Origin of the sequence: Nocardia canadensis (genome assembly GCF_032656385.1) — a bacterium.
GTDB lineage: Bacteria > Actinomycetota > Actinomycetes > Mycobacteriales > Mycobacteriaceae > Nocardia > Nocardia canadensis.
Map to the genome: position 1 here is coordinate 1,187,490 of NZ_JAVCWB010000008.1, position 56,904 is coordinate 1,244,393.

The 56,904-nt window shown below is 70.0% G+C and carries 51 protein-coding genes and 1 pseudogene (2 of these 52 running past the window's edge); 24 read left to right on the forward strand and 28 right to left on the reverse strand.

All coding sequences use genetic code 11. From position 1 onward, the window contains the following. The 9 genes in view from Q7X29_RS19305 to Q7X29_RS19345 are tightly spaced (at most 16 nt apart) and all read right to left on the reverse strand, a layout consistent with a single transcriptional unit that may run on beyond the window. Positions 1-257 carry the 5' portion of a hypothetical protein gene (locus Q7X29_RS19305; protein WP_316574934.1) on the reverse strand. 319 nt of this gene lie to the left of the window's left edge, so only the first 257 of its 576 coding nucleotides appear in the window; the start codon lies at positions 255-257; the stop codon falls past the left edge of the window. A 16-nt stretch (positions 258-273) separates the two neighbouring features. Then, positions 274-1,230: an MlaD family protein gene (locus tag Q7X29_RS19310; protein WP_316574935.1), complete on the reverse strand. Its 957-nt coding sequence runs from the start codon at positions 1,228-1,230 to the stop codon at positions 274-276. Next, positions 1,227-2,306 carry an MlaD family protein gene (locus Q7X29_RS19315; protein ID WP_255588278.1) on the reverse strand — a complete coding sequence of 360 codons (1,080 nt, stop codon included), beginning with the start codon at positions 2,304-2,306 and terminating at the stop codon, positions 1,227-1,229. The genes Q7X29_RS19310 and Q7X29_RS19315 overlap by 4 nt, the downstream gene beginning before the upstream one ends. Next, positions 2,303-3,409: an MlaD family protein gene (locus tag Q7X29_RS19320; RefSeq protein ID WP_255588279.1), complete on the reverse strand. Its 1,107-nt coding sequence runs from the start codon at positions 3,407-3,409 to the stop codon at positions 2,303-2,305. Before Q7X29_RS19320 ends, Q7X29_RS19315 begins: the two co-directional genes overlap by 4 nt. Then, a complete protein-coding gene (locus tag Q7X29_RS19325) occupies positions 3,406-4,428 on the reverse strand; it encodes an MlaD family protein (protein WP_218720497.1) in 1,023 nt (340 codons plus the stop codon). The genes Q7X29_RS19320 and Q7X29_RS19325 overlap by 4 nt, the downstream gene beginning before the upstream one ends. Next, positions 4,416-5,414, reverse strand: a complete 999-nt coding sequence (locus Q7X29_RS19330) for an MlaD family protein (protein WP_316574936.1) — start codon at positions 5,412-5,414, stop codon at positions 4,416-4,418. The genes Q7X29_RS19325 and Q7X29_RS19330 overlap by 13 nt, the downstream gene beginning before the upstream one ends. After that, complete coding sequence (locus tag Q7X29_RS19335) at positions 5,414-6,460, reverse strand: MlaD family protein (RefSeq protein WP_316574937.1); 1,047 nt, start codon at positions 6,458-6,460, stop codon at positions 5,414-5,416. The genes Q7X29_RS19330 and Q7X29_RS19335 overlap by 1 nt, the downstream gene beginning before the upstream one ends. Before the next feature lie 4 nt (positions 6,461-6,464). Further along, positions 6,465-7,331, reverse strand: a complete 867-nt coding sequence (locus Q7X29_RS19340; RefSeq protein ID WP_316574938.1) for an ABC transporter permease — start codon at positions 7,329-7,331, stop codon at positions 6,465-6,467. Continuing rightward, the gene (locus Q7X29_RS19345) at positions 7,331-8,272 is read right to left on the reverse strand and encodes an MlaE family ABC transporter permease (RefSeq protein WP_316574939.1); all 942 of its coding nucleotides are present in this window, start codon (positions 8,270-8,272) and stop codon (positions 7,331-7,333) included. Before Q7X29_RS19345 ends, Q7X29_RS19340 begins: the two co-directional genes overlap by 1 nt. A 269-nt stretch (positions 8,273-8,541) precedes the next feature. On the opposite strand from Q7X29_RS19345, the gene Q7X29_RS19350 reads away from it, so the two are divergent. The 6 genes from Q7X29_RS19350 to Q7X29_RS19375 are packed head-to-tail and all read left to right on the forward strand — an operon-like array spanning position 8,542 to position 14,196. Continuing rightward, positions 8,542-9,747 (forward strand): cytochrome P450, encoded by a 1,206-nt coding sequence (locus Q7X29_RS19350; RefSeq protein ID WP_218720501.1) that lies wholly within the window; start codon positions 8,542-8,544, stop codon positions 9,745-9,747. After that, on the forward strand, positions 9,747-10,547 hold the full coding sequence (locus Q7X29_RS19355; protein WP_316574940.1) for an SDR family oxidoreductase: 801 nt from the start codon (positions 9,747-9,749) through the stop codon (positions 10,545-10,547). The genes Q7X29_RS19350 and Q7X29_RS19355 overlap by 1 nt, the downstream gene beginning before the upstream one ends. Further along, entirely contained in the window at positions 10,544-10,765 is a 222-nt protein-coding gene (locus Q7X29_RS19360) for a ferredoxin (protein ID WP_218720503.1), read from the forward strand. The genes Q7X29_RS19355 and Q7X29_RS19360 overlap by 4 nt, the downstream gene beginning before the upstream one ends. After that, positions 10,765-11,316: a Cif family virulence factor gene (locus Q7X29_RS19365; protein WP_218720504.1), complete on the forward strand. Its 552-nt coding sequence runs from the start codon at positions 10,765-10,767 to the stop codon at positions 11,314-11,316. Before Q7X29_RS19360 ends, Q7X29_RS19365 begins: the two co-directional genes overlap by 1 nt. After that, positions 11,310-12,560, forward strand: coding sequence for a hypothetical protein (locus Q7X29_RS19370; RefSeq protein ID WP_394358704.1), 1,251 nt, complete (start codon positions 11,310-11,312; stop codon positions 12,558-12,560). The genes Q7X29_RS19365 and Q7X29_RS19370 overlap by 7 nt, the downstream gene beginning before the upstream one ends. A gap of 25 nt (positions 12,561-12,585) precedes the next feature. Beyond that, positions 12,586-14,196, forward strand: a complete 1,611-nt coding sequence (locus Q7X29_RS19375) for an acyl-CoA synthetase (RefSeq protein WP_316574942.1) — start codon at positions 12,586-12,588, stop codon at positions 14,194-14,196. 3 nt (positions 14,197-14,199) lie between these two features. On the opposite strand, the gene Q7X29_RS19380 is transcribed toward Q7X29_RS19375, so the two are convergent. Beyond that, positions 14,200-14,523: a DUF4333 domain-containing protein gene (locus Q7X29_RS19380; RefSeq protein ID WP_316574943.1), complete on the reverse strand. Its 324-nt coding sequence runs from the start codon at positions 14,521-14,523 to the stop codon at positions 14,200-14,202. A 195-nt stretch (positions 14,524-14,718) separates the two neighbouring features. On the opposite strand from Q7X29_RS19380, the gene Q7X29_RS19385 reads away from it, so the two are divergent. After that, positions 14,719-15,771: a fatty acid desaturase family protein gene (locus Q7X29_RS19385; protein WP_316574944.1), complete on the forward strand. Its 1,053-nt coding sequence runs from the start codon at positions 14,719-14,721 to the stop codon at positions 15,769-15,771. On the opposite strand, the gene Q7X29_RS19390 is transcribed toward Q7X29_RS19385, so the two are convergent. Together Q7X29_RS19390 and Q7X29_RS19395 are read right to left on the reverse strand one after the other, a co-directional pair. Beyond that, positions 15,759-16,664: a hypothetical protein gene (locus Q7X29_RS19390; RefSeq protein ID WP_394358705.1), complete on the reverse strand. Its 906-nt coding sequence runs from the start codon at positions 16,662-16,664 to the stop codon at positions 15,759-15,761. The two genes, Q7X29_RS19385 and Q7X29_RS19390, sit on opposite strands and share 13 nt — an antisense overlap. Before the next feature lie 276 nt (positions 16,665-16,940). Then, on the reverse strand, positions 16,941-17,879 hold the full coding sequence (locus tag Q7X29_RS19395) for a hypothetical protein (protein WP_316574945.1): 939 nt from the start codon (positions 17,877-17,879) through the stop codon (positions 16,941-16,943). 347 nt (positions 17,880-18,226) lie between these two features. On the opposite strand from Q7X29_RS19395, the gene Q7X29_RS19400 reads away from it, so the two are divergent. Further along, complete coding sequence (locus tag Q7X29_RS19400; protein ID WP_316574946.1) at positions 18,227-19,225, forward strand: AraC family transcriptional regulator; 999 nt, start codon at positions 18,227-18,229, stop codon at positions 19,223-19,225. Here the strand turns inward: Q7X29_RS19400 and Q7X29_RS19405 are convergent. Then, a complete protein-coding gene (locus tag Q7X29_RS19405) occupies positions 19,215-19,400 on the reverse strand; it encodes a hypothetical protein (RefSeq protein WP_308248605.1) in 186 nt (61 codons plus the stop codon). The genes Q7X29_RS19400 and Q7X29_RS19405 overlap by 11 nt on opposite strands. Before the next feature lie 330 nt (positions 19,401-19,730). After that, positions 19,731-20,858: an NADH:flavin oxidoreductase gene (locus tag Q7X29_RS19410; protein WP_316574947.1), complete on the reverse strand. Its 1,128-nt coding sequence runs from the start codon at positions 20,856-20,858 to the stop codon at positions 19,731-19,733. 115 nt (positions 20,859-20,973) lie between these two features. Here Q7X29_RS19410 and Q7X29_RS19415 point away from each other — a divergent pair, with 115 nt between their 5' ends. Continuing rightward, a complete protein-coding gene (locus Q7X29_RS19415; RefSeq protein ID WP_255588280.1) occupies positions 20,974-21,417 on the forward strand; it encodes a MarR family winged helix-turn-helix transcriptional regulator in 444 nt (147 codons plus the stop codon). A 262-nt stretch (positions 21,418-21,679) separates the two neighbouring features. After that, positions 21,680-22,906 (forward strand): alanine--tRNA ligase-related protein, encoded by a 1,227-nt coding sequence (locus Q7X29_RS19420; RefSeq protein WP_316574948.1) that lies wholly within the window; start codon positions 21,680-21,682, stop codon positions 22,904-22,906. 94 nt (positions 22,907-23,000) lie between these two features. Here the strand turns inward: Q7X29_RS19420 and Q7X29_RS19425 are convergent, their stop codons facing one another. Together Q7X29_RS19425 and Q7X29_RS19430 are read right to left on the reverse strand one after the other, a co-directional pair. Beyond that, entirely contained in the window at positions 23,001-24,203 is a 1,203-nt protein-coding gene (locus Q7X29_RS19425; RefSeq protein ID WP_316574949.1) for a lipid-transfer protein, read from the reverse strand. Next, positions 24,187-24,642, reverse strand: coding sequence for a Zn-ribbon domain-containing OB-fold protein (locus Q7X29_RS19430; RefSeq protein ID WP_449411944.1), 456 nt, complete (start codon positions 24,640-24,642; stop codon positions 24,187-24,189). The genes Q7X29_RS19425 and Q7X29_RS19430 overlap by 17 nt, the downstream gene beginning before the upstream one ends. A 132-nt stretch (positions 24,643-24,774) precedes the next feature. On the opposite strand from Q7X29_RS19430, the gene Q7X29_RS19435 reads away from it, so the two are divergent. After that, positions 24,775-25,539: a translation factor GTPase family protein gene (locus Q7X29_RS19435; RefSeq protein ID WP_316574950.1), complete on the forward strand. Its 765-nt coding sequence runs from the start codon at positions 24,775-24,777 to the stop codon at positions 25,537-25,539. Between the two features lie 33 nt (positions 25,540-25,572). Here Q7X29_RS19435 and Q7X29_RS19440 read toward each other — a convergent pair whose 3' ends face one another. Next, positions 25,573-25,977, reverse strand: a complete 405-nt coding sequence (locus Q7X29_RS19440) for a MarR family winged helix-turn-helix transcriptional regulator (RefSeq protein ID WP_316574951.1) — start codon at positions 25,975-25,977, stop codon at positions 25,573-25,575. A gap of 82 nt (positions 25,978-26,059) precedes the next feature. Here Q7X29_RS19440 and Q7X29_RS19445 point away from each other — a divergent pair, with 82 nt between their 5' ends. From Q7X29_RS19445 to Q7X29_RS19455, 3 genes are all read left to right on the forward strand, one after another. Next, a complete protein-coding gene (locus Q7X29_RS19445) occupies positions 26,060-27,880 on the forward strand; it encodes an ABC transporter ATP-binding protein (RefSeq protein ID WP_316574952.1) in 1,821 nt (606 codons plus the stop codon). Positions 27,881-27,982: 102 nt separating this feature from the next. Beyond that, positions 27,983-28,318: a hypothetical protein gene (locus tag Q7X29_RS19450; protein WP_316574953.1), complete on the forward strand. Its 336-nt coding sequence runs from the start codon at positions 27,983-27,985 to the stop codon at positions 28,316-28,318. A gap of 88 nt (positions 28,319-28,406) precedes the next feature. Further along, positions 28,407-29,657, forward strand: coding sequence for a PucR family transcriptional regulator (locus tag Q7X29_RS19455; RefSeq protein WP_218720521.1), 1,251 nt, complete (start codon positions 28,407-28,409; stop codon positions 29,655-29,657). A 47-nt stretch (positions 29,658-29,704) separates the two neighbouring features. Here Q7X29_RS19455 and Q7X29_RS19460 read toward each other — a convergent pair whose 3' ends face one another. From Q7X29_RS19460 to Q7X29_RS19475, 4 genes are read right to left on the reverse strand one after another with little or no spacing between them, the layout of a single operon-like run. Continuing rightward, positions 29,705-31,012 (reverse strand): protoporphyrinogen/coproporphyrinogen oxidase, encoded by a 1,308-nt coding sequence (locus tag Q7X29_RS19460; RefSeq protein ID WP_316574954.1) that lies wholly within the window; start codon positions 31,010-31,012, stop codon positions 29,705-29,707. Continuing rightward, positions 31,009-31,998 carry an AfsA-related hotdog domain-containing protein gene (locus Q7X29_RS19465; protein WP_218720523.1) on the reverse strand — a complete coding sequence of 330 codons (990 nt, stop codon included), beginning with the start codon at positions 31,996-31,998 and terminating at the stop codon, positions 31,009-31,011. The genes Q7X29_RS19460 and Q7X29_RS19465 overlap by 4 nt, the downstream gene beginning before the upstream one ends. Continuing rightward, positions 31,995-35,117 carry a type I polyketide synthase gene (locus Q7X29_RS19470; RefSeq protein ID WP_316574955.1) on the reverse strand — a complete coding sequence of 1,041 codons (3,123 nt, stop codon included), beginning with the start codon at positions 35,115-35,117 and terminating at the stop codon, positions 31,995-31,997. The genes Q7X29_RS19465 and Q7X29_RS19470 overlap by 4 nt, the downstream gene beginning before the upstream one ends. A 23-nt stretch (positions 35,118-35,140) precedes the next feature. Next, positions 35,141-41,614, reverse strand: coding sequence for a type I polyketide synthase (locus Q7X29_RS19475; protein ID WP_316574956.1), 6,474 nt, complete (start codon positions 41,612-41,614; stop codon positions 35,141-35,143). A gap of 185 nt (positions 41,615-41,799) precedes the next feature. Here Q7X29_RS19475 and Q7X29_RS19480 point away from each other — a divergent pair, with 185 nt between their 5' ends. The 4 genes from Q7X29_RS19480 (at position 41,800) to Q7X29_RS19495 (ending at position 46,844) form a co-directional block, all read left to right on the forward strand. Then, on the forward strand, positions 41,800-42,705 hold the full coding sequence (locus tag Q7X29_RS19480; protein ID WP_316575384.1) for an SDR family NAD(P)-dependent oxidoreductase: 906 nt from the start codon (positions 41,800-41,802) through the stop codon (positions 42,703-42,705). Further along, positions 42,692-43,900, forward strand: a complete 1,209-nt coding sequence (locus tag Q7X29_RS19485) for a lipase family protein (RefSeq protein WP_218718050.1) — start codon at positions 42,692-42,694, stop codon at positions 43,898-43,900. The genes Q7X29_RS19480 and Q7X29_RS19485 overlap by 14 nt, the downstream gene beginning before the upstream one ends. Positions 43,901-43,935: 35 nt before the next feature. After that, positions 43,936-45,123: a lipase family protein gene (locus Q7X29_RS19490; protein WP_316574957.1), complete on the forward strand. Its 1,188-nt coding sequence runs from the start codon at positions 43,936-43,938 to the stop codon at positions 45,121-45,123. A gap of 167 nt (positions 45,124-45,290) precedes the next feature. Beyond that, positions 45,291-46,844, forward strand: a complete 1,554-nt coding sequence (locus Q7X29_RS19495) for an acyl-CoA carboxylase subunit beta (protein ID WP_316574958.1) — start codon at positions 45,291-45,293, stop codon at positions 46,842-46,844. 58 nt (positions 46,845-46,902) lie between these two features. On the opposite strand, the gene Q7X29_RS19500 is transcribed toward Q7X29_RS19495, so the two are convergent. After that, a complete protein-coding gene (locus tag Q7X29_RS19500) occupies positions 46,903-47,124 on the reverse strand; it encodes a hypothetical protein (protein ID WP_218718053.1) in 222 nt (73 codons plus the stop codon). An 86-nt stretch (positions 47,125-47,210) separates the two neighbouring features. On the opposite strand from Q7X29_RS19500, the pseudogene Q7X29_RS19505 reads away from it, so the two are divergent. After that, positions 47,211-47,606: pseudogene (locus tag Q7X29_RS19505) on the forward strand (SDR family oxidoreductase); the annotation flags it as partial. A gap of 661 nt (positions 47,607-48,267) precedes the next feature. Here the strand turns inward: Q7X29_RS19505 and Q7X29_RS19510 are convergent. Both Q7X29_RS19510 and Q7X29_RS19515 read right to left on the reverse strand, forming a co-directional pair. Further along, complete coding sequence (locus Q7X29_RS19510) at positions 48,268-48,684, reverse strand: ATP-binding protein (RefSeq protein ID WP_316574959.1); 417 nt, start codon at positions 48,682-48,684, stop codon at positions 48,268-48,270. 110 nt (positions 48,685-48,794) lie between these two features. Beyond that, the gene (locus Q7X29_RS19515) at positions 48,795-49,229 is read right to left on the reverse strand and encodes an ATP-binding protein (protein WP_218718055.1); all 435 of its coding nucleotides are present in this window, start codon (positions 49,227-49,229) and stop codon (positions 48,795-48,797) included. A gap of 287 nt (positions 49,230-49,516) precedes the next feature. Between Q7X29_RS19515 and Q7X29_RS19520 the strand changes: the two genes are divergently transcribed. The 5 genes from Q7X29_RS19520 (at position 49,517) to Q7X29_RS19540 (ending at position 52,352) form a co-directional block, all read left to right on the forward strand. Next, the gene (locus tag Q7X29_RS19520; protein ID WP_316574960.1) at positions 49,517-50,296 is read left to right on the forward strand and encodes a SigB/SigF/SigG family RNA polymerase sigma factor; all 780 of its coding nucleotides are present in this window, start codon (positions 49,517-49,519) and stop codon (positions 50,294-50,296) included. A gap of 131 nt (positions 50,297-50,427) precedes the next feature. After that, a complete protein-coding gene (locus tag Q7X29_RS19525; protein ID WP_316574961.1) occupies positions 50,428-50,898 on the forward strand; it encodes an STAS domain-containing protein in 471 nt (156 codons plus the stop codon). Next, positions 50,895-51,077, forward strand: coding sequence for a hypothetical protein (locus Q7X29_RS19530; protein ID WP_218718058.1), 183 nt, complete (start codon positions 50,895-50,897; stop codon positions 51,075-51,077). The genes Q7X29_RS19525 and Q7X29_RS19530 overlap by 4 nt, the downstream gene beginning before the upstream one ends. A 67-nt stretch (positions 51,078-51,144) precedes the next feature. Next, positions 51,145-51,816, forward strand: coding sequence for a PAS and ANTAR domain-containing protein (locus Q7X29_RS19535; RefSeq protein WP_218718059.1), 672 nt, complete (start codon positions 51,145-51,147; stop codon positions 51,814-51,816). A 173-nt stretch (positions 51,817-51,989) separates the two neighbouring features. After that, entirely contained in the window at positions 51,990-52,352 is a 363-nt protein-coding gene (locus Q7X29_RS19540) for an STAS domain-containing protein (protein WP_218718060.1), read from the forward strand. Here the strand turns inward: Q7X29_RS19540 and Q7X29_RS19545 are convergent. The 4 genes from Q7X29_RS19545 to Q7X29_RS19560 form a co-directional block, all read right to left on the reverse strand. Then, positions 52,349-52,810 (reverse strand): response regulator, encoded by a 462-nt coding sequence (locus tag Q7X29_RS19545; RefSeq protein WP_218718061.1) that lies wholly within the window; start codon positions 52,808-52,810, stop codon positions 52,349-52,351. The two genes, Q7X29_RS19540 and Q7X29_RS19545, sit on opposite strands and share 4 nt — an antisense overlap. Next, the gene (locus tag Q7X29_RS19550) at positions 52,807-54,420 is read right to left on the reverse strand and encodes a sensor histidine kinase (RefSeq protein WP_449411950.1); all 1,614 of its coding nucleotides are present in this window, start codon (positions 54,418-54,420) and stop codon (positions 52,807-52,809) included. The genes Q7X29_RS19545 and Q7X29_RS19550 overlap by 4 nt, the downstream gene beginning before the upstream one ends. Before the next feature lie 26 nt (positions 54,421-54,446). Beyond that, positions 54,447-55,667, reverse strand: a complete 1,221-nt coding sequence (locus Q7X29_RS19555; RefSeq protein ID WP_316574963.1) for a PP2C family protein-serine/threonine phosphatase — start codon at positions 55,665-55,667, stop codon at positions 54,447-54,449. Positions 55,668-55,988: 321 nt separating this feature from the next. Further along, a protein-coding gene (locus Q7X29_RS19560; protein ID WP_316574964.1) for an FAD-dependent oxidoreductase crosses the window boundary here: on the reverse strand, positions 55,989-56,904 show its 3' portion. 566 nt of this gene lie beyond the right edge of the window; only the last 916 of its 1,482 coding nucleotides appear in the window; its start codon lies off the right edge, out of view; the stop codon is at positions 55,989-55,991.

Here is a 56,904-nt window from a genome sequence, read left to right on the forward strand (position 1 = left end):
TCGCGGTAGTCGATCGTCGACGCGCCCACCCCGTAGTCGATCGCGATGCGCTCGGCGTGCCGCTCGTCGGCCGCGCGGGCGTCGCGGTCGGCGAGCGTGGACCGGGCCGAGAAGTACAGCACGGCGAAGGTGATCGTCGCGACGGTGAGTCCGCCGATCGCGACGGCCACCAGGATGCTGGACAGCCGCAGCGATACCGTCCGCGGCGCCTGCCGACCGCTGTCGGTGGTGGTGGGTTCCGCTGTCGCTGTGCTCATGCGCTGTCCTTCGTCGCTATTTGACGGCGATGCGGAAGTGCACCGTGCCGTCGGGGCCCACACTCTGCAGGGCCTGGTCGATCAGGGTGCTGACGTCGATCGCGGGGGCGCGGTGCACGGCGTCGGTCACCACCGGGTCGAGCACCTGACCCAAGGGTTCGATGCTCGGCCCGATCTCGGTGATCAGCTCCGTGAGACGGGCCAGGAACGGGACGAGCCCGTCGCCGGTGACGTAGTCGTCCAGCGGACGGCTTTCCACGAGCGCCGAGCCCGATTCGACGATCGCGCTCAGGGTGACGCCGAACTCGCCGAACTTCGGGCCCGCGGCGCCCAACGACGGTCCCAGCCAGGCCATGTCGCCGCCGAGAGCCTGGATGTCGGCGAACAGCCCCCGGATCGCGTCGGTGCGGCTGAGCAGTGTCGCGGCGAGCAGGTTCGAGGATCGGTGCAGCGTCTGCCGCGCCGCGTCGGTGCCCGCGAGCGCGCGGTCGAAGGTGTCCACCAGGCGCGCGATCACTTCGGGCCGAATCTGTGCGAGCAGGTCGACCAGTTTCGCGGACAGGGCGGTGACGGTGATCGGCAGGTGGATCCGATCGGTCGGGATCACCTGTCCGTCCTCGAGATACGGCCCGGCACCGGAGTCCGGCGCGAATACCAGATAGGGCTCCCCGAGCGCCGACAACTGCTCGATCCGCACCGTGCTCGACAGCGGAATCCGCCGGCTGCTGTCGATCCGCAACGCCACCCGCACACCGCTGGCCTGCTTGCGCACCGCTTCGACCCGGCCCACTCGAACGCCCGCGAGCAGCACCGGCGCGTTCGGCACCAACCCGCCCGCGCTGTCGAGGGTCATCTCGGCGGTGAGGAAGTCCCGTCGCGGGTCGAAGCCGAGCACGCCGAACGACATGTAGGCGACGCCGAGGATCAGCACCGCCGCGATAGCCGACAGTGATACCACCGCACGCAGATTCATCGCACCGCCCCGATCATCCGCAGGGTGTCGACGATGCGGCCGGTGCGATCGCCCGAGGTGAGGCCGGGCGCCCCGGTGACGCCGACGTCGACCAGGTCCACCTTCGGGCCGCGGGTCGCGAACGGCACGAGCTCGGTATTGATCAGATCGATGAGGGTCTGCATGTTCGACGGCGACGCGGTGTCGAGGGGGCTGCTGCCGAACAGCACGGGCACCACGGCCCGGGTGGTGTCGTCGAGCGAGGACAGCAGCGGGCCGAGCCACTGCGCGCTCGGCGCGACCGGGCCGAGCGCGGTGAGCACGAAGATGACGCCGATCTGGGCGTTGACGGCGTCGGTGGTGTGGTCGACGCCGTAGGGGGTGAGCAGTTCGTCGAGCATCGGCAGGTTCTGTCGCAGGCCGTCCTCGACCGTCGCTTCCATCCCGTCGAGCAGGGCGTCGACCGAGTCGAGGTGCGCGCCCAGATCCGACAGGTCGGCGCCGAGCACCCCGGCGATCCGGGCGGTGTCGCGCGGATCCTCGGGCAGCAGCCCGTTCGCGGTGCGCAGGATGCTCTGGAAGTCGGTGACCGCGCCGCTGCCGAGGAACGTCGACAGACCGGCCAGGATGTCCTCGATCGGTGGGGCCTGAGTGGTGTCGGCCAGGGGGATGGTCGCGCCGTCGGTCAGCGTGCCCGCGGTGTCGCCGCCCGGCTCGCCCAGCGCGATATGGACGTCGCCGAGCGGTGTCTCCTGGCGCAGCACGGCGGTCGTGCCCACCGGCAGCCGGACCGACTGCCGGATCTCGACATCGGCCACCGCGTACCCCGGCCGCGCCGCCATCTCCGGGGTGGCGGCCACCGGGTCGACCAGGGCGACCCCCGTCAGCCTGCCCACCCGCACGCCCGCCGCGATCACCTCGGCGCCCTGCGGCAGATTCAGCACATCGGCGAACTCGATCCGCAGGTGATAGGTTGGGCCGCCGACGCCGGTGCCGGGCACCGGCAGGTCGGCGGGCTGAAAGCCACATCCGCTGCCCGCCAGCGTCATTCCCGCGACCAACAGAACGCCGAGGACCCGGCGCCGGATGCGTGTCATCGTGTACTCACCCCCGCGAGTAGGACCGGCAGTGCCGGAATCGTCACCACACCCTCGGCCGAGGTCTGACAACCCTGCCCGGTGACGGCCTGCACCGCCGCGCAGATCCGCGCCGAGTCCGGCGGGGCCGGTGCGAGTTTCGGTGGCGCGTAGCCGATGGTCAGCTGTCCGCTCACCGGGTCGACCGCACCGGCGAATCCGCCGGCCAGCACGGGAGTCCGCGCGATCACCTCGGCGAGCGAGGAGACACCCGCCGCGATCATGCGCGACAGCTCGGGGACGGAGTCCAGCGCGCGCAGCGCGGGCGAACCGAACATCATGACGACGTCGTTGAGCTGGGGCAAGAGCTCGGCCAGCGTGGCGACGATCTGGATGATCGGTGGGAACGCGATGGTGACGATGTCGTCGAAGGTTTGCGGCAGCCCCGACACCGTGGTCTCCACCTGCGCCCAGCCGTGGCGTGCCCGCTGGGCGAGCGCGCTGAGGGCGTCGAGCAGCTGTCCGAGGTGCCCGATGGCCGCGTCCGGTGCCGACAGCGCCCGGCTCAGCGCGAGGATCAGGTCGTTGAGCTGGTCGCCCGTGCCGGTGGTGGCGCGATCGAGCGCGTCGAGTCCGGCGCCGACAGCGGTGCGTTGGGCGGGATCACCCGAACCGTTGAGTTGATCGGCGAGGCCGGCCAGGGCGTCGAAGGTCTGCGAGAGGCTCTTGGGTGTCAGGGTTTTCGTGATGCACGCGCCGCCCGAGGCCAGGCCGGGTCCGGCCGGTTCGTCGCCGATGAGGGCGAGCCGCCGATCGGCGATCAGGGTGTCGCTGACCGTCACCGCCCCCACGTCGGCCGGGAGTGTGCGATCGGCGCGCACGGTGAACTCGACCCGCGCCGACACGCCGACGACGCTGATCCCGGTGACGCGACCGACGGGCACGCCGAGGACGGTCACCGCGCTGCCCTCGTAGAGCCCGATGCTGTCGGGCAGGTCGGCGCAGTAGGCGCGCATCGGCGGATGCGGTGTGCTCAGCCGCAGACCGAGCGCCCCCGCCAGCACCACGACGACCACGACCGCGGCCGACATCAGCCCCCGTGACCCCAGGATCGACTTCGTCAACACGCGCCTCCTGGCAGCGGAATGCACAGCGCGGGAACCGGAAGGGTGGCCGTGGACTGGTCGATGGTGATCCCGCCGCCCGCGGGCAGCAGCGGTGCCAGCCGGTGCTGGAGCGCGCGCACGGCATCCAGCAGCGCGCCGAGCCGGGCGCCGAGCTGCTCGAGCGGGGGAATCGCGTCCGCCAGCGGTTGGACGCGCTGCTTCAGCGAGGCGTCCCACGCCCGCCCCAGCGGCGTCACGTCGTGCAACACCACGGCGAGATCGCGCAGGGATTGCGCCACCTGCACCTTGTTGGTCTGGATGATCTGCTCGAGCGTGCCCAAGGTGATCAGCAGCCGCGCCAGCACCCCGGCATTCGTGTCGAGCGCGGACAGATACTCGTCGGCGATGGCCAGGGTGCGGGAGATGTCGGCATTCTGTTCGTCGAGGATCTCGACCACGTCGCCGGCCGCGCGCACCGCCGCGCGCACGGCCTCCGGACTCTGTTCGATCGCGGTCGACAGTGCCGCGAGATCCCGCCGGACGACGCCGCCGTCGATCCGGCGGACGGGCCGGATCGCGTCCTGGAAGGCCTGGGTCAGGTTGTAGGGCACGATGACTCGCTCCCGGGGGATGACGGCCGGCCCGAGCGGCCGGGTACCGGCGGGCAGGACGGCGACGTAATAGCCGCCGACGAAGGTCAGCATCCGGATGTCGAGGGTCGTCTGGTCGCCGAGGAAGGCGTCCGCGCGGACGGTGAACTCCATCCGGACCCGGTCGGTGAGCAGCGTCAGCGACCTGACCTTGCCGACCGGGATGCCGGCCAGGCGCACATCGTCGCCCGGCCGGACCGAACCCGCCTGGGCGAGCTCGGCCGCATAGGTCCGCTCGGGCGAGGTTCCGGTGACATACACCGCGCCGATCGCGATCAGCAGGAGCACGGCCGCGCAGAGTCCCGCGATCCCCCACCGCAGATCCGCGGCCTGCGGGTCACGAGCCCACCGCCGAACACGGTGCCCGCGCGACACTATCGATGACACAGCACGACTCCCTGTCCGGTCAGCAGTACGCGCAGCGGTTCCGGCGCCTCGGTCGCACCGTGGGTGCAGACCAGGTCGGGCCCGGTCGCCGGAACGGCCTGCGCCATGGCCTGGATCAGCCCGGGCAGGTTCTCGAACGCGGCCGCCGCGTCGGCCGGGTCGGGGAAGGCGCGCTGGAGGGCGGCGTCGAGATCGCGGTCGCGTTCGCCGGTGACGCCGAGCACGGTGAGCATGCTGCGCAGCGGCTGGAGCACCACCGGGATTCCCGCGGCGAAATCGACCAGTCCGGGCAGCTTCTCGGTGATGGTGACGAAGAGGTTGGTCAGATTGGTCAGCAGCCGCATCGCGTTGCCCGACTTTCCGCCCAGGTGATCGGCGACCTGCGCGAGATTGGCGGCCAGTGTCGACAGGACGGCCTGCCGATCGGAGGCGTAGCGGCTCAGCGTGTCGATGGCGCCCAGCGCTGGGCCGATGCCCGAGCCGTCGCCCTGGATCACGGCGAGAATGCTGGTCGCGAACCGGTTCAGGTCCTCGGGCGACAGCTGCGCCAGGACGGGTTGCAAACCCTTGAACAGTCGGGTGATGTCGAAGTCGGGCACCGTCTCCGCGGTCCCGAAGACCGCGGCCGGGTCGCGCGGACGGCCGGGTGAGTCGGGCGGCCGGAGCTCCAGGTACCGGAATCCGGTGAGATTCTGGTAGCGGATCGCGATCGTGGTGCCGGTGGCCGGCGCGCGGTCCCGGACCACCGTGAAACGCACCCGCGCCAGCGCGCCGTCGAGTTCGACCTCACCCACCTTGCCGATCTGCACGCCGTGCAGGCGCACGTCGTCGCCGCGGCGCAGGCCGTTCGCATCGGTGAACAGCGCTGTGTAGGTGTAGGTTTCGCCGTCGACCGGGCGTTCGATCACCCGCAGCACACCGACGAGCACGAGGGCCATCGCGGCCGTCGCCGAGAGCACCCGCAGGAGCAGGGATCGGGTGCTCATCAGCGACCACCCTCAGGCAGCAGGGCGGCCAGCGGCCCGGCCAGCCCCGGCACCACGTCGAGGTCGACGGCGGCGCGCAACACGGGGCCCTGCGGGGTGTCGACGAAGGCGGAGTCCAGCCGCTCGAGCAGTTCGCTCAGCTGCCGCCCGGACCGTTCCGGCGCGCTGATCGAGCCGGACAGCTGATCGAAGACGAGGCTCGTCATGGGTAGCAGGCCGCCGAAGTAGTGCCGCGAGGTACCGAGCAACGCGGTGACGGTCGGCAACAGCTGGTATTGGATATCGGAGAACATCCGGCCGAACTTCGCGAGATGTTCAGGGGTGCTCAGGTATTCGTTGGTGTAGTCGGCGTAGAGCAGGGTCAGGCTGCCGGTCAGCATCGGTGGGAGACCGGACAGCGCCGACCCGAACTGGTCGAACAGCATCGACGGTGGCAGCCGCTGGGTTTCGGCGAACGAGCGCGCGGTCGCGCCGATGGCTTCGAGGAGGGGACCGAAGGCGGCGAGGTCGCGGGAGATCGTGGCGAGCAGATCGGCGAGCCGGGGCGTCAGCACCTCGTCGGTGAGCGCGCCGGTGGAGGTCAGCAGGGCCGAGAGGGTAGCGTCGCGCACCCGGTCGGCGGCGCCGACGGTCAGGTCGACGGTCGACCCCTCGGTCAGGGCGACACCGCCGGCGCCGGAGTGGAGTTCGAGGGCGCTGATGCCGAAGAGATTGCCCGGGGCATAGTCCACACTCAGCGTGTTCGTCAGCCCGAACAGCTGAGAGCCGTTCAGCATCAGGCTGATTCGCTGTATCCCCCGGCCCGCCGAGTCGATCGTCCCGACCGACCCGACCCGCACGCCGTCGAGCCGGACCTCGGTCCCCGGACCGACACCGGCACCTACCTGCTCGACCAGCAACTCGACCCGGATCTCCCCGTCGGGCCGGTCCTCGGGCAGTACCCGCCACGCGAGCAGAGCGAGCAACGCGACGATGACGGCGACCGCACCGAGAGCGCGGGCACGGCGAGGTCCGACCTCGGTTCCCGGCAAGGCGTAGGCAGGCATGGCATCACCCGGTGAAGGTCACGGGAGACTGGAATCCCCACAGCAGGATCGTGGCGACCATGTCGAGGGCGATGATCGCCACCAGGCTGGCGCGGATCGCCCGACCCGAGCCGATGCCGACCCCCTCCGGACCGCCGGTGGCGAAATAGCCCTGGTAGCAGTGGATCAGGACGACAGCCACCGCGAACACCATCACCTTCACGGTCGCGGCGACGACGTCCCAGCCCACCACGAATTGGTCGAAGTAGTGGTCGTAGGTCCCCGAGGGGGTGCCGTGGATCGTGGTGACGATCAGCGCGCAGGAGGCGTAGCTCAGGATCAGCGCGACCACGAACGCCGGTGCCACGGCAATGATCCCGGCGATCACCCGGGTGGTCACGACGAAGGGCACCGACCGGATACCGAGCGATTCGAGCGCGTCGATCTCCTCGGAGATGCGCATGGACCCGATCTCGGCGGTCATCCGGCACCCGGCCTGGGCCGCGAAGCCGATCCCGGCCGCGATGGGCGCGAGTTCGCGGGTCACGCCGAAGGCCGAGATCAGGCCGCTGAGCTGACCCAGCGACAGCAGATTCAGCGCGCTGAAGGCCTCGATGCCGATGGAGGCGCCCATGGCCGCACCGAGCAGCAGCATCAGCGGCACCACCCCGCCACCGATGATCACCGAGCCGCGGCCCCAGGTCATGTCGGTCACCGTCGCCACCGTCTGGCGGCGGTAACGCAGCAGGGTATAGGGCACCGAAGACACGACCTGCCAAACGAATCCGAGGACGAACCCGAGCGAGTCGATCGGGGCGAGCGGGTGCACGCGGGCACGCCGCAGCCGCCCCACCCAGCGCAGCCCGACGGGATAGTACGGAGCCGCCGTCATCACGCCATCCTGACCGGGAAGAACAGCGTGACCACCTGGGTGATCACGGTGTTCAGGACGACAACCGCCGCGATCGACATCACCACCGCCGCATTGACCCCGTCGGCCACACCCCGCGGCCCGCCGGTAGCCTCCAGCCCACGCTGGCAGGCGATGACCACGACCAGGAATCCGAAGAGCAGCGCCTTGACCAACGAGACCCACAGGTCGATCGGCGTCGTGAAGGCGCCGAACGACGACCAGTAGCTGCCCGGTGTCACGTTCAGCGCCGACACCGCGACCACGAACCCGGACGCGACGCCGACGACGATGATCAGGATGTTGAGCAGCGGCGCCACCAGCATCATCGCCACGATCCGCGGGACGACCAGGCGTCGCACCGGGTCGACGCCCATGACCCGCAGCGCGTCGACCTCCTCGCGGATGGTCCGGGCGCCCAGGTCGGCGGCGATCGCGGCCGCCCCCGCTCCGCCCAGCAACATCGCGGTGGCCATCGGCGCGCCCTGTTTGATGACACCGAGCCCGCCCGCCGCGCCGATCATCGAATCGGCGCCGAGTTCGGACACGATATTGCCGACTTGCGCGGAAACGATGACGCCGAACGGAATGGCCATCAAAATACTCGGCACCACGGTGACCCGGATGAGAAACCACGCCTGGGCGAGTGTTTCGTGGATCTGGAATCGCCATCGAACCGCGTCCACGATGCCGAGCGACACGGCACTCGCGCCGATGCGCAGGGCCCGGCCGAGGGTGGCCACGCTGGATAGGACGGTGACCGAGAAATTCCGGCGCAGGATCTGTGCGGCACCGGCCTGTTTCGGCTCCGGCAATTCCAGGCCACCGACCCCCACCGCACCGCCGCCGGCCGGTGCGACTTCGCCGTCTACGCGTGCCATGCGGGTGACCGTACCATATGATCTAGACCACATTCCAGACACTGTTCCAGATTCCTGACCAGCTCCCCGCCGAGCCTGCCCAGGCCCGGATCGGGCCCGACCATGCGGTCCGAAAATGTTGATTACCAGCATCTTTGAGGTGACTCTCGCCAAGCGGGCCGGGCACGTCGTCGTCGCGATCGTCCGCGAAAGCGTTGTGCCCGGTGCGCGTCGGTGATACCGTCCAGACACATGTCCAGCTACCTGTCTCCTTCGGGTCTCGACCGACCCGACGCTGTCGGAGACATCCGATCGGAACCGGGGTGTTCACGATGACCAGCGCCGCTGTGGAGCCCGTGTATTTCGATCCGTACGACTATCGATTCCACGAGGATCCGTATCCCACGTATCACCGGCTGCGCACCGAGGCGCCGCTTTATCACAACCCGGATCTCGATTTCTGGGCGCTGTCGCGGCATTCCGATGTCCTCGCGGCATTTCGCGACAACAATCGGCTCTCCAGCGCCAACGGAGTTTCGCTCGACCCGGCGGCGTGGGGACCACACGCGCATCGGGTGATGTCGTTTCTGGCGATGGACGATCCCCGGCACATGCGTATGCGCAGGCTGGTCTACAAGGGATTCACCCCGAAGCGGGTCGCCGAGATGGAAGACCGGATCCGCCAGATCACCCTCGAGCACCTCGAACCCGCCCTCGCGCGGGGGCGCTTCGACTGGATCGACGACGTCGCGGGCAAGCTGCCGATGGACGTCATCTCCGAACTCATGGGGGTGCCGGAGCCGGACCGCGCCGAGATCCGGCGGCTGGCCGATCTGGTGGTGCACCGCGAGGAAGGTGTTCTCGATGTGCCCGCCGACGCGATCGACGCCTCGATCCGGCTGTTCGGGTACTACGCCGACATGGTCGCCCAGCGCCGGGCCGACCCCCGCGACGACCTCACCTCGGCATTGCTCGACGCCGAGATCGACGACGACACCCTCACCGACGACGAGATCATCGGGTTCATGTTCCTGATGGTGGTCGCCGGAAACGAGACCACCACCAAGCTTCTCGGCAACGCCCTCTACTGGGCGGGGGTCGATCCCGTGGAGTACGCCAAGGTCGCCGCCGATCCCGACCTGGTCGCGGACTGGGTCGAGGAGACGCTGCGCTACGACACCTCGAGTCAGCTCGTCGCCCGTACCGCGGCGGTCGACCTCGACTACCACGGCGGCACCATCCCGGCCGGGGCGAAGGTGCTGTTGCTGATCGGCGCGGCCAATCGGGATCCGGCGGCGTTCGACGACGGCGACACCTACCGGATCGACCGCAGCGGCGGCGGCACCCTCGCGAGTTTCGGTGCGGGCGTGCACTTCTGCCTCGGCGCGCATCTGGCCCGGCTCGAGGCGAGCGTCGTGCTCGGCGAGTTCGTGCGGCGGGTGGCGGCCTACCGGATCGACCCGCGGGGCATCGAACGCGTGCATTCGACCAATGTCCGTGGCTTCGCCAAACTTCCCATCACAGTAGAGGTCCGCTAGTGCCCCGATTCGAACCCAACCCCGAACGCAGGCCGGCCCTGGTCGCGGGCGCGTCGTCCGGCATCGGTGCCGCGACGGCCGTTGCCCTGGCCGCTCTCGGCCACCCGGTCGCCCTCGGCGCGCGCCGCGTGCAGCGGTGTGAGGACCTCGCCGCCAAGATCCGCGCCGACGGTGGCGAGGCCTTCGCCCATCACCTCGACGTCACCGATCCCGCGTCCGTGGACGCGTTCGTCACCGCCGCCGAGGACGCCCTCGGACCGACCGAAATCCTCGTCTCCGGCGCGGGCGACATCGAATTCGCGCTCGTCGGCGAGATGGACCCGGAACGGTTCCTGCGGCAGGTGCAGGTGCACCTGGTCGGCGCGCATCGCCTGATCCACCGGGTGCTCCCCGGGATGACGACCCGGCGCCGCGGCGATCTCGTGGTGATCAGCTCCGATTGCGCGGACAACCCCCGGCCACGCAGCGGCGCCTACAGCGCCGCCAAGAACGGGCTCGAGGCGATGGTCGAGCAGCTGCGCATGGAGCTGGAGGGCAGCGGGATCCGGGCGTCACTGGTACGCCCCGGCCCGACACTGACCGGCATGGGCATGGATTCGACGCCGGAGGTCGTCGGCCCGCTGCTGCAGGACTGGAAGGACTGGGGCTTCGCCCGGCATCCGTACATGCTGCGGCCCGAACATCTGGCCGACGCCGTCGCCACGGTGATCTCGGTGCCACGCGGCGCCCACATGGTGCTGGTCGAGGTGCAACCGGAAGCGCCGTTGCGGCCGCTGCCCGAGGGCGGGAGCGCGTCATGAGGATCGTGGTCGACGCGGACCTGTGCCAAGGGCACGGCGTGTGCCAGGACGAGGCGCCCACGATCTTCACCGTGCCCAAGCACGGCACGGTCCAGATCACCGATCCCACGCCCGCCCCGTCGGAACACGGTGCCGTCCAGGCCGCGATCCGCTGGTGTCCCACCCGAGCATTGTCGATCGCCGACGATGCCGACTCCCCACCGAAAGGCACGGACTGATGGCAGGTTTCGAGCGCGCCGAACTCGACGAGATGGTGCGGCGCTGGGTCGTGGAGAACCAGCGGTGCGAGGAGAAGGGCGATTGGAAGCCCCTCGCCGAGATGTACACCATCGACGCGACCTACGGCTGGAACTACGGCCCCACACAGGAATTCATGGCGGTAGGGCGCGCGGAGATCCGCGAACTGGCTCTCGGCCAGGAGATGGCGGGGCTCGAGGGCTGGACCTATCCGTACCAGGAGTTCGTCGTCGACGATCGCAGCGGCACCGTCATCGGATTCTGGAAGCAGATCAACGAGGGCACGCGCGCCGACGGCCGCCACTACTCCCCCGAAGGAATCGGCGGCAGCTGGTTCCGCTACGGCGGCGACTTCCAGTGGTCGTGGCAGCGCGACTTCTTCGACTTCGGCAATGTCTCGGCGATGTTCCTCGACATGATCACCGATCGGGCGCTCTCACCCGGGATGCAGAAGCGGATCGAGCGCTCGGTGTCGAAGGAGCCGCTGCCGGGCTGGTACCGCATCGGCGAATCACCCGCCTCCCTGTGGTGACGCCGGTGAGCGGATACGACGCACTGTCCAGGGACCAGCTGGCGGTGCTGGTTCCCGAACTGCTGCTGAGCGGTCATCTCATCGACCGATCCGGCATGGCGCACACGATCGCCGCCTTCGGGCGCGCCGGGATGACCGAGGTCGCGATCGAGGAGTGGCAGTTGGCCAGTCCCGTCTACACCCGGCGCATCCGGCGCGCGCTCGGCATCACCGGCGACGGCGTCGAGACGATCTTCAAGGGCCTGCAACTCGACATCGGCGCACCGCCCCAGTTCATGGACTTCCGCTTCCGGGTCGACGACCACGATCACGGGGAGTTCTGGCTCGACCACTGCGGGGCGCTGGCCGATGTCGAACCGATGGGCGAGGAATTCGTGGTCGCGATGTGCCACGACATCGAGGACCCCACCTTCGACGCGACGGCGCTGGCCACCAACCCGCACGCCCAGGTGCGGCCCGTGCACCGACCACCCCGTGTGCCCGCCGACCGCACCCCGGTGTGCGCGTGGACCGTCGTCATCGATGGGTCCCATGTTCCGCCCGCCGCCCCACGCAACGCCGCCCTCGTGGCGAACTCCGAGGCGGCGGGGCTCGTGCTGGCCCCGATCGACCCGGGCGAGGAGGGCAGGGGCGACTACGCCGGACCACTGCTGAGTGATCTGCGCTTCGGCGACTTCTCCCGGTCGGCCCTGCGCCGGCTGGCCGACGAGATCAGCCTGCAGCACCATCTGCTCACGCTCGGCTTCCTGGTCGCCCTCCGGGAACGCGCCGAGCCGGCGGTCGCGGCCGACATCGCGCGCAAACAGTTCGCCGGGATCGCCGGACTCACCTCGGAGCGCCTCCGCCGCTGCCTGTCACTCGGTGACGACGCCGACGCACTCGCCCTGGTGCTCCGGATCCATCCCGCGCTGAATCCGCTGAGCTACACCGGAATCGACAGCACGGTCACGAGCTCCGGTGTGCGCGTGCGCTTTCCGGCGGTGAGCCCGGCGACCAACGACGGCGCGTGGCCCGCCCTGCTGATCCCGGCGGACTTGCGCCCGCTCGATGCCCTGGTCCGTGGCGTGAACCCCCGGTTCGCCGCGCGAGTCGGCGCGATCGACGAACACGGCTGGACCGCCGAGATCACGTTGGCCGAACAGCCGTTCCGGGAAGCCTCGGAGGTGGCCGTGACCCGCTTCAGCACCGGCGCGAGCTTCGCCTTCACCGACCGCGGGAAACCCCTGCCGCTCACCGTCGTGTGAGCGGACCGCACAGAGATGGACTGAGATGGCCAACAACTTCGCCGACCTGTTCGAGCACTCCGCCGACGCCATGCCCGATCGGGTCGCGCTGATCCAGGGCGATCGCTCGCTGACCTACCGCGAGCTCGACATCCGGGCCAACCGCTTGGCCGACCAGCTGACCAGCACGGGGGTGCGCCGCGGCACGCACGTCGGGTTCCAGATGCACAACAGCATCGAGACCATGGAGACGTTGATCGCCTGCTTCAAACTGGGCGCCGTCCCGATCAACATCAACTACCGGTACGGGCCTGCCGAGCTGGCCTACGTCTACGGCAACGCCGACCTCGACGTGCTGGTGTATCACGCGAGCTACGGCGAGGCCGTGGGCGCGGCGCTGTCTCGCACACCGTCGGTGCGGCAGTCGATCTGTGTCGACGACGACCGGGTGTCCGGCGCTGCCGGCTCCGGCGTCCTCGCGTACGAGACGCTGGTCGAGACCGGAAAACCGTTCCGTCCCAGTGTGCATCGCACCGGCGACGACCTGTTCATGATGTACACCGGCGGCACGACCGGCCTGCCCAAGGGCGTCATGTGGCGGCAGGAGGACATGTGGCGGGTGCTGGGCGGAGGCGTGGACTTCTACACCGGCGAGCCGGTGCGCGACGAGTACCAGCAGTCCGCGACCGGCGCGCAAGGGGTGCCTGCCATCTGGTTCGTCCTTCCCCCGCTGATCCACGCCGCGGCGATGATGCCGACCTTCACCGCCCTGTGGTCGGGCAACGCGGTGCTGTTCGAGCCGCGTTTCGACCCGGACGCGGTGTGGCGGGCCGTCGGCACCCACCACCCGCACGTCATGGTGATCACCGGCGACGCCATGGCACGTCCGCTCATCGACGCCTTCGACACCGCCCCGGTGGACGCGTCCTCGCTGCTGGTCATCGCCTCCGGCGCGGCGCTGCTGTCGCAGCCGGTGAAGAACGCGCTGCTGGAGAAGTTCCCCTCGACGATGGTCTCGGACTCGATCGGATCCTCCGAAACCGGTTTCGGCGGAATCGGTTTCGCACAGAAGGACGACAACCCCGCCCGCGGTCCCCGGGTCCAGACCGGTCGCGGCGCGGTGGTGGTCGACGCGGACGGGCGACCGGTCGCGCCGGGTGAGGAGGGCTGGCTGGCCAAGACCGGCGCGGTGCCGCTCGGCTACTACAAGGACCCCGAACGCACCGCGCGGCTGTTCAAGACGGTCGACGGCGCACGCGTCGTGGTCACCGACGACCGGGCCCGCGCCGAGACGGACGGCTCGATCACCCTGATCGGGCGCGGCAACATGGTGATCAACACCGGTGGCGAGAAGGTGTTCCCGGAGGAGGTCGAGGCCGTCGTGAAAGCTCACGACGCGGTCTACGACGCGGTCATCGTCGGGGTCCCGCACGAACGGTGGGGCCAGCAGGTCGCCGCCGTGATCGCCACCGGCCCCGACGCGACCGTGGATTTCGACGCACTGCGCGCCCACATCCGCGCCCACCTCGCGGGATACAAGGTGCCCAAACGGATCTGGGTGGTCGACACCATCTCCCGCTCCCCCAGCGGCAAACCCGACTACCGCTGGGCCACCGAGTACGTCGCCGGGCGCGCGGCCGATCACGCGGCCGACTGAGCCCTAGTTGGGTGCGTCGGCCACCTCGATGTCGAACTTCGTGTTGTCGCCCTCCACCGAGGTGACCCTGACCTTCACGTCGTAGGTGGCGCCCTGTTCGGTGAGGGTGCACGTCATCGTGGCACCCTGCTCCGCCTTCAGATCCTCAGGACAGGTGACCTCGTCCGGCGTCTCCCCCACCTGGGCCTGGAGTTGGGTGCTGATCTGCTCGGCCACTGCCTCCTTGTCGACGGTGGCGGTGCCGACCGAGACCGAACATCCGGCCGACACCGCTGCCATCGACAGCAAGGCCGCGAGGACGGCGGGAATAGTGCGGATTGTCCTCATGTCGAACCTCACTGTTGCCGAGGGAAGAAAGGTTAGCTGTAAAGTTACTCCCGGATTTCCCGTCCGGGCGGAAATCCGGGGCCGCCGTTGTCGAATCGTGCGCTGCGCGGGCGTCGAAAGATCACTCCGCAGTCCTATTCGATGTCATACCGCAGGATTACGAGGGGCGAGATTTCCGCCGATAGCTTCGGAATCATGACGACGCCCTCCCTGGTCCCCGCTTCCGCTCCACCGACACCACGGCGCGGCGCCGATGGTGACTACGCCCGGCTGCTGCGCCGGATCTCCGACGCCGGGCTGATGAACCGGCGCCCGGGCTACTACGCCGTCCGGCTCGGCCTCGTCGCGACCGCGTTCGTGGCGAGCTGGGCGGCCTTCGTCCTCGTCGGTGATTCGTGGTGGACCCTGCTGGTCGCCGTCGCCCTCGCCGTGACGTTCGCGCAGGTCGCGCTCGTCATGCACGATGTCGCCCACCGGCAGGTCTTCCGGCTCAGGCAGCCGACGGAGCTGGTCGGGCGCATCGTCGGCAACGCAGGCATCGGCTTGGGCTACGGGTGGTGGCAGGACAAGCACACCCGCCATCACGCCAATCCCAACCACGAAGAACTCGATCCGGACGTCGCGCCCGACATTCTGGTCTGGTCACAACAGCAAGCACGGTCCAGTCGCGGTCTGCCTCGCCTACTCGGCAGGGCGCAGGCATTCCTGTTCTTTCCGCTCCTTCTGCTGGAGGGGTTGAATCTTCATCTGGCCGGTGTCCGTGCGCTCGGAAACCGATCGATGAAACACCGCGGACTGGAGGGCGCGCTACTGGTGGGCCACTTCGCCGTCTACACGGCCGCGGTCATCGCGGTGCTGCCCGCCGACAAAGCGATCGCCTTCATCGCGGTCCACCAGGGCCTTTTCGGCCTGTACATGGGCTGCATCTTCGCCCCCAACCACAAGGGCATGCCGACCCTGACCGGTGAGAACCGCCCCGACTTCCTCCGCCGCCAGGTCCTGACCTCCCGCAACGTGCGCGGTGGCGCGGTGACCGATCTCGCGCTCGGCGGGCTCAACTATCAGATCGAGCACCACTTGTTCCCCAGCATGCCGACGCCGAACTTGCGCCACGCCCAGGTGATCGTCCGCGACTACTGCGCGGAAATCGGCGTCCCGTACCACGAGACCGGGCTGATCTCCTCGTACCGCGAGGCGCTCACGCACCTGCACCGGGTCGGCGCACCCCTGCGCGGTCAGCCGAAGTAGCCCGCGTAGTCGCTGAACGGCACCTGGCCGGTGGGGCTCGCCTTGATCGCCGCGGCCACCTGCGGCGGAATCGGCGCCCAGTAGGCCGGCATCCCGGCCGCCAGGACAGGGTTCAGGACGTAGATCAGGGCGAAGTTCACGATCCACAGCGGTGGGGCCATCGACATCCCGACCTCGGCGCTGACCCCGCCCTTGGTAGTGGTCACCAGCTGGGCCGCGCCCGACATCTGCTGTGCCACGAATCCATACGCGGCCTGCACCGTATAGGCCGACCGGTAGAGCGCGACCAGGGTGTGGACCGCACCGTTGTCCCGCAGCCAGTTGCCGACGAACCCGCCGGGCGCGATGAGCGTGTTCACCTGCCTGGTCGGTGCGTCGGCGTTGGCCGGGCTCTCGAGCAATCCACTGGGGTTCACATACAGCCCGTAGCTGCCCAACACCGAGGACACCGGCCGCCCGTCGATCTCGGAGTAGATGGGTCGGCCCACCGTGTTGGTGAGGATCTCGACGCAGGCGACGATCACCCCCGCCGCGTCGAGGTTCCCGCCGACGCCACCCCCGGACGTGAGATCGAGATACTGCTGTTCGGTCAGCGCGTCACCCCGCCCGAGACCGATCCGACCGGCGATCGTGTCGGCCCGCTCCTGACCGAGCGGCTGGTTGAGCTGATCCGCGCTCGTCATCTGCGGTGGTGCCACGTATTCATAGGCGGGGGCGCCGGAGTAGGGCAGCGAGAAGCCGGTGCCGTCACCGTTCGCCACCGGTTGTCCGAATACCGTCTGGGTGCCCGTCACGGCGAGCAGACAGGCACCGATCAGGGCCGCCATCAGGAGGAACCCGTGCCGGACAGTCGACCGCCCGCACCCCGGACCCACCCACACCATGGCGCGCATTTCTACCCCTCAGACAGTGTCGAACGAGGTGAAACCAGCTTCCAAGTCAGTCAAAGCCGTGGCCGCGACCGTGTCAAGCCCCGTTACCTCAGCCGACGAGGACCGCGGCCTCCGCATACTGTGAGGTCGCGGGCGATCGCGGCGAAACTCGACTCGTCGGCGCCCACCGATTCCGCCATCTCCGCCGACCGGCCGAGCACGTCGACACACTCTGCTCGGCGCGAGCATCACCAGCGCGGTATCGCTAAATCGACGAGTTCGTCGACGACCGTCGCATCAGAAACCGCCGCCGCAGGAGGAGAAGCTGTCGTGGCCGGAATGGCCACCCTCACTGGAGTGGCCGCCGAGGTAGGGGCCGGAACGGGTCGGCGGGCGAGACGGGACGCGCCGGGAATCGTTCCAGTGGCGCGGAGCCACCACGGCCCACCAGGCGGTGAAATCCACACCGCTGACGCGCTCGATCTCGGCGCGATCGGCGGCGGCCCAGTGCACGGTATAGCCGGTGAGGTGATGGGTGGGGCGCTGAAGCTCGTCGACCAATTCGCCGGTGGTCAGGGTCGAGTCCTCGGCGCGAAAGACATGGACGGTTCTGTCCGACTCGGTGACGCGGTAGCTCCATCGGGTGCGGGCGGCCAGCTCGGAGCAACGGTCGTCGCGCTCTTCCCGCTCGCGCTGCGCTTTCCAGAGTCGTGCCTGTTCCTCCTGCGCGCGTGCGTCGGCCTCGTGCACGCGGAGCTCGATCTGCTCGCGGACCCGGCGATAGCGCTCGGCGATGTCGTGCAGCCGCTGTTCGAGTCCGTCGAACGCCCGCCGTGACGCGCCCCGGCTGCGGCGGCGTGCCGCCGACCAGCCGGCTCCACGCCGCAGTCCGGGTGAGAAGCCGCCCTCGATCCGCATACCGAGATCGTGGACGAGTTGCTGTTCGGCGATCCACAGCGCCTCCAGCGCGACAGTCCGGGCCTGGGCCCACGCGGCGGAGTCGTCGGCGGTGGCCTCGACCTCGATGCTCCGCAGGTAGCCGGGAAGCGCGGGGGCCGATCTCCGTTCGATACAGGTCCACCCACGCTCGTCCCGGCCTTCGGGTGTATCGACGGCATAGGCTTCGACATATGCCCGGCTCGGGTCGAAACCCGCCAGCTGCCGGTCGTTCAAGCGATAGCGGAAATCGAACGAATAGCGGTACAGCGTCACCGACACCATCGTGTTCCTCCCCACGGATACTTCCACGGTAGCGCCGGTGCGGGCGGGACGGGTGCGGCTTCGCGACGGAGCCGCCAGCGGCCTGGCGAGCAAGCGATCGGCGGCGGGACCGGAGTTGTCGCGCAAGGTCTTTCCCGTGATGGCCGGCAGGCGAGTACCCGCCGCGACCACGCCACCGCTGATGGCGATGCTCGGGCGAGGAGGCGGGGAAGGTCACCGCATCGACGCCCGCCGCCGCGTCCCAGCGTATCGTCCTCCATGGAGAAATCCCGCCCAGCTCGGATTCGCCGAATCGGTCGACGACGGCGGCTGACGTAGCCGCGACCGGTCCGCGGATCGGCCTGCCGCCACGAGGAGACGTCATGGCTACCGACCAGAGCTTGCTACATCGTTTCGTCATCTCGCAGTTCGACGCGGCCGGGCTCGATCGCGCGCAGCTGATCCGCGATGCCGGGGTCCCCGACTGGTCGATGACCGGCCAAGACGTGCATCTGCCGAGCGAGGTGTTCTCCCGGCTGTGGGAGATCGGCGAACATCGTCTCGGCCCGGACGTCGCCCTGCAGGTCGCCCGCCGCTACAAACTCTCGAGCCTGGGCCTGTACGACTATCTGTTCGCCTCCGCGCCGACGCTGGGCGCCGGGCTGGCCACCTGCGGGCCGTACGTCACCGCGGTCACCACCAATCACCGCTTCGACCTGGTCGCCGAGACCGAGCACGAATCCACCCTCTACCTCGAGATGCTCCACGGCGACGGCCGGGGGCGCGACCACACCCAGCTGTGGGGACTGTCGGCCGTGCTGAGCCGGGCCCGCCGCGTCGTCGACGGTCCGCTCGACCCCGTCCGCGTCGCGCTACGCCAGGCCGCTCCCCCGCATATCGACAGCTTCCGGGACGTGTTCGGTTCCGCCACCGTCGAGTTCGACGCGCCGACCGACTCGATGACCTTCCGCTCCGCGGACCTGAATCTGCCGTTGACGACCGCGGATCCGGTCCTGGCCGGGGTCCTGCAACCACTGGCCGCCGCGCTGCCGCCGCCACCGACGCTCGCCTCGGCCTGGCCGCAACGGGTGGCCGAGGCCTTGGACCAGGCGATCGAGGCCGGGGAGGTATCCCTGCACAGCGTCGCCCGCCTCCTCACGGTCAGCCCCCGGACGTTGCAGCGACGCCTGACCGAAGCTGGCACCACCTGGCGCGCGGAGCTGGACCGGGCACGCAGCGCCCGATTCGCACAGGTGACGGTCGCGGGATCGCTCAGCGGCACCAGGCAGGCCGAACTTCTCGGCTACTCCGACGCGGGCTCGTTGCGCCGGGCCGCCCGGCGCTGGTCGGGGTCCTCACCGGCGTGCAGCCTCACACCCTGAGGTAGGTCGAGGCGATCCGCCAGAAGGTCTCCCGCTCCATCAGGTGGAAGTCCCACCCGTCGGTGATGTCGCGAAACGCGGCGACGATCCCGGCGACGTCGAAATCGTCCCGGGTCGCCGTTCCCTTCGCCTCCAGTGCGGAAATCACGTAGGCGGTGGCACTCTCCCTCGTCACCGACAACGCAGGCTCCCCTCGGTAGCACACTGATCCCTATCGAACGTAAGTCTCGAATCACCTCGGGACCGCGACAAGGACAGAACGCGCCAATCCCCGGCCGAACGCGCCAACCTCGCGATCGGCCGGTCGCCGGGGAGACGACCGGCCGGGGCTCAGCCGATCTCGACGCGAGGAGGATCTCCGTCGCCGCGGCTCGGGCGTGCGCGGGTCGGCGCCGGTGCCTCCCGCAACCCGGGTCCGAGTCGGTATCGATGCGCGAATGAGGGGTTGTCACTGCATGATTCGATGAACTTTCCGCTGCGAACTGTGCTCCGGAGACAGATCCGGCTAGCTCAGGGTCTTCATCGCCGCCGCGTCGTAGGGCTTCAGCTCGTCGATTCGGCCCGCCAGCACCTTGGCCGCCCACTCCGGATCCTGGAGCAGGGCGCGGCCGACGGCGACCATGTCGAACTCGTCGCGCTCCATGCGATCGAGGAGGTTGTCGATCGTGCCGAGCTCGGCGCCTTCGCCCGTGAACGCGCGCAGGAAGTCGCCGTCGAGTCCGACCGAACCGACGGTGATGGTCGGCTTGCCGGTCAGCTTCTTGGTCCAGCCCGCCAGGTTCAGGTCCGAGTCGTCGAACTCCGGGAGCCAGTAGCGGCGGGTGGAGGCGTGGAAGGCATCGACACCCGCGGCGGCGAGCGGGGTCAGGATGGCCTCGAGCTCCTGCGGGGTCTCGGCCAGGCGCGCGCGGTAGTCCTGCTGCTTCCACTGCGAGAAGCGGAAGATCACCGGGAAATCGGGCGAGACGACCGCCCGGACCGCGGCCACGATCTCGGCCGCGAACCTGGTGCGCGCCACCGGGTCACCGCCGTAGCCGTCGTCGCGGCGGTTGGTCTGCGCCCACAGGAATTGGTCGAGGAGGTAGCCGTGGGCACCGTGCAGCTCGACACCGTCGAAGCCGATGCGCTCGGCGGCCGCGGCGGCCTCGGCGAAGGCGGCGATGACATCGTCCAGATCGGCCTGGGTCATCGCCTTGCCCGCGCCCTCGGTGCCATCGGCGCCGATGCCCGAGGGGCCCATGGCCGGGGCGTCGGGATAGGGCTGCTCGCCCTGGTTGCGGACCATGCCGATGTGCCACAGCTGCGGCACGATCGTGCCACCGGCCGCGTGTACGTCCTCGGCGACCCGGGCCCACCCCGCCAGCTGCTCCGCGCCGTGGAACCGCGGCACCCGATCGCTCTGCCCGGCCGAATCGTGGCCGACGTAGGTGCCCTCGGTGACGATGAGGCCCACACCGGCGGCGGCCCGGCGCGCGTAGTACGAGCGCACGTCCGCCCCCGGCACACCGCCCGGGGAGAACATGCGCGTCATCGGCGCCATCACGATGCGGTTGGGGACGGTCAGGCCGTTCAGGGTGACGGGGCGGGCCAAGACCTCGGCCGTGCGGGCGACGTCGGACGCGGTGACGATCACGGGGGTGCTCCTCAAAGTCACTTGACAATGTCGATGGTTGAGAACTTCAAGCAATATGCCACACCGTAGAGGTAGATATTTGAGATGGTCAAGTTTCTGCGGATATGGTGGTCGCATGACAGAAGCTCCCCACGTCGACTCGGCCCAGCTCATGGAGCTGCTCTCGGTGTCCCTCGGCGTCTACTACGGGGACTTCACGGCGGCGGCGGCGAGTGAGAACCTCACCGCGAGCCAGGGCAAGACGCTCACGGCGCTGCGCCGCCGACCCATCGCGATGCGGGTCCTGGCCGAGGCTTTGGCCTGCGATGCCTCCAACGTCACCGGGATCATCAACCGGCTGGAGAAACGCGGCCTGGTCCGCCGCGAGGCGAGCCCGTCCGACCGCCGCGTCACCAATCTGGTCATCACGCCCGAGGGCGAACGAGTCACCGATGCGATCCGGGCGAAGATGCAGGTCACCCGCGATGGCCTGGACAGCCTCGGCGAGCAGGACCGCGACACCCTGTACGCGCTGCTCGAACGAGTATTCCTCTCCCGCAAGAGCACTCGACCGCAGTGAACCAGCAGTGCACGTTCGCCGATCGGCACCGGCCGAAATCCGGTCGCGCCCCGCATCCCGCGGCTGCTACCGTGCCCACATGATGGTCAGTCCACGCAACGCCGCCGCGGCCGCACGAGCTCTCCGCTCGCCGGTCGCTGCCGCCTGACCTCTTCTTCCCCCGCCGGCGACCGGAAACGGTCCGCCGGTGCGCGTCGGTCTCGAATCCGGGCCTGCCATGGGCGGTCGCTTCCGGTCGATTTCTCTCGATGGAGCAATCACCATGATCACCACAGACCAGACCGTTCGGACTTTCCTCGACTTCTTCCGCGACCGCGGGCACGAACTCACGCCGGGCGGATCGCTCATCCCCTCGCCCGGGGACCCGGTGCTGTTCACCACCTCCGGGATGCACCCACTGACCCCCTATCTCCTGGGCCGCCCGCATCCGCTCGGCCGACGGCTCACGAACGTGCAGCGTTGTCTGCGCACCACCGATCTCGACGAAGTCGGCGACGACACGCACCTGACGGTGTTCGAGATGCTCGGCTCCTGGTCCCTCGGCGACTACGGCGGCCCGCAGAGCCTGCGCTGGGGAATCGAACTGCTGCGCGACGGATTCGGCATCGACCCCCGCCGGATCCACGGCACGGTCTTCGGCGGTGACGACCGGGTCGAACCCGACCACGAGTCGTGGCGTACCTGGCAGGACCTGGGCCTACCGGTCGAACCGACCACCGAGGAGAACTGGTGGTCCAACGGGCCGACCGGACTCTGCGGACCCGATTCGGAGATCTTCCTCTGGACCGGCAGCGAGAATCCGCAGGGCACACCGACAACCGACGACCGGTGGGTGGAGATCTGGAACCACGTCACGATGCGCTACGTGCGGCACCCCGACGGCGGTCTCGAACCGGTCCGCCGACCCGGTATCGACACCGGGATGGGCCTGGAGAGGCTCGGGCGAATCCTGCAGAACACGCCGTCCGTCTTCGAGATCGACGTCTTCCGGCCCTGGTCGACCACGCTGCCCCGGCTCTGGGGCCCGCTGGGGGAATCGTCGCTGCGCGTGGTGTCGGACCACCTGCGATCCAGCATCGTGATCCTCGGCGACCGGGTCACCCCGTCTCTCTCGGGGCGCGGACACATCCTGCGCCGCCTGATCCGCCGCACCCTGACCACACTGTGGCGCGACGATCCGAGCCGCACTCTGTCGGACCTGCCGATCGACCTGTTCGACCACACGCTCGACCACTTCCGGCAGCATGTCGACCCACACCCGGTGCGCACCCTGTTGCTCGACGAGGAACACAAATTCGATCTGCTCCTCCAGCGCGGACGACAGGTGCTGTCCCACCGCCGATTCGCCGGACCGCTGACCGACGACGACTACCGCTACCTGCACGACACGCACGGTTTGCCGCGCGACCTCGCGGTCTACCTGAGCACCGAATCCGGTATCGGCCGAGGCCGACTCGACAGCAAGCGCCGGGCGGGGCCGCGTCCCTGACGTGCCCCCACCCGCCGGGTGCCGCCGTCGGATGCCGGAGAACGTCCACCTTCGCGGTGGCCGCTCATGTGCACCGGAGCAGCGCGAACCCCGCTCAGCGAGTGGCGATGATGGCCGAGCCGTGGCCGAACAGGCCCTGGTTCACCGCGATACCCGCGCGCGCGTCATCGACCTGGCGACCCTCGGCCTGGCCGCGCAATTGCCACGTCAGCTCGCAGACCTGGGCGATCGCCTGCGCGGGAATCGCTTCCCCGAAACAGGCCAGGCCGCCACTGGGATTCACCGGCACATGACCGCCCAGTGTCGTCGCGCCACTGCGCAACAGCTTCTCCGCGCCGCCGGTCTCGCAGAGCCCGATGTCCTCGTACCAATCCAGCTCCAGCGCGGTGGACAGGTCGTAGACCTCCGCGAAGGACAGCTCGGAGGGACCGAGCCCGGCCTCCTCGTAGGCGGCGTACGCCACCGCGGAGCGGAACTCGCGCGCCGGCGCCTCGACCGCCACCGCGGAATCCGTCGCGAAATCCGGCAGGTCGAGCACCGTTTTCGGGAACGTCGGCGTGACCGTCGACAGCGCGCGGATGCGGACCGGATCGGCGATGCCGTGACGCCGCGCGTAGTCCATCGACGTCAGCACGAGGGCGGCACCGCCGTCACTGGTCGCACAGATGTCGAGCAGGCGCAGCGGATCCGAGACGATCGCCGAGGCGGCGACCTCCTCGGCCGAGACCTCCTTGCGATAGCGGGCATACGGGTTGTTCAGGCCGTGCCGGGCGTTCTTCACCTTGACCGCGGCGAAGTCGTCGAGTGTCGCGCCGTGCAACGCCATGCGCCGACGGGCGTACAGCGCGAAATAGATGGGGTTGGTCGCGCCCAGCAGGTGGAAACGCAACCAGTCCGGATCGTCGCGACGCTCGCCGCCGACCGGCTGGAAGAACCCCTTCGGGGTGGTGTCGGCGCCGACCACCAGGGCCACCTCGCACAACCCGGCCAGGATCTGGGCGCGGGCGTTGGCGATGGCCTGAGCACCGGAGGCACAGGCGGCGTAGCTGCTCGAGATCCGCGCCCCCGTCCAGCCGAGCGCCTGGGCGAAGGTCGCGCCCGAGACGAAACCGGGGTAGCCGTTGCGGATCGTGTCCGCGCCGGCGATGTAGTCGACGTCGCGGTGGTCCACGCCGGCATCGGCCAGCGCGGCACGGGCCGCGACCAGTCCGTATTCGACGAAATTGCGGCCCCACTTGCCCCACTGGTGCATACCCGCACCGAGGACTGCGATATCGCGATTACTGGTCTCGGTCATCGACCGGCCTCCACATCCACACCGTGTGCTCCGCTTCCTCGTCCTCGTACAGCACGCCGAGGGTCAACTCCACCGGCATGCCGACCGCCAGGTCGTCCACCGTCAGGCCGCGCACCACCTGCCCGAGAATCACCATCTGCTCGACCTCGAGCTCCACGGCCGCGACGACATACGGCTCGAACGGCTCGGCGGAGACATAGGGCGGGGGTGGCTTGTAACGGGCATCCGCGTACGACCAGATCCGGCCACGGGTGGAGAACAGGTACTCGGCGAGTTCGGAGCCGTCCCGGGGACCCGCGCACTGCGGGTTCCGGCAGGCGAGCGTGTTCCGTGGGAAATACGGTGTGCCGCAGGCAGTACAGCGACTCCCCTGCAGACGCACCGTGCCGTCGTCCGCGGTGAACCAGTCGGCCACGGCAGGGCGTTGTTCTTTCTGCACGAGCCCGACGGTATAGGAACACGTTCTACTTTGGGGCCGGAATCCGCTTCACCGGCACATCGGCGGAGGTACGGTGAAGCCGGATTGAGGAGGCGCCGCCATTCTCGAGTCGAGCTGGAGTACCACAACGCGATGGGCACCGAAGTCATTGATCCGCAGTCGATCCGCAATGTCACGATCATCGGGGACCCCGAGGCGACGACCCGGGTCGTCCACCGGCTGACCCGCCGTCCCGCCGGGCCCCGATCCGGCACGGCGACCACGATCCGGTGGACCGATCACACGATTCGGCTCACCCAGCTGTCGAGCCAGGAGCCCCTCGCGACGCTGGAGCACTCGCTTCGGGTGGCCGACGGGGTGGTCGCGGTCATGAACGCCGCGGCACCGCGCGCCCCTCGGCTCGAGACGATCCTGCGAGTCGCCGACGACCACCAGGTCGCGCGGCTGTGCCTGGTGACCGGGCTCGATCATCCCGCCGCGGACTTCGACCGCTGCGTCCGCACGATCGCGGGCACCCACGGAGCGGTGCCGTTGACGCTGCAGATCCCCCACGGCATCGGCGCCGGGTTCGCCGGCGTCATCGATCTGGTCCCGATGGGGGACCTGGCACCGATGGGCGCCGAGTTCTACGGCAGCCATTGGCAGGTCGCCGAACAGTGGTATCGCAGGCTCGTGACGGCGGTGACCGACCACCAGGACAACGACCCCGGCCCGCCGGAGGTCTCCCCCGAACAGGTCTCCGACCGCGTCCGGCGCCTCACCCATGTCGGCGACGCCGCGCCGGTCCTGTGCGATCCGGCGCCGTGGAGCGATGTCGCCCCGCTCCTGGACGCCGTGATCCGCTACCTGCCGTCCCCCCTGCACGTCTGCCAGCCGGAACACGTCCTCGACTGGTGACCGGCGGCCTCCGGCGTGCTGCCGGGTCGTGGACTATCCGACGAGCTTGCCGAGGATGCCCCGCAACGTGGCACGCTCGTCGTCGGTGAGCCCGGCGAAGAAGTCGTCGGATTCCTTCGTCCGAGCCTCCGACAGGGTGCCGAGTGTCCGCGCCCCCAGGGCCGTCACCGCCACGAGAGTCGCGCGACGGTCCGTCGGATCGGGCGCGCGGGTGACCAGACCGGCCTGCTCGAGCACGTCCACCACCTCTGTCGCCGATCGGGGGCTGATCCGCAACGCCTCGGCGAGAGCCGAGAGCCGCAGTCCTTCGTGCTCGCCCGCCACCCGCAGCGCGCGGGCCTGATGCGGGGTCAGTCCCATCGGCGCGTACGCCGCGGCCCAGCGTCGGCGCAGCGTCCTGGCGACCTGCATCAGGAGCTCGCTGTCGTTGTCGGGCATAAATCCGGCCTCTCCAGTTGTTTACACTGCCAGATAGTGAGGGAACCTCAGCATACGTCCATTCCCCCGAAGGGGGTTGCCTGTGAAAGACCAAGACTCTTCCCGCGGCGGCCGCACCCGCCGCCCCGACCCGGCCGACCGCGCACAGCTGCGCGAGTCCCCCGTGTCCGTGCGCCGGATCGCCGCGCTCTTCGCGCCCTACCGGCTTCGGCTCACCGTGCTGATCGTCCTGATCGTGGCGGGCTCGACGATCAGCCTCGTCTCGCCGTTCCTGCTGCGCCTGGTGATCGACGATGCGCTCCCCCAGCAGAACATCTCGCTGCTGCTGTGGGCGGTGGGCGGCATGCTCGCCGTCACCGTCCTCACCGCCGTGCTCGGCGTCGGCCAGACACTCATCTCCACCACCGTCGGGCAGCAGGTCATGCACGCGCTGCGCACCGACGTGTTCCGCCATCTACAGCGCCAATCGCTGGGATTCTTCACCCGCACCCGCGGCGGCGAGGTCCAGTCGCGCCTGATCAACGATGTCGGCGGCATGCAGTCCGTGGTCACCAGCACCGCGACCGCGATCGCGGGCAATGTCACCACCGTGGTCGGCACCTCGATCGCGATGGCGGTGCTGTCGTGGCGGCTGTCACTGCTGTCGCTGGTGGTGCTGCCCCCGGCGATCTGGCTGACCCGCCGCGTCGCCCTGCTGCGCCGCGACATCACCGCCCGGCGTCAACGCCACCTCGCCGACCTGCACGGTCAGGTCGAGGAAGGACTCTCGGTGAGCGGTGTACTGCTGGGCAAGACGCTCGGCACCGGGCCCGTGGCCTCCGCGCAGTTCGAACAGACCTCCCACGACCTGGTCGACCTCGAAGTGCGTTCCCAGCTCGCCGGCCGCTGGCGGATGGCCACGATGAACATCGTCTTCGCGGCGATCCCTGCCGTCCTCTACCTCGCCGCCGGTTTCCCCGCGACCAGCGGCGCCATGACGATCGGCACCCTGGTCGCCTTCACCACCTTGCAGTCCGCGCTCTTCCGCCCCCTGATGAGCCTGCTCAACGTGGGTGTCGAAGTCACCAGCTCGATGGCGTTGTTCAGCCGGATCTTCGGCTACCTCGATCTTCCGGTCGAGATCGACGAGCCCGCTCGGCCGATCGACCTGGACCCGCGCGATGTCGTGGGCGAGGTCCGGTTCGACGACGTCAGCTTCCGCTACGACGCCCACGGCCCCGAGGTGCTCGACGGTGTCTCGCTCGTCGTGCCGCCCGGGTCGACGCTCGCCCTGGTCGGCGAGACCGGTTCCGGCAAGACCACGCTCGCCTCGCTCGTCGCCCGCCTGCACGACGCGACCGGCGGCCGGGTGAGCATCGACGGCGTCGACGTGCGCCAACTCGAATTGGGCACCCTCGCCCGCATCGTCGGCGTCGTCTCGCAGGAGTCCTACCTGCTGCACACGACCATCCGCGAGAACCTCCGCTACGCCGCGCCCGAGGCCACCGACGCCGAGATCGAGCGCGCCGCCCGCGCCGCTCAGATCCACGAGCTGATCACCTCGCTTCCCGAGGGTTACGACACCGTGGTCGGCGCGCGCGGGCACCGGTTCTCCGGTGGTGAGAAGCAGCGAATCGCCCTGGCCCGCACCCTGTTGCGCGACCCGCGCGTGCTGGTGCTCGACGAGGCCACCAGCGCCCTGGACAACGAGACCGAGCGCGCGGTGCAGGCCGCCATCGATGTGGTGGCCCAGGGCCGCACGGTCATCACGATCGCGCACCGGCTCAGTACGATCCGCGACGCCGACCAGATCGCCGTCCTCGATCACGGCCGGGTCGTCGAGCTCGGCGACCACACGACGCTGCTCGACGACGCGGGACGCTACGCCCGGCTCAACGGCGCCGCCGAGGCCGCGGCGGCCTGAAGTCCGCGGCGGCCGATCGGCAGATCGCCAACGCAGCGCGCCCGACGTCGGGCAGATTCCATCGCCCCGGCCGCCGGGCGCTCGCGCTGTCAGCATGCGACCGTGCGCATCCGGGTGTTTTCCGACGGTCGTGATGGCGATGCTGGGTGCGTTGCTCGCCACGATGTATCACCGCGCTACGTCGGTGTGCTCGCGACGTTCGGACCGATGCATCAGGTGTACACGGCGGTGCGAGCGATCCTGTTCTTCGACGCCGACCTGGGCGCGGGACCGGCGCACGGTTTCTGGATGACCCTGCTCGGCCTCGCCGTCGGGCTGACGCTCGGCGCGCTGGTCAGCCGGCTCTACGACCGCGCCGGCCTGCACCGCAAGCCTCCCGGCACACTCCCGATTCCCCGCCCTGTGAGCCCTCACAGCGGCGATTGCACAAGATCGTGAGCACCCCAGGCAGCGTGACTGGACTCTGAGCCAGCGCTCGCGCGCTAGCTATGTTGCCATTCACACAGGACACGATGGAGTGAACGCGATGACTTCTTCCGCTATCGATCGGGCGCCCGATCCGATCACCACCACCGACGGCCGTGCTGTGTCGAGCTTCTTGGGCAACGTCGACGATCTGGTCTCGCAGCTGGTCACCTACTTCGCCGAGAACGTCATGCCCTGTCAGGCCCTGCCGAGTGAAGCGATGCGCAGCGACGTCACCGAGTTCACCCGACGCTGCCTGATGCTGGCGATGGAGATGCTCGACAAGCGCACGACGCCCTCCGAGGCGCAGCTGGTGGCGCTGCGCGCGGCCTCCGCCCAGCACGCGCGCGAAGGGGTGCCCGTCGAGACCCTGTTGCGGGCCTACGCCGAGGGTTTCCGCATCGGCTTCGAGTTGGTCATCGGCAATGTCACCGCCGCCGATCTCGCCGAGGTCATCGCGGGCACCCGACTGCTTCTGCAGACGCTGGAGGTGATCAACGCGACGGTGACCGGCGCCTACCTCGACGAGCAGCGCCAGGTGGCCAAGGAGCATCAGACCGGGGCCCAGACGATGGTGTCGGCGCTGCTGAGCGGGCACGGTGTCGGCGCCCTGACCCGGCAGACCGGCATCCGGGTGGCCGCGTCGTATCAGGTGGTGGCGCTGATGATTCCGGTGATCGCGGACGAGCTCGATCCCCGGGTCGACGCCCAGGTCGTCGCCCGGCGCAAGCTGCGCCGGGTACAGGCGGCGTTGGCCGATGCCTTCGCCTCGCGCTCGCTGGCGCTGCTGAGCACCTACGGCGGCACCCTGCTGATCCCGAACGACCAACCCGACGAGCCGGTGATGACCGAGGCCGTCCTCACCGAGATCAGCAAGCTGGCCGGGGTCGGGCTCACCGCGACGCTGGTGCCCGCGCCGACCCACCTGATCCCGACGGCGGCCGAGCAGGCGCACGAACTGCTGGATCTGGTGCGTGGCATCGCCAAACCCGCAGGGCTGTATCAGCTGTCGGATGTGGCGATCGAGTATCAGCTCACCCGGCCGGGGCCCGCGCGGCATCATCTCGCCGCGGTGATCGCCCCGCTCGCCGACCATCCGGATCTGCTGGAAACGCTGCGGACCTACATGGACACCGGACTCAATCGCAAAGCGACCGGCAGCCGGCTGCACGTCCACCCCAATACGGTCGACTACCGGCTGCGGCGGGTGGGTGGTCTGACCGATCTCGATCTCACCACGGCGGAAGGCATCCTGCGTGCCCGGATCGCCTTGCTCGCCGACGATCTGGAGAACACCACCGGCGCCGCGTGACGCGGGCGGTCGTCGAGCACGACACCGACGACCGCACCGCATCGGCGCTACCGCGTGATCGCGCGCGCCGCGGCGATGCCGGACCGGAAGCACGCTTCGAGCTGCGCGCCCAGCAGATAGTCCCCGGCGAGTTCCAGTCCGGCCAGGGCATCGGACTGTTCGCGCACCTTCCCCAGGAACGCGGCGTGATCGGGCAGATACGCGCAGTGCGCCGCGGCCCAGCTGCGCGATTCGGTGCGAACGCGGGCCGGCATGAACCCGCCGAGGTGGCCGCGCACCGTCGCTTCGGCTTCGTCGATCCAGCGGCTCAGCTGCACGGTGTCGGGTCGTGGGCGGGCCGCGCGGCCGCTGAAGGTGTAGCGGACGATGTCGCGGTCGTGCACGCCGTAGACGCCGGCGGCGCTGCACGGACCCGAGTCGAACGCGATCGAGCGAACAGTGCTGCCGAAGAACGGCTTCGCGTACTGCACCACCGCCACCGTGGACGGGTGATAGGTCACCTCGCCCAGCAGCTTGGCCAGCGCGGGTGCCACCGGCTCCAGCAGGACCGCGGCCGCGTGCGCCGGAATCGCGAGCACCACCCCGTCGTAGCCGGTGGAGCTCGCCGCGCCGCCGCTGTCGGACACGTCCAGTCCGGTGATCCGCCCGTCGCGGACGACGAGGCGATCCACCCGGGTGTTCAGCCGCACCCGCACCTGCCCGGCGAACCAGTCCAGGACGGGCTGCAGTCCGTCGACGAGCTGGTCGTAGCGATCCTGCACCATGCCCAGGCTCACCCCGAACGCGCCGAGGAAGACCTCGTCCGGCTCGGCGGCGTTGAGCCGAACGGTCAACGGCCGCAACACGGTGCGCGCGAAGTCCGGGCCGAAGTGCGCGCTCAGCGCGGCGGCGTCGTTGCGGGCGCCCACGGCACCGAAGAAGTCCGAGCCCAGGTACCGATGGCGCTCGTCGAAACGCACCCGCGCACCGTAGTAGAGCATCCGCGCCGCGTCCACCGGCGATCCGGTGCGCAGGAGATGACGCAGGAATCCGGCGATGCCGGGGTTGTCGAGGGTCACCATCGTGCCGTCGACGATCTGCGAGCTGTTGATGCCGAACGGCTCGTAGGCCCGGTCTCCCGACGCGGCGATGAACCGGCGCAGCTCGTAATATCGCCGTCCGATGTTCTTGCCGCCCATCATGATCGGGCGGCCGCCGAGCGTGTCGAAGCCGCAGCGGCCGCCGAGCACGGCGTCTTGTTCGAGCACCTCGACGTCGTGTCCGGCCTGATGGAGCTGGTAGGCGGCGCCGATACCGGACAGACCGCCGCCGATGACGGCGAACCGCTTGCCCGATCCTGTCGCTGGGGTGGTCATGATCCGGTGTGCTCCTGTCGTTCCCGGGACGCGGGATAGTGCGCCAGCTCGAGGCGAGCGACGGCGATGGTGTTGCCGAACTGGTGCAGGTCGACCTGGACGGCGATCTCGCCCATCGCGAGGTCGCCCACGATCGTGGTGGCGCAGGTGATCTCGCTGTCGAGTTCGGCGAAGTCGCTGAACCGGGCCGTCACGTCCAACACCGCCGCGACCGGCGAGTCGAGCGCACCGGCCTCGGTCGCGGCGAGGACCGCCGCCTGCCGGAACGCCTCGAGCAGCAGCGGGCCGGGGACATGGTCGTACTGGTGGTCGAAGAAGCTCGGGTGGCCGCGATCCACGACCAGGACCAGCCTGCCCGCGGCATCGCGGGCGAGCACGACATTGCGTGGGTCGCGCCGTCCGACCAGGGCGGGATCCAGCGGTCGGGGTGCGTCGGCGCCGCTCGGGGCGCGCGCGGATCGACCGCGCCGCTGGAGTTCGCGGAATTCGTCGTAGGCCTCGCGCGGGAACGCGATCCCGCTGCCGCGCACCGACAACGCCGACGCGCCGTGCACGGTCAGCACGGCCTCGAAGGAGACATCCTGGTAGTAGCCGCGGCCTGACCCCGCTGCCCCCGGGCGGAGTCGCACGATCCCCTCGAAGGGTTCGCGTTCGGTGTCGCGGAAGGTGCTGAGGTCTTCGACCTGGAACGACATCGTCTGCAGGCTCGCCGGCGCGTCGGCGGGCACTCCGAGGTGCCGCTGGCCGACGACCAGCAGCGACTGTCGTACGGCCTCCAGCGCGGCGAAGGGATCGTGATAGGCGACCAGCCGGTCGAACCACAGCGAGTGCGCTCGCGGAACCTGTACCGCGACAAGGAATTCGCTCTCGCCCACGACGGCGGTGTCGGCGACGTATACCTCGGCCAGACCGCGCCGGTGCGCCAGGACGGCCGGTACCAGCTGCTCGAAGGCGACGGTGCCGCGAGGCACGGAGGACAGCGTCATGCGGGCACCGCCTCGGGGGTCGTCGTGTCGGCCCAGATCCGGGCGACGAGCAGATCCGCGAGCGCTCGGGGCGTCGGATGGGTGAACAGATCCTCGAGCGAGACGTGGGTACCCGCGGCTCTGGTGATCCGGCCGCGCAGTTCCAGCGCGCTGAGCGAGGTCAGCCCGATCTGCAGGAGCGTGGCGTCGAGGTCGATGTCGTCGTCGGTGCGGTCGATGAGGATTTCCCGGATCTGGGCCAGCACCAAGCGCGTCGCGACCTCGGCACGCTGCTCGTCCGGGATCTCCGCCAGGTCCGCTCGCTCGCGGGCCTGCGCCGATTCCCGCAGCGTCGACGGTCCGGCGGACGGCGTCGCCTCGCCGACGATGCCGTTGCCCGCCGCGCCGATCAGGTTCTCGACCACGGCGCTGTCGGTGTGTACCCAGTAGCGCCTGCGCTGGAACGGGTAGGTCGGCAGGTCGACGAGCCCGGGCGCCCGGTCGCCGTGGAGCGCCCGCCAGTCCACCTCGGCGCCGCCGACCCATGCGCTCGCCACGGCCTGCACCGCCGACATCGCCTCGTCGACACCGGGTCGCAGCAGCGGGACGGTGACGCTGCCGCTGGCGGCGAGCGTCTCGTAGACCAGGGCGGAGAGCGTGTCGCCCGCGCCGAGCTCGAGATAGGTGTCCACCTCGGCTTCGTGCATCCAGCGCACGCTGTCGTGGAAGAGCACCGGTTCACGGGCCTGGCGAACCCAGTGGCCGACCGAGGTCAGCAGGCCCGGGGTCGCTTCGGCGCCGGTCAGTGTGGACACGACCGGGAGCCGGGGCTCGTCGAGCCGGATCGACGCCAGGACCCCGCGCAACTCCTCGACGATCGCCGCCACGTGGGGGGAGTGGAAGGCGCGATCGACACCGAGCCGCGTGACCCGGCGCCCGCGGCCCCGCCAGTACCGGGCGATCTCACCGATCGCGGTGGGATCGCCCGCGATCACCGTGGCGTTCGGGCCGTTGACCGCGGCCACCGATACCGTCGCGCGCCCCGCGATCGAGGCGAGCGCCTCGCCGGCGCCTGCCCGCACCGCGATCATCGCGCCCTGTTCCATGCGCTGCATCAACCGGCCACGGGCGGCCACTACCGCGATCGCGTCGGGGAGCGAGAACACCCCGGCCACATACGCGGCGGTGAGTTCACCGAGGGAATGCCCGACCAGGTAATCCGGTGTCACTCCCCAGGATTCGAGCAGTCGGTACAGCGCCACCTGGAGGGCGAACACGGCGGGTTGGGCGTAGTCGGTCCGCGCGAGCAGCTCGGTGTCGGCGTCGAACACCGCCCCGCGCAGCGTGTGCTCGAGGTGGGCGTCGAAGCCGGCGGCGGTCTCGTCGAAGGCCCGCGCGAAGACCGGGTAGGCGTCGTAGAGTCCGCGGCCGATACCGGCGAGCTGCCCGCCCTGACCGGGAAACATCATCGCCAGCTTGCCGCCGCGAGGCGACGCCACGGCCGAGGGTGCGCCGAGCGCGGCGAGCCCGTCGAGGAGTTCGGCGCCGGTCCGGCTCACGACGACCGCACGGTGGTCGAATCGCGTGCGCGTGGTGGCCAGCGAATACCCGATCCCGGCGGGGTCGGCGGCGGAGTCCGCCACCGCGGCGTACAGCCGAGCCGCCTGGGCGCGCAGACCGGCGGCATCGCGCGCCGACAGCGGCCACGCGACGGGTGCCGTGGGGTGCCGATCCTGCTCCGTCACCGGGCTTTCCGGCTCCGGCGCCTGCTCCACGATCACGTGCGCGTTGGTTCCGCTGATGCCGAACGACGACACCCCGGCCCGGCGCGCGTGCTCGGTTTCCGGCCAGACCTGGGGACGCCGCGCGAGCCGGATCCGGTCGGCGGACCAGTCGGCGTGCGGGGTCGGTGCGTCGACGTGCAGGGTCGGCGGGACCATCGCGCGCCGGAGCGACTCGACGACCTTGATGACGCCGGCGACCCCGGCGGCCGACTGGGTATGTCCCATATTGGATTTGACCGAGCCGAGCACCAGCGGCGGCGCACCGTCGCGCTGCCCATAGGTGGCCAGCAAGGCCTGCGCCTCCACCGGGTCACCGAGCACGGTGCCGGTGCCGTGGCCTTCCACCACGTCCACCTCGCCGGCCCGCAGCCCGGCGTTGGCCAGGGCCGACTGGATCACCCGCTGCTGGGCGATGCCGCGCGGCGCGGTGAGCCCGTTCGACGCGCCGTCACTGTTCACCGCGGACCCGCGCACGACCGCGAGCACCCGGTGCCCGTGCCGCCGGGCATCCGAGAGACGCTCCAGCAGCAGCATTCCGGCGCCCTCGCCCCAGGCCGTGCCGTCGGCGCCGGCGGCGTAGGACTTGCACCGCCCGTCCGCCGCCAGCGCGCGCTGGCGGGAGAACAGGGCGAACGGCATCGGGGTCGACATCACGGTGACGCCCCCGGCCAGGGCCGTCGTGCACTCCCCCAGCCGCAGCGATTGCACGGCCTGGTGGATCGCGACCAGCGAGGACGAGCACGCGGTGTCGACGGTCACCGCGGGCCCCTCCAACCCCAGCAGATAGGCGACGCGACCGGCCGCCATGGAGGCGTGGTTACCGGTGAAGTAGTAGGTCTCGGCGCCGTCCCAGGACCGGGTGGCGCCGAAGCCGTAGCCCTGATCGCTGAAGCCGACGAACACCCCGGTCGCGCTGCCGCGCAGGGCCGTCGGGTCCAGCCGGGCGTGCTCGACCGATTCCCAGGCGATCTCGAGCAGCAACCGCTGCTGCGGGTCCATCGCCTCGGCTTCGAGCGGGCTGATGCCGAAGAAGCCGGCGTCGAACTCGCCCGCGTTGTCGAGGAAACCTCCTTCGCGCACATACGATTTGGCGAACTTGTCGGGGTCGGGGTCGTAGAACCCGTCGATGTCCCAGCCGCGATCGGCGGGGAATTCGGTGATCAGGTCGCGCCCGTCGATCAGGGCCTGCCACAGCTCGTCGGGTGTGGTGATCGCGCCGGGGAACCGGCACGACATGCCGATGATCGCGATCGGTTCCCTGGCGCGTTCCTGCTCCTCGCTCAGGCGCTGCCTGGTTTCCTGCAACTGTCGGGTGGCGCGCTTGAGATAGGCGCGCAGTTCGGCTTCGTCGGCCATTCGAGTCTCGCTTTCTGGTCGGCTCAGACCGAACGGACCTGGTCGATCAGGTCGAAGAGCGCGTCGTCGTCGGCGACGTCGATGTTGTCGACGAAGTCCTCGGCCCCGCCGCCGCGCAGGGCGCGCGCGAGGTCGTTGATCCGGCCGAGCAGCTCCTCGATCCGTTCCGGCGGCAGGTCCACCCCGGCGCACCCGGCGGCGAGCGCGTCGAGCTGGGCGGCGATGCGCGCCGCGGGATCGTCGACCGGGGCGATCTCGGTGCGCAGGTACTGAGCCAGCGCGGCGGCGTTGGGGTAGTCGAACACGATGGTGGTGCGCAGCTTGGCCCCCGTGGCGGCTTCGAGCCGATTGCGGAATTCCACCGCGCCCAGCGAGTCGAAGCCCAGGTCGGTGAAGGCGGTCTCCGCGGGCACCGCCTCGGCGGAGGCATGCCCGAGTACCGCCGCCGCGTGCGACCGGATCACGCCCAGGATGATCCGCTCCTGCTCGGCGGGCTCGACGCCGGCCAGCGCGGCCAGCAGCTTCGCCGATTCGTCGGAGCCGCCACCGGCGACCCGGCGCGGACCGCGCAGCAGCGACCGCAGAATCGCGGGCATCTCGTCCACGTCGCCGAGTGACTGCAACGCGGTGAGATCGAGTCGGGCGGGGACCGCCAGCGACCTGCCGGTCGACAGCGCGGTGTCGAACAGGGCCATGCCGTCCGCGTCGCCGAGCGGGATGAGACCTTCGCGGCGCATCCGCTGCCGGTCACGCTCGGTGAGATGACCGGTGATGCCGGTGCCGCGCTCCCACAGCCCCCAGGCCAGGGCGGTCGCGGGCAGGCCGTGCTGCCTGCGGTGCTGGGCCAGTGCGTCGAGGAAGCCGTTGGCCGCGGCATAGTTCGCCTGACCGGGATTGCCGAGCAGACCCGCGATCGAGGAGTACAGGACGAACTGGGCCCGCGGGTGGTGGCGCGTCGCCTCGTGCAGGTGCCAGGCGGCTTCGGCCTTGGCGTGGAATACCTTCGCGACGTGGTCGGGGGTGTGCTCGGCGAACAGCGCGTCCGCGACCAGGCCCGCGGTGTGCACCACCGCGGTGAGCGGGCGCTCGGGTGGGATCGCGGCGACCAGCGCGGTCACCGCGTCCCGGTCACCGACATCGCAGGCGGCGATGTCGACCCGGGCGCCGAGCGCGGCCAGTTCGGCGGCGAGCTCGGCGGCGCCGTCGGCAGCGGGTCCGCGCCGGCTGGCCAGCAGCAGATGCCGCACGCCGTGGGCGGTGACCAGGTGCCGGGCGGCGAGCGCGCCCAGGCCGCCGGTGCCGCCGGTCACCAGGACGGTGCCGTCGGGGTCCAGCGGGGCCGGGACCGTCAGCACGTACTTGCCGACGTGGCGGGCCTGACTCAGCTGCCGGAACGCCTCCGGCGCCCGTCGCACATCCCAGCGCGTCACCGGAAGGGGGCGCAGGACACCGGATTCGAACAGGCCGCGCAGGTCGGTCAGGATCTCGTGCAACCGGTCGGGGCCCGCCTCCATCAGCAGGAAGTTCTGGTAGCCGACCCCCGGGTACCGCGCCGCGATCTCGTCGGGGTCGCGCAGATCGGTCAGGCCCATCTCGATGAAGCGCCCCCCACGCGGCAGCAGGCGCAGCGACGCGTCGACCTTCTCGCCCGCCAGCGAGTCGAGCACGATGTCGACACCGCGGCCCCCGGTGACCGCCAGGAACTTGCCCTCGAACTCGGTGGTGCGGGTGTTGCCGATACGCTCGTCGCCGAAACCGTTCGCCCGCAGCACATCCCATTTCCCGGGGCTGGCCGTGACGAACAGGTCGAGCCCGAGATGACGGGCCAGCTGCACCGCGGCCATCCCGACACCGCCGGTCGCGGCGTGGATGAGCAGCGACTCCCCTGCCCGCGCCCCGGCCAGGTCGACCAGAGCGTAGTAGGCGGTGGCGAACACGATCGGCGCGGCGGCGGCGTCCTCGAACGACCAGCCCGTCGGGATCGGGATCACCGTCCGCCGGTCGGCCACCACCGTGGCGCTCACGCCGGTGAAGATGCCCATCACCCGGTCGCCGGGCGCGAAGTCCACCACGTCGGGTGCGACCTCGATGACGACACCGGCGCCTTCGCCGCCGATGGCGGTGTTCGGGATCGGGTACATCCCGAGCACGATCAGGACGTCACGGAAGTTCACGCCCGCCGCGCGGACCGCGATGCGGACCTGCCCCGGTGCCAGCGGTGTGGGCGCGGACTGTTCGGCGAGGAACATGTTGTCCCCGTTGAGGGTGCCGCGACCGCGATCGACGAGCTGCCAGTCGCCGCCGTCGAGCGCGTCGGCCGATCCGACCGTATCCGCGCCGGCGCGAACCAGGCGGGGCGCGTGGGATTCGCCGTGCCGGATCGCCAGCTGGGGTTCGGTGGTGAGCGCCACGGCGGCACGGACCGCCTCGCGATAGTCGGTCCGCCCGTCGAGATCGAGCAGGGTGATCCGGCCGGGGTGCTCGTTCTGTGCGGTCCGCAGCAGACCCCACACCGCCGCGCCCGCGAGATCGCCGATGTCCTCGGCGCTGTGCACGGCGACCGCGCCGGTGCTCACGAACACGATCCGGGCCCGGGTGAACCGATCATCGGCGAGCAGGTCCTGGACGACGGTCTGGACCGCGATCACCTGCTCGTGCGCGGTCGCCGGGTCGGGGGCGGCACCGGGCACCCGCACGACGACGAGGTCGCCCGCGCCGCGTGCGCACTGCTCCACCACGACCGCGCCCTCGGCGAGGGTGTGCCATTCGCCGTCGTCGCCGATCGCGTCGGGTGCGGGGACCGTCACCCAGTTCAGTTCGAACAGGCCGCCGTCGGTCGCCGACGGCCGCTGTTCCAGGAGGTCGAGCGAGATCTCGCGCAGCGCCAGCGATTCCGCGCGGGCGACCGGCCTGCCCGTCGTATCGGTCAGTTCGAGCGCGATCCGGTCCGTTCCGGCGGGGGTCAGCCGGACCCGGAGTTCGGCCGCGCCCACCGCGAACAGCGACACGCCTTCCCAGGCGAACGGGAGCCGCACCGTGCCGGACTCGGTCGGTCCGACGGTGCCAGTCGCGATCATCGCGTGCAGCGCCGCGTCCAGCAGCGCGGGGTGCAGACCGAACTGCCCGGCCGCGCCGGCGTCGGCCTCGGGCAGGGCCACCTCGGCCAGCACCTCGGCACCGTGGCGCCAGATCCGGCCGAGCCCGCGGAAGGCGGAGCCGTAGTCGTATCCCGCCGCCGCCATCGCCTCGTACGGGTCACCGAGAGCCACCGCGACGGCTCCCGGCGGCGGCCACGCACCGGTGGCGGCCGCGGCCGGATCGGTCGCGGCCCGCACGGTGCCCGTGGCGTGACAGGTCCACGGCAGGTCGGACCCGGTCGATGTCTGCGGGCGGGAGTACACCCCCAGGGTGCGCTCCCCCGACTCCCGCGCCGCGCCGACGAGCACCTGGATCTCCACCGCGCCCGGCTCGGGCAGCACCAGCGGCGCTTCGAGCACGAGTTCACCGACCTCGGGGCAGTCCACCCGTTGTCCCGCGTGCCAGGCGAGTTCGACGAAGGCCGTCCCGGGCAGCAGAATCGCGCCGCCGATCCGGTGACCCGCCAGCCAGGGGTGGGTGTGCGGCGACAGCCGCCCGGTCAGCAGCAGCCCGCCGTCCTGGGCGAGATCGACCTTGGCGCCCAGCAGCGGATGGTCCGCGGCGGCGAGTCCGGCGCCGCGCACATTGCTGCTCTCGGTCACCTCGAGCCAGTACCGGTCGCGCTGAAAGGCGTAGGTGGGCAAGTCGATCCGGCGGGCCCCGGAACCGTCGAACACCGAGACCGGATCCAGCGACGTCCCTGCCGAATACAACGCCGACAGTCCCAGGGCGAACGCGAGGTCACCGGCCAGGCCGGGCCGTTGCAGCGCGACGGCGGTCACTGCCTCACCGTCGTCGACGATCTCGTGCACCATCGCCGTCAGGGCGGCGCCCGGCCCCATTTCCGCGAAGCAGTCGACACCGCCCTGCTCGCGCGCCCACCGCACCGCGTCCAGGTAGCGGACCGGTTCGCGCAGATGGTTGACCCAGTAGTCCGGGGAGCACAGTTCGGTCACCTCGGCGACCTTGCCGGTGAGCGCCGAGATCACCGGCACCGTCGGCGGATGATAGGTCAGGCCGCGACATACCTGGTCGAATTCCGCGAGGACCGCGTCCATGTGGGCCGAATGGAACGCGTGACTCACCAGCAGCCGGGTGGTGCGCACGTCCTCGGCCGTCAGCTGACCGGCGAGCGCGTCGATCGACGCGCTCGCGCCCGACAGGACCACCGACGCGGGCCCGTTGACGGCGGCGATGCTCACGTCGTCGTATTCCCGGACCAGCTCGGCGGCGGTCGCGGCGTCCGTGGCGACCGCGATCATCGCCCCGCCCGCCGGTCCGGACTGCATGAGCCGTCCCCGGGCCGCCACCAGCGCGCACGCGTCCGGCAGCGACCAGACGCCGGCCACCTGCGCCGCGACGATCTCCCCGATCGAATGGCCCAGCACGAATGCCGGTCGCAGGCCCCAGGATTCGGCCAGCCGGTAGATCGCCACCTCGGTGGCGAAGAGCGCGACCTGGGTGATCTCGGTGCGGTCCAGCAGGGCGGCGCGCTCGGTGCCCGGCGCGGCGAAGACCACGTCGAGCAACGAGAGCTCGAGGTGCTTGTCCAGTTCCTCGCAGACCTCGTCGAAGGCCGTCCGGTACACGGGATAGCTGTCGTAGAGCTCGCGCCCCATGCCGACGCGCTGCGCGCCCTGCCCGGGGAACATCGCCGCCGTCACCGCCGCACCGGCCGTGCCGCGCACGACGTTGTGCGCGGACCGATCCTCGGCGACCGATCGCAGTCCCGCGGCCAACTCGTCGAGATCGTGTCCCACGATCACGGCGCGATGGTCGAACCGCGCCCGGGTATCCAGCAGCGAGAAGCCGATGTCGACGGCGTCGGTGGCGACGCCGGACTCGACCGCGCCGAGCAACGCCGCCGCCTGCGCCACGACGCCGTCGGCCGAGCGGGCGCTCAGCACCCACGGAATCACCGGCGGCACAAGGGCATCGGCGGGCCGGGCCACGTCCTGCTCGAGGTCGCCGCGCTCGACGATCACATGCGCGTTGGTGCCGCTGATACCGAAGGACGACACCGCCGCACGCGGCGGACGACCGGTCGCGGGCCACGCCTGGGTCTCGGTCGCCAGCCGCACCGCGCCCGCGGACCAGTCCACGTGCGGCGTCGGCTCGTCGACATTGATCGTCGGCGGCACGAGCCCGCGCCGCATCGCCATGACCATCTTGATCAACCCGCCGACACCGGCCGCGGCCTGGGTATGGCCCATGTTCGATTTGAGCGACCCGAGCAACAGCGGCTCCGCCCCGTCGCGCTCGGCACCGTAGGTCGCCAGCAGCGCCTCGGCCTCGATGGGATCGCCCAGCCGGGTCCCGGTGCCGTGCGCCTCGACGACGTCGACCTCGTGCGAGGCCAGCCCCGCGTCGGCCAGCGCCGAGCGGATCACCCGCTGCTGGGATCGTCCGTTCGGCGCGGTCAGGCCGTTGGACGCGCCGTCGGAGTTCACCGCCGTGCCGCGCACCAGGCCCAGGATTCGATGGCCGTTACGCCGGGCCTCGGAGACCCGCTCGAGCAACAGCATGCCGACGCCCTCACCCCACGCGGTACCGTCGGCGCCCGCGGCGAAGGACTTGCACCGGCCGTCGGCGGCGAGGGCGCGCTGGGTGGAGAACGCGACGAACGCGGCGGGTGTCGCCATCACCGTGACACCGCCGGCCAGCGCCAGCGTCGACTCGCCGGAACGCAGCGATCGCACCGCCTGGTGGATCGCGACCAGCGACGACGAGCAGGCGGTGTCCACGGTGACCGAAGGCCCCTCCAGCCCGAGCACATAGGACACCCGGCCGGAAGCGATGCTGGAGGCCTGCCCGGTCATCAGGAAGTGCTCGATCGTCTCGCGCACCCGTTCGTCGATATCGCGCGAGGACGGGCCCTGCATATCCGGCATCAGGCCGACGAACACACCGGTGGCGCTGCCGCGCACCGTGGTCGGATCGATGCCGGCCCGCTCGAACGCCTCCCACGCGGTCTCGAGCACCAGCCGCTGCTGCGGGTCCATCGCCAGGGCCTCGCGCGGACTGATGCCGAAGAAGTTCGCGTCGAACGCGGTGGCGCCGTCGAGGAAGCCGCCCGTGCGGACGTACGACTTGCCTGGCAGCCCGGGTTCGGGATCGAACAGTCCCTCGACGTCCCAGCCCCGATCGGCGGGCCACTCCGACACCAGGCTGCGCCCCTCGACGGCCGCCTGCCACAGCTGCTCCGGCGAGGTGACCCCGCCCGGGTAACGGCACGCCATTCCGACGATGGCGATCGGCTCGGTGGCTCGCGCTTCCACGTCGTCGAGACGCTGCCGGGTGACCTGCAATTCCCGGACGGCCTTCTTCATATACGTGCGTAGTTCGTCTTCGCGAGCCATACGGCAAACATCTCCTAGCTAATCGACAGCTGCTCGGGCACTGACGGCGTCACGCTATGTCAGCCGATGACCGAATTCCGGACGCGCAGGCCGTCTTTGGGAAACGACCAGCCCGCGCCGCGCCGCGTTTGACGTTTTCCAAACGCATTGCCATCGGGATTCCGCAATTCGTAATGTCGGGCGCCATGGCAAGGACTCCCGATCCGATACCGGATCAGCACGGCCGGCGATTCGTCATCACCGGGGCCAACGGCGGCCTCGGCGCGGAGGTGACCCGCGTTCTCGTCGCCCACGGCGCCTCGGTGGTCATGGCCTGCCGTGATCCGCGGCGCGGCAGCGATATCGCGGCACGCGTGGGGGGCGATGTCACGGTGGCCGAACTGGATCTGGCCGACCTGACCGCCGTCGCGCGATTCGCCCGGCAATGCGGCGAATTCGACGTGCTGATCAACAACGCGGGCCTGATGAATGTGCCGTTCGCGCGCACGGCCGATGGTTTCGAGACCCAATTCGGGGTCAATCATCTCGGCCATTTCGCCTTGACCGGGCTCCTGCTGGACCGAGTCCGCGACCGGGTCGTCTCGCTGTCGAGCATTTCGCACGGTTGGACGCGTTCCCTGCCGCTCGACGACCTGCGTTTCGAACGCCGCCGGTACTCGCGCTCGACGGCCTACGCCGAATCGAAACTGTCCACGTTGATGTTCGGCCGGGAACTGCAGCGCAGGCTCGACGAGCACGGGTCGCGTCTGCGGTCGTATGTGGTGCATCCGGGCGTCTCCCCGACCGGCCTCGTCGCCCACACCGAGACCCCGCTCGACTACGTCGCCGAGCCGTTCATCCGCCTCGTCGGTCAATCACGCGCCGCCGCGGCACAATCCATTCTGTACGCCGCGACCTCGCCCGACGCGGACCCGCACACCTATTGGGGGCCGACCAAGCTGTTCAACACGCGGGGCGCGATCGGCGCGTGCCCGTCGAGCGCGCTCTCGCGCGAGCGCTCCCGCTGGCAGCAGTTGTGGGAGGTCTCCGAGCGGGCCACCGGTATCGGTTTCCGGATTCCCGCGCCGGGGGTGAGCCATGAGGATCGCTGACGCCCGCGCCCTGGCCTGCGCCGTCTTGGCCGGCCTGCTCGTCGCGGGCGCTCAGCCCGCGACCGCCGCGGTGCCGCTGTATCCGACGCCGGACCCCGACCCCTTCTATTCCGCGCCCGCCGACCTCGCGAGCCGGGATCCCGGGGCGGTCCTCGCGGTCCGCACGCAAGATCCGCTGCCGTATTTCCCCACGGCCACGGTCACGCTGATCAAGTTCCGGTCCACCGATTCCCAGGGCAGGCCGATCGCGGCGACCACCACGATCCTCACCCCGAACGACCACCGCCCCGGCGGGCCGCTGCTGTCCTACCAGCACATCATCAACGGTCTCGGCACGCAGTGCGCGGTCTCGCGCGCCCTCTACGCCTACGACCCGAACCTGCTCTACCGGGCCGTTCCGCTGCTGAACACGATGCTGCTGCGAGGCTGGAGCATCGCGCTGCCCGATCACCTCGGACCGAACGCCGCCTACGGCGCGGCCCGGCTCGGCGGCCAGATCACCCTCGACGGCATCCGCGCCGCGCTCCGGGTGCCCGAACTCGGCCTCGCCGACAGCCCGGCGGCCATGCTCGGCTATTCCGGCGGCGGAATGGCGACCGGCTGGGCCGCGGCCCTCGCGCCCCGGTACGCCCCGGAACTCCGGCTGGTCGGGGCCGCGCAGGGTGGTGTGCCGATGAACATCACCACGATGGCCCGCGCCCTGGGCTTGGCTCCGCACCCCATGTTCGGGCTGGCCATGGCCGCGGCGCTCGGGCTGGAACGCGAATACCCGGACCGGCTGCCGATCAGCGGACAGCTCAACGACACCGGCCTGGCGGTGCGCGAGGCGATGTCCAACGGCTGCACGGTCGAACTCATCGCCGCGGGCGCCATGCACAGCGCGAGCGACCTGGCCTCGACCGTGTCCCTGATCGACGACCCGAGGGCGTGGGCGGTAGGCGACGAGAACAGCCTCGAACTCTTCGACGGGGTGCCGACGATGCCGATCTTCGAATGGCACACCCCGGTCGATCCGCTGATCCCCGTCGACGCGGTCGTGCACACCAACCAGCGCTACTGCCGGGCCGGAACCCCGGTCCTGTCCGAGCTCTACCCCAGTCCCGACCACCTCGCCACCGCGGTCATGGGATTCCCCTCCGCCGTGGCGTGGCTCGACGCGCGGTTCCGCGGCGAACCCGCGCCGACCAACTGCTGACCACCCGCCTGCTCCACCGATGACAAGGATCCACCATGCGCCGGATCTGGACGGCCGCCCTGACGGTGCTGTTCTGCGCTCTGACCGCCGGACTGTTCGCCCCCGCGGCGACCGCCGAACCCCTCTATCCCACACCGAACCCGGACCCGTTCTTCACGGCACCCGACACCCTCGGCGACCTCGCCCCCGGTGACGTGGTCCGTACGCGCAAGCTCGACACCGGGCTCTACGCGGGCACCGACATCTGGCACGTCGCCTTCCGCTCCACCAATTCCGCGGGCCACCCCATCATGGGCGTGACCACCGTGCTGATCCCGGTCGGCGTCCACAACCCACCGCTGGTGTCCTACCAGGCCCTGATCAACTCCCTCGGCACCAAGTGCAACCCCTCGTACTCGTTGCTCAACGAGGAAACCCTCGACGCCTTCGGCGCGGTGCTGCCGCTGAGCCGGGGCTGGGCGGTCGCGCTGCCGGACTACCTCGGCCCGACCGTCGCCTACGGCGCCGCCAAGCTCAGTGGCATGGTCACCCTCGACAGCGTGCAAGCCCTGCAACGCGCGACCGAACTCGGCCTGGGTCAGTCACCGATCGCACTGGCCGGGTACTCCGGTGGTGGCATGGCCACGGCGTGGGCCGCCGCTCTGCAACCCACCTACGCGCCCGATCTGACACTCGCCGGCGTCGCCGCGGGCGGTATTCCGGCCGACCTCGAACAGATGGCCCTGGGCATCGGCTTCGGCCCGCACCCCGGGTTCGGTCTCGCGTGGGCGGCCGCCATGGGCCTGGAACGCGAATACCCCGAGCGACTGCCGATCTCGGACCAGCTCAACGCCGAGGGCCTGTGGTTCCGGGACTTCACCCACGACGAATGTCGCCGCTTCCTGCTCCTGCACGGCGCACTGCGCAACGCCGAACAGCTCGCCGCCACCAAGAGCCTGATGGACAATCCCGACGCCCGCGCCGTGCTGCGCGAGAACAGCTTGCGCGACTACCCCGGCATCCCCGAAACCCCCACCTTCTTCTGGCAAGGAGTCTTCGACGAACTGACCCCGTTCGACGCCGTCGCCGACGTCGCGGACCGGTACTGCCGCGCGGGGGCATCGATCACCTTCTCCCGCTACGAGATAGCCGAACACATGACCACCGCGGTCGCGGGCCTGCCCGAAGCCTGGAACTTTCTGGAGGCGCGCTTCCGGAACGAACCCGCGCCCGCGCGCTGCTGAGCGCGACATGGCCGACGTAATCCATTGTGTTCGACCGGACAGTGACGGGAAGACGACATGACGACCGACTGTGAACTGTCCCTGAGACTCGGCGCTTCGAGCCCGAGCGCCCCGAATCCGCCTAACGTCTGCGCCAGCACAGTAGTAGCTGAAAGGTGGCGGTAGGCGTGGCGAGTACGCAGGCGAAGCTCGAGCAACTGGTCGACATCCTGGCGATCGCGGCAGAGCCCGCCGGCGAGGCCGGCGTCGCCAAGCGCGCGAAGAAGGGCATTCCCAGCGTCCGCGAGCGTCTGCGCATGCTCCTGGACCCGGGCACCTTCGTCGAGATCGGCGCGTTCGCCCGCCAGCCCGACCAGCCCGACGCCCTCTACGGCGACGGCCTGGTCACCGGTCGGGGACTCATCCACGGGCGGCCGGTCGTGGTGATCGCCCACGACCAGACCGTCTACGGCGGGTCGGTCGGCGTCACCGCGGCGCGCAAGTTCATGCGCGCGTTGAAAATCGCCTTCGACAATGCCTGCCCGGTGGTCACGATCAACGACTCCGGCGGAGCGCGGATCCAGGACGCGGTCGGCTCGATCGCCTCCTTCGGCGACATCTCCCGCGTGCTGGAAAAACTGTCCGGCTATGTGCCGCAGGTGTCGATCATCCTCGGCAAGTGCGCGGCGGGGTCGGTCTACGGGCCGATCAACACCGATGTGCTCATCGGCACCAAGGATTCCTACATGTTCGTCACCGGGCCGGAGGTGATCAAGGCGGTCAACGGTGAGGACATCTCCGCCGAGGACCTCGGTGGCGCCGAGGTCCAGGCCAAGCGCGGCACCCTGCATCACATCGCCGACACCGAGCAGCAGGCTTACGACTGGGCCCGCAACTACCTGAGCTACATGCCGACGAGCTGCCTCGAACAGCCACCGATCGTCAATCCCGGGCTGGAGTCGGAGATCACCGCCCACGACCTGGAACTCGACGCGATCATCCCGGATTCCGACCGCGCGGGCTACGACATGCACGACATCTTGCTGCGCATCTTCGACGACGGTGAATTCCACGAGATCCGGGCCCTGTTCGCCCCGAACCTGATCACCGGCTTCGCCCGGGTCGACGGCCACCCGGTGGGGGTGATCGCCAATCAGCCACTGGTGCTGGGCGGTTCGATCGATGCCGCCTGCTCGGACAAGTCCACCTACTTCATCCGGCTCTGCGACGCGTTCAACATCCCGCTGGTCTTCGTCGTCGACACCCCCGGCGTGCTGCCCGGCCTCGAACAGGAAGCCGCCGGTGTGATCATCCGCGGCGGTCGGGTCCCCCGCGCGATCATCGAGGCGACGGTGCCGATCATCAATCTGGTGGTGCGCAAGTCCTATGGTGGCGCCTACGGCATGATGGCCGCCCGGCAGGTCGGCGCCGACATCAGCTTCGCGTGGCCGACCGCCCGGATCGCGGTGATCGGCGCCGAGAGCGCTGTCGACCTCATCGGCAAGCGCCAGCTGGCCGCCGTGCCCGAGGAACATCGCGCCGCCGCCCGCGATTTCATGATCAACCAGTACAACGAGACGGTCGCCACCCCGTGGATCGCGGCCGAACGCGGCTACATCGACGCCGTCATCGAGCCGTCCCGCACCCGCCTCGAGATCCGCCACGCCCTGCGCCTGCTGCGCGACAAACCTCCGGTCACCCCCGAATTCAACCCGCGCAAGCACGGGATCTACCCGATGTGAGCCCGCCGTCCCCCGGTCGCGGAGGAAGCGCTGTCCATCGCCGACATCGGCGGTCGGGCTAGCTGTCGCGGACGTCGACCGAGGGCCGGGCGGAGTCCAGGGCTCTGGTGGTCGTCACCATCGCGGCGGCCAGCCCGATCGAGCCGGCGAACGCGAGCGGCAGCGAGGACGTCAGTGTCACCAGCCCGAAGAGGAAGAACACGCAGGTGGCCAACATGATGATGGTGCTGGTCAGATCCATGCTCGGCGTACTCGTTGTCCGATTACGTGAGTTGGTCATACACCCAGGGTTGACCACGGCGCCCGTTGCCAAACCGTGATCATCGAATCGACAACTACCCGGCCCGAATTCACGACGGCTCCGACGCGTCCTTCCATCTCGTCCAGGCGGCGGCTCCGCACATGCGGCCGGGGTCGTCGATCATCGGCAGTTCGTCGGTGAATTCCGACATGCCCAATCCGACGCCGGCACCGTATGCCGCGACCGAAGCCGCGATCGCGAATCTGTCCGCGAGCCTGGCGCAATTGCTGGGCGACAAGGGCATCCGGGTGAACAGTGTGGCGCCCGGCCCGATCTGGATGCCGCTGATTCCGTCCACCATGCCACCGGAGAAGGTCGCGAAGTTCGGGGACGACACCCCGCTGGGCAGGGCGGGACAGCCCGCCGAGCTCGCACCCGCCTATGTCCTGCTCGCCGCCGACGACGGTAGCTACCTCTCCGGCGCCAGGCTCGCGGTCACCGGCGGCCGTCCGATCCTTTGATTCGCGGCGCGTTCCCGTTTCGCGCGGCGGGACGCGGGCATCGCGGGGACATGGCGATCATCCGCCGTTCACCACCGTCGAGGAGGCGATCATGACCCCGGTCGAACCGACCCCCCAACCCCCGCCGCCGGCCCCCTTCCCGCCCGGTCCCGCGCCGGACCCCATCCCGCCCACTCCCGGCGACCCGGTGCCGCCCCTACCTCGTCCGGGCGAACCGATTCCCCCGATCCCCACTCCGGAGCCCACCCTCCCCGATCCGTCCGCGCGGCGGTAGACGCGGGTACTCCGAGGGCCGCCATCACGACCGTTGCACCGCATCGACCTCACCGGCGATTCGGTCGACCGGATCCGGCACGGCGACCCGCACGACGGATAACGCACGCGCGGGGCCGATTCAACCCCGGCAGGCTCGGCCCCGCGCCGACGATCGGGCCCGGCGGGTGTCCGACGTGGATCTCTGCGGCTGTCACGTGATGCGGGTCTGGCCGGCCTGAGGGTGGACCACACTCTCCGCGGTCGCGTTCGCTGGGTCGCGATCGAACGGCCAAGCGGATCGCCGGTCGCCAGCGGCGCCCGCGCATCGGTCGCCGCACCGGCGAGGGGAGAAATGCTCGTTGTCTCCCGGGCAGCTGACGGGCCGGTCACACCCCGGCGACCCCACTCAGCACGGGTTCGGGGTGCCCAGTTCCGCCCAGACCGTCTTGCCGGCCTCCCGATACTCGACGCCCCAGCGGGCGGACAGCTGGGTGACCAGCCGTAACCCGGTGCCGCCGGTGCCGTCCGGGCGGCGGATGCGGGGTCGGGTGGCCGAACTGTCGTCGACTTCCACCCGGAATCGGGCCGGACCTGCCACGATCAACCGGCAGGATCGCTCCGGCGCGCTGTGGCGAACAGCATTGCTGGCCAACTCGTCACACACCTGCACCGCGTCCTCGACTCCGACGCCGGCACACTGCGTCAGCAGCCGGCGAACCGTATGGCGGACCTGACCCAGCGACACGGTCTCGAGGTCGAGCTCCACCGTCGTCGTCCTCGCGCGGTGTTCGGCGCGTGTTCGGTTCGGTGTCACATCGTTCACCGGAATCCTCCTCGCGCTCATCATGCTGTCCGACCGGACATACCCGGACCCGCTCGGCGGAAACGGCAGCGGCGGCAGCGGCGGAGATGGCGCGAGCGGCCGGGAGCGCCTCAGGCGCGGGTGCGCGCCCGCTCGAACACCACGGTGACCGAACGTCCGCCGGTGTCGGGGTCGAGCGGACCCGTCTCCACGGCGAGGCGATCGGTACTCGCCTCGAGCACCTGCCAGCCCAGGCCGGTCTCGTCGATGGGGTCGGCCACCATCGACACCGCGCCCACCTCCATACGCATGCCGCGCTTATCGGCGGAGAACTCACACCGGATCCGGGTTTCGGGCACGGCGTGCACCATCAGGCAAGTGGCGATCTCGTCCAACGCCACACGCAGGTCGGTGATCTCATCGATCAGGAATCCGGCGACCATGGCGGCGGTCTCGGCGACGGCGCGCAGCATCAGCAACTGGCTGATCTCGGCCTGCACATCCCATCCGAGCCGCGTGTTCCGGACCTGCCGTTCGGCCAGCGCTCTGTCGAGCGGGTTCGTCATCGTGGCTCCCCTCGTGGCGTTGACGTGGCCCGAGCGGGGCCGCCACGGGCCACAGGGTACGCGGGCCTCCGACAGCTCGGGCAGCCGGGCGAACGCCGGCCGAACCCGGCTGTCCCGCTTCGCATCCCTGCCCCGGCGCATCGACCGGCTCGCCGGGACCGACGATCGACAACGAGGTTTGGGAACGACACGAAACGGTAACTCTTCGATCAACAAGGTCCATACCTTCCGACTTGCCAGCCTGCCAGTCGACCGGTACTCACAGTTGAAGGCCAGGAGCTGACCCGATGAGCCAGACCGTCACCTACGACAAGCCAGAACCGCTGTTCGTCCAGTTGTCGCTGACCGACCCACGTTCGGCCGAGCACGAAGCGCTGCGGGATCGGATCATCGATACCTGCCTGCCGTTGGCCGAGAACATCGCCCGCCGGTTCGCCGGTCGCGGCGAGACCTTCGAGGACCTGCTGCAGACCGCGCGGGTCGGGTTGGTGATCGCGGTCGATCGCTACGACGTCACCCACGGCGCGCCGTTCCTCGGCTTCGCGGTTCCGACGGTGATGGGCGAGGTCCGGCGGCATTTCCGCGACCGCACCTGGGCGCTGCACGTGCCGCGCCGCGACAAGGAGCTCTACGGGCGGCTCCGGCCCGCCACCGAGAAGCTCACCCGTGAGCTCGACCGGTCCCCCACCGCCTACGAGCTGGCCGACGAACTGGGCGTCGACATCACCGATGTCACCCGAGCGATGACCGCCTCCGAGGCCCACCACACCCGCAGTCTCGATCTCCCGGTGCCCGACGCCGACGGCGGCCCCGGCATGTCCATCGCCGACAGCATCGGTGACGAGGACCCGTTCTACGCGCTCACCGAGGACGCGCTCACGGTGGGACCGCTGCTGGCGCAGCTGTCGGACGAGGACAGGCAGCTGCTGTCGTGGCGCTACTACGACTCGCTGACCCAGTCCGACATCGCCGAACGAGTGGGCCTGTCGCAGATGAGCGTCTCGCGCAAACTCACCCGGATCCTGACTCGACTGCGTGCCCAGGCAGGCGATATCGAGGCGGCCTGACCGGCCCATATCGCCTGTTGGGCGACCCGCCGGCGGAATGTGTGGTGCAATGGGAGGTCCTCCCGACCTTCAACATGCAGGGTGTGGGCGGGCGGCCGTAGGCCGCTGGTGCCGACGAATCGAGCACACCGATGTCTCTGCCCTTCCCCGACCGGCGCCGCGACGGCCCGTTCCCGACCGCCGTCGACAGCCCTTTTCCCGCTTTCCTCGATGAGCCTCGCGATGCCTGCCTACGGCTGAGCGCCGAGTTCGAGCATCGCGGCCGATCGACGCGATTGCGAGCGCGCGGCGAGGTCGACGCCTTCACGATGCCGCGCTGGCGGCGAATGCTCGACCACGGCGCCGACACGGTGGTCCCGGGCGGGCAGTTCGTCGTCGACCTGCGCGGACTGGGTTTCGTCTCGTGCCGGGGCTTCGGGGAACTGGTGCGGACCGCGACCCGGTGTCGCGCGCACGGATCCTCCTTGTTCGTGGTCGAGGACGGTGGGTGGTCGCGGCGCGTCCTCGAGGTGGTCGACCCGGCCGGCGAGCTGGTGACCTATCCGCACCAGGTCCACCATCCGGTGGGGGCGGAGCCGGTCGCCACGGAGGAACCGGCATGACCCAGCGCGAGCGCGGCCGGACGACACCGCCCGACCCGGACGACAACGAGGTCGCCGGCGAAACCATCAGCTGGCCCGAACCGAGCCCATTGCAGTCCTGGTGGGAGTCGATCATGGACCACCTCGACGCCCCCGACGACACCGCGCGCAGAGGACCGGGCCGATTCCGCACGGCGTGACGGCGCGGGCCCGCCGGACCCGGCCGAGCGGGCGGCCGACGATCCCGACGACGGTAGTGTCATGGTGATGTCATCCGATTTTCCCGGTGTAGACGACGCGGTCGACGAGGCACATGCCCCGTCGGCGGTCGGCGCGTTCACGTTCTGGTTCACCACGCAGCGCTGGGAGTGGTCGGCCGAGGTCTACCGCATGCACGGCTACACTCCGGGCCAGGTCGAACCCACCACCGAGCTGCTGCTGTCGCACAAGCATCCCGACGACCGTGACGTCGTCGCCGACCTCATCGCCCGGACCATCGAGCGCGGCGAGCCGTTCTCGAGCAGGCACCGCTTCCTCGATACCGGCGGCCGGACGCACACGGCGATGGTCGTCGCCGACCGCATCCTCGACGACGACGACGTGCCCGTCGGCACCACCGGCTACTACCTGGACCTGACCGAGACGGTCGACGCCGCGACCAAAGCCGCGGTGAACGCCGCGATCTCGAGCGCGGTGGAATCGCGCGCGGTCATCGAGCAGGCCAAGGGAGTGCTCATGCACATGTACGGGATCAGCGCCGAGCAGGCGTTCAAGGTCCTGGTCTGGCGTTCGCAGGAGACCAACACCAAGTTGCGTGACATCGCCACCTGTGTGATCTCGGACCTGAAATCGGTGCCGCGACCGGCGCCACAGGTCGTGAGCGCCTTCGACCATCTGCTGCTGACCTGCCACGAACGGACCGGACGATGCGACACCTGACCCGGGCGAGCCGCCCGTCGCCCGCGGCGGCCGAATACGGCGCGTGGGCGGCGTTTACCGCCGAGCGGATAGGGTAGGTTGCCTACGCGAGAATCGGCTCGCAGGACTCGTCGACCCGGCGAAGCCAGAGGCAAGGGGTACACAGTGGCCAAGCGCAACCAGGGAGACTTCCGGTGACCGTCGAAGACAGATTCCGTGAGCTCGATGTCCAGAGCCGCGCGCAGGACGGATTCGAAATCCTCAGTGTCCGCGGTGAAGTGGACATGGCATCGGCTCCCCAGCTGCAAGCCGCGCTGGAGCAGGCGCGGCAGCGCGGGAAGACCCTCGTCGTGGACATGACCCAGGTCGGGTTCCTCGGCTCGGCGGGGCTCAGCGCACTGCTGATCGTGTCCAAGTCCGCACCCGACCAGCTGCGTGTCGTCGCCTCCCGCGAGGTGGCCCGGCCGATCGAGCTGACCGGGCTGGACAAGCTGCTCGCCGTCTACGACACCCTCGCGGCGGCGATCGCCGACGAACCGCGCAGCTCCGCGGGCTAGGTCCGTACACGCGGCTCCCGCACGCGCGGGAGCCGCACGACCTGCACGAAGAATTCGTCGATCTGCCGGATGGCGGCGATGAACTGATCGAGATCCACCGGCTTGGTGACATAGGCGTTCGCGTGCAGTTTGTAGCTGCGCAGAATGTCTTCCTCGGCCGCGGAGGTGGTGAGCACGACCACCGGGATGTGCGAGAGCTCCGGGTCGGCCTTGATCTTCTCCAGCACCTGCCTGCCGTCGTACTTGGGCAGATTCAGATCGAGCAGAATCAGATCCGGTCGCGGAGCCTCGGCGTAGGCGCCACCACGGTAGAGGAAGTCCAGCGCTTCCTCACCGTCGCGGACCACGTGCAAGGTGTTGCCGATCTTGTTGTCCTCGAACGCTTCCCGTGTCATCAACTCGTCGCCGGGATCGTCCTCGACGAGCAGGATGTCGATCGGCTGGCCGGGATCGGTCATGCGGAGACCTCTTTCTCGATGGGCGGTGCGGTCAGGGCGGGCGCGTCGGCCCGGAGGGTGAAACACAGCCGGGTGCCGTCGCGGTAGTCGGTGTCGATCCAGATCCGGCCGCCGTGGAACTCCACGATCTTCTTGCACACGGCCAAGCCGATACCCGTCCCGCCGTACGCGTCGCGCGGATGCAGGCGCTGGAAGATCACGAAGACCTTCTCGACGAACTCGGGGGCGACGCCGATTCCGTTGTCCGACACCGAGAACTGCCATTCCTGGGGGTCGTCGGCCGCCGGCTCGTAGGAGACGCGGACCACCGGCGTGAGGCCGGCGGTGCGGAATTTGACAGCGTTGCCGATGAGGTTCTGCCACAACATGATCAGCAATGTCGGTTCGCCGACGAGCCGGGGCAACGTCGCCGGGCGCTCGATCACGGCGCCGGATTCCTCGATGATGGCCGACAACGCCGACAGCGCCTCGTCCAGCGTCGCGTCGAGCTCGACCGGCTCGGTGCCCTCCGACACCCGGCCGACCCGGGAGAAGGTGAGCAGGTCGTTGATCAGGATTTGCATGCGCTTGGCGCCGTCGACCGCGAAATCGATGTACTGCTTACCGCGCTCGTCGAGCTGATCGCCGTAGCGCTTGTCGAGCAGCTGGCAGAACGAGGCCACCTTGCGCAGCGGTTCCTGCAGGTCGTGGGAGGCGACGTAGGCGAACTGCTCGAGTTCGGCATTGGAGCGGCGCAGTTCCTCGGCCTGGACCCCGAGGTCTTGCTTCTGCTGCTGCAGAGTCGCCTCCTGGACCCGCGAGGAGTCGAGTTCGGCGACGATGTGGTGCCGCATGTTCTCCACCGCCTCGCAGACCAGCGCGATGTCGGACGGTCCGACCGCCTCGATCCGCGAACCGAAGTCCCCCGCCGCCACCCGGCGCGAGGAATCGGTGAGATAGCCCAGCGGCCGCACGACCAGTCGCCGCACCAGCACGACGAGCAGCACGCCGGTCAGGACGAACACCGCGACCACCGCCGACAACACGACATCACGCTGGGTACGCGCGGCGTCCAGCTCGGCGTTGTCGACGGCGACGGCGGCCAGCAGGTTGTCGGTCTGGGTGACGAAGCGAGCGCGCAGTCCGTCGAAGAGGGTCTTGCCGCGCACCGCCGTCGCGGTGTCGATCCCCCGCGTACCCGCGGCGACCGCCGCGGCGAGGGGGTCGGTGTAATCGGTACGCCACCGATCCGCCGCGGCCTCCACCACATCGAGGTCGGCGAGCAGTTCCGGACGCCCGGCGAGCAGCTCGCGCAGGCGCGTCGCGGCGGCCGTCTCCTCCCGCCTGCCCACGTCGTAGGGCTCGAGGAACTGCGGGTCACCGGTGACCGCGTAGCCGCGGATACCGGTCTCCTGGTTCACCAGGGCGCCCTGCAAGCGGTAGACCTCGGCGGTGGCAGGCACGGTCTGCTCCAGCAGGCGATCGGTGACCCGGGTCGTGTTCGCGATGATCTGCGCGCCTACCGCCGCACCGGCGATCACCACCAAGATCATCAGGGCCAGCACCAGCTGGAACCACGCCTGCGCGGTCAGGGTGGAATCGAAACGGGGACGCCCGCTGGTTCGCGGCATGGCCAGGCCTGCTCTCTCGTCGGTCGTCACGGCAGGGTCCGCCGCATCGTTGCACGCCACCGCACGTACAGGATGGCCACATCGTCGTCCAAACCGCCTGCCGCCGAGGACAAGTCCTCCACGCGCGCGATCACCGCGTCGACGAAGGCCTCGGGCTGCTCGCCGCGCAGGGCGTGAGCCAACTCCAGCAGGCCGGTCTCGCCGAGCCGCTCGCTCCCGTCGCCGACACGTCCCTCGAACAGTCCGTCGGTGAACAGCATCAGCCCGGCGTCCGCCGACAGCGCGACTTCCTGCGCGGGCCACTGCGCGACGCCCGGGACGAAGCCCAGCGCCGGTCCGCCCGGCACCTCCACCCAGTGCAGGCCGGCCGCGCTGTGCCGGAGCATGCCGGGGTGTCCGGCCCGGCGCACGAGCACGGTCTCGGTCGCGGGATCGAGCACCAGGCTGGTCGCGGTCGCGAAGGTCTGCTGATCGGCGCGCTCGGCGAGCAACACCTCCTCGAGCAGGCCCAGTTGCCGGGCGCCGGTCACCCCGCTGAGCACGAGCGTGCGCCAGGCCAGCCGCAACGCCACCCCGGTGGCGGCGGCGTCGGGACCGTGGCCGGAGACGTCACCGATGATCGCGTGCACGATCCCGTCGGGAGCCTGGACGACGTCGTAGAAGTCGCCGCCGAGCAACGAGTGATCGCGGCCGGGCCGGTAGCGCGACACCACATCGACCGCCCGGTCGATGCCGAGCAGCGGGGTGGGCAGCAGGCCACGTTCGAGCCGGGAGTTCTCCTGGGCCCGCATCTGGCTGGCCTGGAGCGCGGCGCTGGTGCGTTCGGCCTGTTTCCGCTGAATGGCGTAGCGCACGGCCCGCCCGAACAGTTCCGGGTCGACCCGGCCCTTCACCAGGTAGTCCTGCGCGCCGGAGGCCAGCGCGTCCAGTCCAGTGTGTTCCTGGTCGAGACCGGTCATCACCACCACGGGGACGTGGTCGTTGTGGCCCCTGATCCGGGCCAGTGCCTCGAGCCCGTGCGCGTCGGGCAGATGGAGGTCGAGCAGCACGCAGTCCGGGACATCGGTGCGCAGCCGGTCACCGACCTCGGCGAGGGTGCGGACCCAGTCCAGGCGGGGCCGCGGGGAGAGGTCGGCGACCATCTCCTCCACCAGCAGCGCGTCACCGGGATCGTCCTCGACGAGCAGCAGCGAGACCGGCCGTCGCGGCTGCAACGTGGCCTCCAAGGCCAGCGAATCCGTGCTCACCGCGCGACTTCTTCCGGACAGCACAAAACCACGGTGTGCACGCAGCCTCCGATCCCGAGCGCCAGAGCGCAAACTCACTCTGCCGGCCGGTTTCTGGACCGAGAGGGTGCAGTGATGTTATCCGATCCGGCGGGCGGGGATGACCTCGTATGGTTCGGACGCGCGCTACGGGGTATCGCGGGCGCGCACAGAGAAGAATGTCACGCGCACGCCGGGGCGTGGTGGATCGCGTTGCCCACCGCCGCGGCCGAGCCGACGATGCCGATCTCACCGATCCCCTCGCCCCCGGTGGCGCTGCGTGTCGTGGTGCGTGCGCGCGCCTCAGCGTGACGAAAGTGGCTGTGTCGCAGGTCCTTCCAGCACGGAACCGTCCGGGGCGAAGCGGGATCCGTGGAGCGGGCAATCCCAGGTCCGCTCCGCGTCGTTCCACTCCACGATGCCCCGCAGATGCGGGCAGACCGCGGAGACCGCCGTGGTCTCACCGTCGACCGTGGACACCGCGGTCGGGTGCAGCCCCCGGCGTTCGACCCGGCCGCAACCCTCCCGGGGAACGGGGCCCGCGACGGTCCCGAACAGGTTCAGCCACCCGGTCGACAGGTACCGTGCCACGGCGAGATTGGCCTGCACGCCGGCGGGCAGCGCCGTCACCTCGCCCGGCCGCCAGGCGTCGTAGACACCGGCCCAGCGCGGTGATCGTCCGGTGAGCCGCCCCGCCGAGACCAGCGCCGCCGCGACGCCGTTGGTCATGCCCCATTTCGCGAAGCCGGTCGCCACGGACACCTCGTTCATCCCGGGCAGCAGCGGCCCGACATAGGGCAATTCGCCGATCGGGTGGTAATCCTGGGCCGACCAGCGATCGAGCAACCGCGCACCCGGGAACCACCGGTTCACCCAGTCGAGCAGTTCCTCGGCGTGACCGGCCTCGGACCCGGCACGCCCCACCTCGTGGCCGCTGCCACCGACGAGCAGCACTCCGCCGGTCTCCGTCGGATACCGTCGCAGCGACCTGGTCGGTCCCCCGGCGCTGAGGTACATCTGCTCGGGTACCGGCCCTGTCAGCTCGAACGCCGCCGCGTAGGACCGCTCGGCGACCAGCCGCGCGAAGTAGCCGCCCCGATCGAAAATCGGGGTGCCGGTCGCGACGACGACGTGCGCCGCCGAGACCTCCGCCTGACCCGTGCCGATCACGACCCCACCGCGACGACGGCGCAACCGCCGCGCCCGCGTCGACTCGAAC

What these genes read in the sequence shown, in the direction of transcription:
- Q7X29_RS19310 (WP_316574935.1), bottom strand. Translation starts at nt 1,230, where the DNA reads ATGAATCTGCGTGCGGTGGTATCACTGTCGGCTATCGCGGCGGTGCTG.
- Q7X29_RS19315 (WP_255588278.1), bottom strand. Translation starts at nt 2,306, where the DNA reads ATGACACGCATCCGGCGCCGGGTCCTCGGCGTTCTGTTGGTCGCGGGA.
- Q7X29_RS19330 (WP_316574936.1), bottom strand. Translation starts at nt 5,414, where the DNA reads ATGAGCACCCGATCCCTGCTCCTGCGGGTGCTCTCGGCGACGGCCGCG.
- Q7X29_RS19335 (WP_316574937.1), bottom strand. Translation starts at nt 6,460, where the DNA reads ATGCCTGCCTACGCCTTGCCGGGAACCGAGGTCGGACCTCGCCGTGCC.
- Q7X29_RS19340 (WP_316574938.1), bottom strand. Translation starts at nt 7,331, where the DNA reads ATGACGGCGGCTCCGTACTATCCCGTCGGGCTGCGCTGGGTGGGGCGG.
- Q7X29_RS19350 (WP_218720501.1), top strand. Translation starts at nt 8,542, where the DNA reads ATGACCAGCGCCGCTGTGGAGCCCGTGTATTTCGATCCGTACGACTAT.
- Q7X29_RS19360 (WP_218720503.1), top strand. Translation starts at nt 10,544, where the DNA reads ATGAGGATCGTGGTCGACGCGGACCTGTGCCAAGGGCACGGCGTGTGC.
- Q7X29_RS19365 (WP_218720504.1), top strand. Translation starts at nt 10,765, where the DNA reads ATGGCAGGTTTCGAGCGCGCCGAACTCGACGAGATGGTGCGGCGCTGG.
- Q7X29_RS19375 (WP_316574942.1), top strand. Translation starts at nt 12,586, where the DNA reads ATGGCCAACAACTTCGCCGACCTGTTCGAGCACTCCGCCGACGCCATG.
- Q7X29_RS19380 (WP_316574943.1), bottom strand. Translation starts at nt 14,523, where the DNA reads ATGAGGACAATCCGCACTATTCCCGCCGTCCTCGCGGCCTTGCTGTCG.
- Q7X29_RS19385 (WP_316574944.1), top strand. Translation starts at nt 14,719, where the DNA reads ATGACGACGCCCTCCCTGGTCCCCGCTTCCGCTCCACCGACACCACGG.
- Q7X29_RS19390 (WP_394358705.1), bottom strand. Translation starts at nt 16,664, where the DNA reads ATGCGCGCCATGGTGTGGGTGGGTCCGGGGTGCGGGCGGTCGACTGTC.
- Q7X29_RS19400 (WP_316574946.1), top strand. Translation starts at nt 18,227, where the DNA reads ATGGCTACCGACCAGAGCTTGCTACATCGTTTCGTCATCTCGCAGTTC.
- Q7X29_RS19415 (WP_255588280.1), top strand. Translation starts at nt 20,974, where the DNA reads ATGACAGAAGCTCCCCACGTCGACTCGGCCCAGCTCATGGAGCTGCTC.
- Q7X29_RS19420 (WP_316574948.1), top strand. Translation starts at nt 21,680, where the DNA reads ATGATCACCACAGACCAGACCGTTCGGACTTTCCTCGACTTCTTCCGC.
- Q7X29_RS19425 (WP_316574949.1), bottom strand. Translation starts at nt 24,203, where the DNA reads ATGACCGAGACCAGTAATCGCGATATCGCAGTCCTCGGTGCGGGTATG.
- Q7X29_RS19435 (WP_316574950.1), top strand. Translation starts at nt 24,775, where the DNA reads ATGGGCACCGAAGTCATTGATCCGCAGTCGATCCGCAATGTCACGATC.
- Q7X29_RS19440 (WP_316574951.1), bottom strand. Translation starts at nt 25,977, where the DNA reads ATGCCCGACAACGACAGCGAGCTCCTGATGCAGGTCGCCAGGACGCTG.
- Q7X29_RS19455 (WP_218720521.1), top strand. Translation starts at nt 28,407, where the DNA reads ATGACTTCTTCCGCTATCGATCGGGCGCCCGATCCGATCACCACCACC.
- Q7X29_RS19460 (WP_316574954.1), bottom strand. Translation starts at nt 31,012, where the DNA reads ATGACCACCCCAGCGACAGGATCGGGCAAGCGGTTCGCCGTCATCGGC.
- Q7X29_RS19465 (WP_218720523.1), bottom strand. Translation starts at nt 31,998, where the DNA reads ATGACGCTGTCCTCCGTGCCTCGCGGCACCGTCGCCTTCGAGCAGCTG.
- Q7X29_RS19470 (WP_316574955.1), bottom strand. Translation starts at nt 35,117, where the DNA reads ATGGCCGACGAAGCCGAACTGCGCGCCTATCTCAAGCGCGCCACCCGA.
- Q7X29_RS19475 (WP_316574956.1), bottom strand. Translation starts at nt 41,614, where the DNA reads ATGGCTCGCGAAGACGAACTACGCACGTATATGAAGAAGGCCGTCCGG.
- Q7X29_RS19480 (WP_316575384.1), top strand. Translation starts at nt 41,800, where the DNA reads ATGGCAAGGACTCCCGATCCGATACCGGATCAGCACGGCCGGCGATTC.
- Q7X29_RS19485 (WP_218718050.1), top strand. Translation starts at nt 42,692, where the DNA reads ATGAGGATCGCTGACGCCCGCGCCCTGGCCTGCGCCGTCTTGGCCGGC.
- Q7X29_RS19490 (WP_316574957.1), top strand. Translation starts at nt 43,936, where the DNA reads ATGCGCCGGATCTGGACGGCCGCCCTGACGGTGCTGTTCTGCGCTCTG.
- Q7X29_RS19500 (WP_218718053.1), bottom strand. Translation starts at nt 47,124, where the DNA reads ATGACCAACTCACGTAATCGGACAACGAGTACGCCGAGCATGGATCTG.
- Q7X29_RS19515 (WP_218718055.1), bottom strand. Translation starts at nt 49,229, where the DNA reads ATGACGAACCCGCTCGACAGAGCGCTGGCCGAACGGCAGGTCCGGAAC.
- Q7X29_RS19520 (WP_316574960.1), top strand. Translation starts at nt 49,517, where the DNA reads ATGAGCCAGACCGTCACCTACGACAAGCCAGAACCGCTGTTCGTCCAG.
- Q7X29_RS19525 (WP_316574961.1), top strand. Translation starts at nt 50,428, where the DNA reads ATGTCTCTGCCCTTCCCCGACCGGCGCCGCGACGGCCCGTTCCCGACC.
- Q7X29_RS19530 (WP_218718058.1), top strand. Translation starts at nt 50,895, where the DNA reads ATGACCCAGCGCGAGCGCGGCCGGACGACACCGCCCGACCCGGACGAC.
- Q7X29_RS19535 (WP_218718059.1), top strand. Translation starts at nt 51,145, where the DNA reads ATGTCATCCGATTTTCCCGGTGTAGACGACGCGGTCGACGAGGCACAT.
- Q7X29_RS19545 (WP_218718061.1), bottom strand. Translation starts at nt 52,810, where the DNA reads ATGACCGATCCCGGCCAGCCGATCGACATCCTGCTCGTCGAGGACGAT.
- Q7X29_RS19550 (WP_449411950.1), bottom strand. Translation starts at nt 54,420, where the DNA reads ATGCCGCGAACCAGCGGGCGTCCCCGTTTCGATTCCACCCTGACCGCG.